The following is a 57,671-nucleotide window of genomic DNA, read 5'->3' as shown; positions in this document are numbered from 1 at the left end:
CAGCTGCGCATCATCTCCTATATATACCCCATCATCAGGCAAAAAAAAAAGCACTCTTTCAATGAAAGAAGTGCTTTAATCGTCCCAATCGAGCATGCCAGCCGCAATATCTTGTAGTTCCTGTTTCGTCTCTTCGTCCGGAACCGAGGAATCGTTGGGTTCTTCTGTAGAAGCAGGGCTTATTTGAAGCCCACTTGCTTGCATACGACCCAGGAGCCGGCTCATGAGTTTTTCTAAAAGTTCTTCATTACCAAGAACACTCTCTTCAATTTGTTTCGTAGAGTTAGCAGGAAGCGCTCTGACTTCCTGCATACTCTCGCCTTCTGCACCAGGAATAGGCAGCCCTTCAGCGATGCGAATAAGATTGATGAGATAATTGCTGATTTTTACGCCTTGGCGTTTTTTTTCGTTCAGGAGATTCATGATATCCACTGTCGAATTGGATAATCGAAAGTTCACCAGATCCCCTATTTTGTATTCCTTGACCTTTTTTGGTTGTACGTCTTCGTTGTTGTTCAATTCTGGCTGATTATGATCGTTCCCCGGAGCTGACACACGCATCACGCCCCATATTTTTGTTTAGCAATTTTCCAATACCCAAATGCGTTTTGCAGCTGCGGATCGTTCTGATAATCGCTCATGTTTTTTGCATCGATAAATGTCAGTTCAATATTTCGGGATACCATATTCTTTTTCAGGTAGGGCTTAAGCAGCTTACCGCCACCACCGACAACGAAAAATTCCTGAATGCCATAATTTTTAGCCCACATCTTATCGATAATGTCCACAATTTTCTTAGCAAAGAAGTTGATTTGATCTTCGACTTCCTTGCGCAACGGATACTTCTTCCCACGAATCATAATTTCGTCAATGTCGTCCGCGATGATTTTATTCAAAATCTGATTTCGCGTAACATTGGCTCGGGTCGTATCACTCAACGCTTTTGCGATCCGGTCAATATAGGTGGCAATCCCTTCTTCCAGACCATCACTTGCAAGCGAGTCGGGCTTACCATTCACAATCACTGGAATGTCCGTTGTGAATGCCCCGATATCTATAACTCCGTATTCACCAACCCGCAGTTCCGGTCTAGCGATACCGTTGGCTTGTGCGTTCAGCATTTGGTTCATCACGACCGGTACACCTTCCGGAGCGACAGTAACATTCTCGATGATAATTTTTACTCTTCGTCCACGCGATCCATCGCCATTCATCAAGGTCACTTCAAATTCGCCAATCAGTCGTTGGGTCATTTTTTGCCGTGCTTCCTTAGTAAACTGCTTGATCGGCAAACCACAAACAACGCTGAACCGCGCTTCTTTTTTGCTGCGTGGAGTTTGATAAGCTAACAACGCAAGTAGCGGAATATGTATGTAGGGGTTGTCCGCTTTTTCGGTACCGACCACCGTCTCATCTTCTCCGGCAGCAATGGCGAAGTCTCCGCAGTAGAAACGTTCTTCTTCCCCGTTCATCGGCCGGATAATCACATCGAGATTGCGAAGCTGCTTACGTTTAAGCGGTTCCTTCTCGTCATGCTCCAAATCCAGGTCGAGATCCCCGCTAAGATCTTTGCGCACTTCGTTCAACATCCGGCGCGCAACAGCGTTTTTGATGGTAAAATGCTGCTTTTCATCAAGAACGACTTTCAAGCTGTCATTTCCTAAGTCCGCGCCAATCGGCAATGCAACATCAACATTTACTTGCATTTGGATTCCTCCTGTGGTGGATTTAATTTCATATCACATGTATATTATACCACACATATAAAAGTAAGACAATCTGTAAGACAAAAGATGTAAGACAATTAGTCGCGGATGATCAATCGTTCATATTTACTGTTGATGAATACATCATAAGCCAGAAGCGCTTTTTCCTTAAGCTTTTGCATCTCTTCGCCCGTAAGATACGGATGGTCCAGGGAATGAATCGCAATGTAGGTTTGGATAAAATCCTCCTTGGGACTATGCATGGATTTTACCTCAGAGAGCAGTTCCCCGTTCTCTTTATATTCCTCATGAGCTTGTAGTATTAAATAACACAGCAATCGAGTAACCGTGGTCTCCATGATATCTGCCAATTCATTGAGCATATGTTTTTTTGACAATCGCATACTCGGAATTAAGCGAGAGACTTCATATTGTCTTTTAGGTCTACCTCTACCACTTTTCGTAGACGTGGAAGAATCTTTCTTATTCATCCTTGGCCCCCCTCTTCGGCAGAAAGGTACTTCTGATACTCATACTCGATAATTTCCTCAAGAGCTGCTGCCTGGTTTTTGTTCAACAGCTCAGAAATCTCGATTAACTGATCCCTCGTCTTCTTCGGAACAAGAGCTTGAATCGATGTTTTTTTCTGCTTAAAGCGAATTTCCTTATTCACGGCTGAACAATCCTTTCATAGGCTCTTGAAACGAGATCCATCAACAGTTGAGAATGATTAAGATTAAGCTTCTTTGCAAGCTCATTAAACATATCTTTGTATTTTGCTCCAACTTCCAGGTTCACTCTCACGATCGGTTCAATGAGTTTCTGACCCGGATTTTTCTCTTCCCAGGCACCGGCCAATTCAAGGAGTTCGCCAAAAGTTGGATCAACGTTCTTTGGCAATTCCACATAATGAGGAACCACCAAACGTAAATACGTTTCTAACTGCTCCTGATCCTCCGGAAGAAGTGTAAGTTGAACTTTATGGTTTTCATTTATTTGAAGATCCGCGTTATAATTTTTAGTAAATAGCTCAATGGTGGTTCTCATAAAGATCCTCCTTAATATGTTCTAAACGAATTATATAACATATACAAACAACATGCAACATAAAAAAGAGTCCTACAGCATGTCCTAATCACACACTTGTAAGACTCTATGTAAGACAACACACGTTTATGATTAAATTTGCATCCAAAATGCTTTTTAACAACTTTGTCCGGCTTCCCTAAAGATCGATTTCTTCTTGGGACGCGATCCCTTAGTGGTACTCGAACCAAAAGTCCATGTTTTACATCACACCCCCCCCCTTGTCAAACGGGAGTGTTGCAAAATTCCTGCCACTAATAAGTCTTCGCTTTCCAGCCTTAGAATCCTCTTTATAATCCGCTAAAAAATTCTACATGATCCACTTTCCAATCATCGCCCTGGAATCGGATCAATACGGTTTTAAAAACATACCGTCTTTCACTCTCCAAGCTATTGAACACCGTCGAGAGAACAAATTCATTCAGGAACTCATACTGACGATCGTCAACCTGATATTTGTATGCCCTGAGATCCTTTAAAGAGGACTCGATCTGAGTATCCGGAGGTAACTCATCCCCTGAGGGATAGGTAGATCTATAGCCGGCCTCTGTCATGAGATCCTTCACCTGATCATAACGCTCTGAAGTCGAGTGGTAATTAAAGAAAGCTTTCAGGAATTTTTCGTTAACCCGTTCAACTTCATGATTGTCTTGGAGTACCTTGTTTAGTTGCCGCGCTTCTTGAAGCTTTATACTCCGGTCATAGGCGAAAATTACGAGTACAATAATGGCAGCCATCAGTACGATCGAGAAGATCGAGATTCGGATTACCCTCACGTCTTACCTTCCCCCTCTCATTGAATTCTCCGGAAACCAAGGAACGGATAGAGTTTTTTCCAAGTGTCCAAGCTTGCAATATTCACACCGGAATTCGATGCCTGAATAAACTTTCCATCTCCGATATACATCCCAACATGAGATACTCTTTCTTCGGTTGTTGTAAAGAAAACGAGATCCCCTGGCTTCGCATCCTGATCATTCACAGGTCTTGTTTTTTCATATTGATCCACAGCCCTACCCGTGATTTTGATCCCGATTTGGCCAAATGCATACTCGATCAGACCAGAACAGTCAAACCCACCATCTTTGGGTTCTCTCCCACCGAATACGTAAGGCATCCCCAAATAGCTCTTCATGATCGCAAACGCCTTTTCAAAGATGTCGCCTCCCGAGCCGCCGGCATATCTCAACACATGATCCACATAATCAACGTCTCCATAGCGGCTCCACCCCAATTGTCGCGCCATCATTTCGCTAAATTCAATGGCAACTTCCTTCGAATAACCGCCGCGTTGAAGTGCGTAGTCAATAAATTTAGCCCCAAAATTGTAAGCCTGTAAAGCTAACTTTACATCCCCTTTCGCCTGCCTAAGTCGATCTGCAAAGTAGCCTACGCCGACCTGTATCGAGTATTCCGGATCTGTGATAGTGTTTGGCGGCAACCCCAGCGACTCAGAACACTGCATCACGTCCAAGTAGTTTCCACCGGTTTCTTGTTGAATCATCGCCAAAATGATATTGACATAATCCTCAATCCCGTGCTCTTTCGCGTATTTACGAACCAGCGGTTCATACCTTAGCACATTAGGGCTTAGTGGCAAGTTTCCGCCGACATATCCTCCCCCGATCTCCCCACTCTCATCATACAGGAGAGCAAGTGCGCTGATGGCCTGATCACGTTGCTCGTCCGTAAAACCCAAATAGCTCATAACCTCCTCAAAGCTTCGGACGTGCTTAATGGTTTCGGTGTGCGATCCAATCAAATTCCCTTCCTCATCGTAATCATTCACCGTGATCTTCTCATACCATACAAAATCATCTTCCAGTTCCTTGGGTTTTAAATCGTCCTGGGCATAGTCATGTTTAGCCAGATCGATCGCAAGTAACTCCTGCCAAGGCATACCGTGTTCATTTGCAATGGCGTAATACGGCTTTAATTTGATTTGATCCAGTTCTTCACCCCAATCCATCCACGAAAATAATGAGGAAATGAGAGCCATCAAAAAGAGCGGGAGCATGGTCAGAATTAGCACAATGGTGAGGATCGCAGGCCAATGTTTTTTCGCAATCCCGAGCAGCTGCAACGCCATTTTAATCTTCATTAACATGACTTTTCTCCCAGCCCCGCGCCTTTATGCGCTGCTAACTTCACTATATTCAAGCTCTGGATTAAATTGTTGCACACGCCGGTATTCGGCTGGATCAATAAATCTCAATTCATCGACAATTGGCATCGTTTGAATCTCGACGCGAGTGCTTCCCACCATGTAGATCCCGCGTCCCTTCGATTTTTTGCGTTTCAAGATCCGTTCTTCCTTCTGCGAGAATTCAAAACCAGTGTCTTTCAGCGTCTTATAGTCCTTTTCCGATAAGCCAAGGAATAACTTAAAGAACGCATTATCAAAAATGGCTTGTCCATAGTTCTTACTGTCACTCTTGGCGGAGAAGAAGTCCTCCACGTTTTGAGTAATTGTAGTGAGATAACCTCCATATTTCCGAATCCGCTTCGCCAGTTGGAACATAAACTTCAGAGTTTGCGGGTTATCCGGATCTGCCAATTTCCAAGCCTCGTCTACATACAACCCTTTCTTCTCATTCCGATCAATTTTAATGTACTCCCAAATATCCTGAAGGAGCAGATACATCATCTGCGGCTGAATGACTTCAGACAAAGAATGAATATCCAGCACCGTTAGTGGAGAATCCATCGACCAGTTGGTGTGCCCATTAAACATATTCTTATAGATCCCGTTCACATATGGTCGTAAATTTTTCCGGAAGATACTCAGAGATTCTTCGAATTCACTGCGAGAAGCGATTTCGTAGAGATCACTTAGTATTGGAAATTGATCAGGTAATTCCTTACTATCAAAAGTGAGTCCGCATATTTCTTCATAGGTTAAACGAATCGCTTCGCTAAGATCGGCCTCTTCCGTCGAATCCATCTTCGGATAGATGTAGCGGAAGAATGGAATCAGATCTGCAATTTTCCGTTGCAAATACTGTCCTACATTTTCAATGTAATTTCGACTCGCATTCGCTTCAAATTCATCCTCATCATCATCCAAATCCAAAACCGCTGAACGTATATGGAACGGATTGGTACAAAACGGGGAACCCATGGAGAATACAACACGTTCGCCATATTTAAACTTGTACTCCCGTTCGGGGTCAACGATAATGCACTTGGTACCTTGAGAGTTTTCCCTAGAGATATCAGCTTGGGCGTACCAGGATTTCCCCCGTCCGGATGGAGCGATAACGACTTCGTTCGGATTATCTACAGCTTTGCGATCCCGTCGATCGACGATAATTAAGCTTTGGGTTGCCGCATTCCGCCCCTTTACAACTCCTCGGCGCATCATAAAATCAGCGCTATTAAAAGGCAAAATACTGGCGATCGCGGTCGTTTGCATTGGCCAGTACAAGTTTTCATTATTTAGGAGATGGGATTTATACGCGATAGGCAGTGTCAACCAAAACGGTTCGTTACCTTCCAGGATAATCTCCCGAGATCTCATGCGGGATAACGATATCGCCGTAGTCAATCGCTCACATGCATAATCCAGTTCTTTTAGTGATTTGTCACGTACAGAGATCACGATCGAAACATTAAACATATTTTCTGCATCTGAACTAAGCCCTTCAATGAGCTGTATGGCGGACTCTTCTTTCCGCAACAATTCACGTTTCTCACTTTCCTTGGTTTTGGCCTGATCCTTCCGGTATCGAATAAACCCGAGAGACTTATCAATATCGTCCAAAATTTTCTTCTTACCTGTTGGCTGAAAGATAATAGCTGTGTCTACCTCGGCATTGACGTTAAAAACTTTTTGTAGCCAGGCAGGTTTAATTTCTGTTGGATAGTCAATAATGGTAATGAATCGGTAATACATCCCATCCATAATAGAATGATCTTCATTATGAATAATTGGAACCGGTGCGATTGCCGTCAAAGTATCCATTTCGCTCGTGTAGGGCTGCGTTAAGGAAGTCCTCGGGTTGAGTTTTTCGTAAAGCATACGAAGTGTATCAGCTCGTCCTAAAACCTTTATGTATATTTCAGCAGAAACTAAAGCATCCTCAATCTTTTTAATCATCTCATCGAATTCATCTCTCGCGCGGGCGAGATCCGTTGTACGTGATGCCAACGTAAAATAAAAGGATTTTGTTGTGCGCTGTCGCACGGTCATATTCTTTACATACTTGGTCATAGCGTCTAATCGCTCTAAAAAGTACCGCTCATGAGTTTGATTATACTTCTGTTCCAAGTACTCAATATATTCATCCAAATTGAGACGTTCCGAGCTAACAGTGATTTGGCTAATATACGCTTGTCCAGCAATATTAATCGCTTCTTGCATGAGTTCAACAATGTCATCATTCTCTTCAAACGTGTTCAAATCATTGTTAATTGGAGAAACTTTAAGAACACATCGATAAGTGCCATCAGCCAATTTTAAATATTCATTAAAATCCTTAAAAGGCAACGCTTGAGCCGGTGTCTTTTTGCCAGGCGGCTTTAGTGAAGGAACCTTCAGTTCTACTGCCATAATCTAGATAACCTCCTGTATGCTACTGTAGATTATTGTTTTTTTGGCTCTGGAATCAAGTGCATATATTCCTCTAATCCTTCATAAGGATCATCCGGAATTATGTTAGAACCTTGATTTTTAAGCTTGTCCTCATACTCCCAGGTCGAATGATCTTGTTCTGATGCAGATGTATAATTTTCTCTATGATAAGCCAAAACTCTAATCTTCTTATCATCCTCTGAAGGACGCGACTTTGTGGTTGTGAGTGTATAAACGTTTTGAGAGAAAAGATAGTATCTAATCAGCAATTTCACATACTCCTGAGCGTATAACCCGTTTCCAAGTTCGAGGGCAACCAATGCATACGAAGTTGAAACCAATAACGTCGTCAGCATGACCTTTCCTCCGGTTGGCAGAGTCGTGAAAATATCAATAATCACGGCCACCCCAACAAATGGAAGCATAAAAAGCATCTGTTTTACATTTAATCCAGCAAATTTTATCCCTTCTGTGACTTTACGCGGAATATAGTACGTTTTTCCTTGACGATTCGACATAACTCGTTCTCCAATTCAGATTATCTTTTAAGCATGGCGCCATAGATCGCTTGACTAAATGCAGCTTGCGAATAACCAACGGCTACACCCGTAACACCGGATGAATATAAAAATTGCTTAAGCACTTGGGGACCACGAATTGCTAGAACGACAGAACCTATGGGCAATAGCAAGCTTGTCCAACTATTCAAAGCCATGTTCGCAGAATTATTTAAGGCAAAACCAACCAAGAAGAATTGAACAGCCTGTGTAAAGGTGACAGACACGGCTTGCATAACCCAAATCTGAAATGATTCGCCTTTTCCTGCATGACTAACCGCCATGATTGGCCCCACAACATAAAGAAAACACAACTCGGCCAAGCGAATCGCGTTACTTATCGACAAACCACATAATGCAACAATCCAAATGCAAAAAAAGATCGACAAAGTTATTCCTTGTGTCAATGGAAAGGCGAGAGTTTTCAGCCCTTTAGTAAGATCCACACCCATCGTCTTGATTCCCTCGATGAGTAAAGCATTCATTTGCAGCAAAAAAGATAAAATCTCAGGGAGGCCATAAATCAATACAGCACTTATAGCTGTCTTATAAAGAATATCTGCAATCGGTTCTTGTTGACCTGTTATTAGCCGTCCCTGGGCACGCCATAAGCGAAATGCCAGTGTTGTAACCAATAAGCTGCCGGCAATGATCCGAGAATACTCCATAGCTTGTTCAACATACGGAATACTACTCAAGTCAGGCGTACTCATCATTGTCGAAAGCGCTGCAACCATCGAGTCAAAAATCGGTTCGAAGATTAACTTAAGCACATAAGCGATTGTATCCCCGACTTTACGCTCAACCCAACCTTCAGCAAATACCACATTCGGCAGCAAAAAAGATAGTGAAAAGATACCAAGAAAAGATAAAACTCTTCTCATTTTGCTCTCCTTTACAAGAAAAGCCCCAAAAGGGACTTTTCAAACGCTATTTAGCAAATTTTCCCGAGGAACCAATCGCCAATCCCCATCACCGAAAATATCCCGAACGATCCAGCAGCAAAATACTTGAAAAAGTTATAAGCCTGATCAACTTTGTCCTGACGACCACGAGCACCCCGCAACATCAAAAAACCAATCAGCAAGAAAACCGCTGTAGTAACGGCAGAACCGTACATGATCCATTGAACCGGTTCCTCAAATAAACCACCCAGCTTAGCTAACCAACTCGGGATATTAGAATAACATTTACTGCTACCCCCAGCAGATGCTGCGTAAGTCTTCGTTCCGGATGACATAAAGAAAAAGGCAGAAAACGCCGCTATGTAAGAAGTTTTACGCAGATAAGATTTCAACATACGAACCATCAAACGTCCTCCTCTAAAGAATCCAACAATGATAGACACATGATCCAAGATAGAAGCTCAAACCTACAGTGCCACCCCCACCTCCTTTCCCAGCCCCGCTGGAACCATTTACCTAACTAAAACTTAGTATAACGCAAAAACCAACCCCTAACAATACAAAAATAGGCAAAAAGAGCCAAAATACGACGGGCCCTTAGACCCAATCAACCCTAAAGCAGCACAAAAACAGTTACGAGTCCAATCGAGAAAGCAGCCCCCACCCACCACCCTATCCATTGTTTTATAGGAGACTGGCTATTTAAAATAGATTCATCCTGGATCTGGGGGCTTATCCTCGTTCCTATCGTATTTATCGTATCTTACAACCCCTACTAGATTTTTGGTTTCAAAGTCAACATAGTATACAGGTGCTAGATTCGATTGGACCTTCACGCGACTTGTGCGATCGCTTTGTACGGGCAGATCCGGAATGATCCGAATGGTTGTATATCCTCCCCTTCCTCTCTTGGTTTCTACTTCAATTTTTTTTTGGTCTACGAGCATATGAACGATAATCTTAAAAGTACTTAGTGGGCATTGAATCAAGCATGCCAATTCATTCTGTGAACCCGAGATTTCCGTTTTTTCGCATAGCAAAGCTAACAGATCGTTGATCCATTCCTGATAATGGGATCTCTCTCTGTCTTCTCTTAATTTAGGCCCTTCATAACTTCTGAAAACAGCGAAATGGAAAGCCATTCCGGAAAGCTCGCGAATAGCTTCAGCAGATGGCCCGAGCAGTTTCGATTTGGAATAGACATAATGAACCTTACGAATCGCATGTTGCATTAAAAATGGCTGTTTCCCCGCCCTTGCACCCTTGGCACACTGGGACATATACCATTCAGTAATTGCTTCAACTGCACGACAAATTGGCCAATTTGATGCTTTCATCGCTAAGGCAAGAGTAAAACAAGTGCGATCTCTCTTTCCTTCCTCGCAAGGAGCATAAAGCAAGCGTTGAAGAGCTGGCGCTGCCATAATGTCTTGATTCTGAATATGGTAGCTGAGCGTACCATTCTCCTGGTAGGGATGATTAATCTCTCTCCAATTCTTAAAAACTTCAAAACTATAAGTCTGCGAAGCCTCAAAATAAACAAGATTCTCTTCCGTAGGCAGCCTAAAGATACGATTTGCGCCTACAGCCGCCAAATCGCTTTTTAAATCTTCTGCCATATGTCTCATAATAGCCGTATATAAATAGACCGCGGATCTTGTAGCACGAACAGGCTGATCAAATACATACGTAATGTGATAGCCCCCACTTGGAGTCTTCAGAATCGCGGTAGGATGCGGCAACCCAGCATCGTCGATAACATCAAGGATATCAACGAGGGTCAGCCCTTCACGGTCTACATCGAAAACAAAGCCATTTAACCAACGAAGAGATTCAGTTAAGCGTTGATCCTTTCTATAATACCCATTGGGTGTATAATACGTATTTTGATTAGTATCCTCATTATGTATTTTGGCAAATAGGGTTGATAGAGTCGCCACACCCGTCATTTTTTCCTTCGTACCAACAAAAATCCATTGACGATCGGAGTGATAAGTACCGGTCTTTTTGCTACGGTACTTCTTCGGGTACATTGCCATCTTCGCTCCATAGAGGAGCTGAAAGAATTGCTCAACACGATTCAGTACAAGTATAGGCTGATGTTGTATACTGACCTGCATGCAGCTCTCCCTTTCAGCCGCAAAAACCAAAAAACCCTTTGTTTCCCAATAAGAAATTAGAGGGAAACAAAGGGTCATAATCTTGTCTTACAAACGTAAGATGTGCTATAATGAAATCACTAAACATATAGTGATAACAAAAGCACTTGCAGATGGCCTTCTGGTTTCCCGCCTGTTTCGGGAATCGCCTTGAGGATGTTTGAACGAAGCATCCCCAGCGAGGTTTATTTAATTAATGCGGGTGTCTTTTTTTTACCCTTTTTTGTCGATTCATCCGTGTTTTGATCTAATAATAGCGCAAATGTCCCTTTTTCGCAACCAACATTTTCCGAAAATATGACTTTTGTCCTAATTTAAGAGAGTGTAGTACCTTGTAATCAGACAAGGACCGAATATTGATCCTACCACTCACTCGGAGAAACAAAATTCATTTCCTCTCCCGTTTTGACATATTTTTGGATATCCAACCCCAAATATTTTTCCATCCATACTCTACACTCAGCTGCTATCAGTGACCATAACATCGAGAAGTCATAGTGATAACCTCGGTATAAATATTTAGCCCGTATCCCCTGCTCGGTGTTCTGCTGTTCATAAACTTTAAGTCCAATCTTCCGAAAGCGAATCCGGACAAGCCGATGGTCGGTTTCAGCGCGTCGAATTGCCTGAGTGATCAGAGCAACATAAGGATCTGCTGTTTTGAATGTGTTAGTTGCAATCGCCTTATCTCGCTCGAAGGCAGATATGATTAATGGCAAAAGAATATATAGCTTCACACAATGATAGTCTTCAGGTGAAAGTTCACGCACAATCTTTTCGCTCCTCTATAATAAGAACCTATGTTCTTATTATAGCTTGCGTGTGACAGCTCCATCAACACAAATGAAAAAGCCCCGGTTTGGGGCTAAATGAGTAGGTTTCTCGATCGTTCTTGAGGTTTGATGATAAGCTTCGGATCTTTGGCACATTCGGTGAATTCTAGTGTGTATTCTCGTTTACCATCTTGGTATCGAACTTGTAGCCGGCAGCGGCCAATACCTGGAAGCCAATATTGACCTCGGATCTTCTTATCTTTCACTTGCGTACGATTTTTTTGCTTATTGGGATTGAATGTATTCGTGTGAACGGCATATTTTAAGTTTTCGCGTAGGAAGCTGATCGTTTGGTCTTTACTTTCAAATCCCAACCGTTCTGTTAAGTAATCCATATTCCGATCAAGGATGATTAAGTTAGGGTTCAACAGCATATTCTTACGTCCATTTTTGCAGCAGTAACAAAGGAGTTTGATGTTATCTCGATCTCCAAACACGTTCCAATCCCTTTTTACAAATTGGGCTGTACGAATATGCATTGCTTGTCCACATTCCTCACAACGACCATCCTCAGCAGCATACACATATTGTTGGACTTCATCAGGAAAATACGCATGGCGATCACTGTAAATGATACGGGTCCAGCGATTATTTTCGATCCCGATTTGCAAATTCTCGTACGTGTGCCATTGTAGATGAATCCAATTCCCACGAAATCGCTTTTTTAGGTACTCCCGGTAGATCCATCTCGCGTCCACCCGAAAATCATCATGATGTTCCAAGATCTCTAGCGCACGATCAAAAGCTTCATCTTCATCTAACCCCATATACCCAGAGATCCGCTCCAATGTCTTATCTGTAACTTCGACGCGAGGCCAATCGATCTCAAAATTAAAATTTCTCGGGGCTCTACGAGCTGCGATCGCTGCTTGGCGCTTTGTCCAATGCATTACTTTCGGTTTTTTGACAGCTTTCTTCTTTCTTGGAGCATGTGATTTTTTGATACTTGATCTATATTTAATTTGACTTTTCATATTCACACATCCCTTACTTCATGTTATAATTGAAGTATCTCCCCCAGGTAATCTGTGGTGGATTTCTTACGGGGGTAACGTGAAAGTCACTTGGTCTTGACCAAGTGGCTTTTTCCGTTTTATATACCTCTACGAAGATTGTATAACAATATGTCTTACAAATGTAATACAAAAGAAAGTCTTGCCAATTTGCAACTCGTAAGCGTGGCTGGGAAAAAAGGGCTGTTAGGGCCTACTGTGTTGGGACAATATCTCCCGGATCTCTTCTGCTGTAAAACCAATGTAAGACAAGGTGGATTTAATGGAAGGATGATTTAGTATCTTCTTAACGGAGCTAAGCTTCCTTCCACTTAGTACTTCATGGTACCCCCATGATTTCCGCATTGTATGGCAGCCGATAGGCAAGTTTATACCGGCTTTAATAGCGGCCCGACGAAGTGTTTTATATACGATATCTCGTTGAATGGGTGCCAATTGTCCATTCTTTCTTTTTCGTGATACAAACAAAGGATCGTCCGGAAGATATTTCTCTCTTTCACTTAAATATCGAGTTAACGCATAATGAGCTTCAGAAGAGATAGGCATCCCATTTGGATATCTTGACTTAATAACCCCTACTCCTTCCGAGACATCTTTAATACGCAGTTGCAGTAGATCAGTAACTCGATAGGCCCCATTTAAACCTACCTCAAACAAACAGTAATCACGATAGCTTACTTCCTTCAGGCATTTCCTAAGCAGATTCAGTTGAAGCTTATCTCTAATCGGATGTGATGTTTCCATGTTATACCCTTCCTCAGAAGATGCCGGTTTATTTTTTGAATTGTAGTTGTCTTTTGAGGCAAAAAGCGACTATTTTAGAGCGATCTTGTTCATGCATCCCCATAAATGAGATAGAAACACGGATACCTGTAATACGCGCTATTCTCGCGTGAAATCGTATTTTCACGTCCGGAAGATAAATATGTCCAAATACAAGCTGATCAACTTCAAACTTCATATGAGTAGTATTCCAAAAAGATAGTCCACCACCGCTAATATCGTCAACATTAAATTCAACAATTTCATCGAGATCCGTTGTTTTAGATAAGGTTATCTTACCTTTGAAGGGGACTCGAAAAAATTCTCTTTTTTGAACAAAGTCCTTTTTCACCATCGGATACATCAATTTACTCATCTCCTTAATTATGCTGAAGAAGTTTATTAACAGTCTCAAAAGAGCAATCTTGCCTATATCAACATATCCATCATTCGTCGTGTGGCGTGTTTTTCTTTCAGGCCACTGTACCTTCATCTTCTTCTTGCTTGCGGATATGCTGAGTACACGGCCTTTTTCCCATTTAGGATGGTTTAGATACTACTTCGTCACCAGGCTGAATAGAAGCTTGTTTTTCAAATTCAATCAATGATATCAGAACTTTCCTAAGCAGCCGTATTGTTTATGGAATGTCGATGTTGATTCGATCCAATTTTGTTTGACCATCTTCTATCGATATACAAAAACCCTTTTTCACTTCCACAACGGGGTCACTAGCGTATTCAAGCAATATGTGTTCAATGATTTTACCTGTCAATTCTGCTCTTCTAATTTGATTCATTAGCCAAACCTCCTTCAGTTTTGATTTGATTTATTCTATCTATGGCTTGACTTACAGAATTAACCGGCACTAGCTTCATTCGAGAAATGCCAAGCTTTTGGGCAGCTTCATAAGCTTCATCTTCTTGTGATGCAGGAAAAAGAAAAACGTCAGCACCCTTCCGCTGAGCTGTCTCAATTTTCGTTGAGAGATTAGCAATCGCTTTAACATCTCCTCCCCTGCTGATTCCCCCCGTACCGGCAATTTTTAGGCCGCCTGAATAGTCGTGGCTGAGATCTAATTTTTGAATTAGTCCAAGCGCCAACATCAATCCTGAAGAACTTCCGGAGAAGTTAGGGGGAAACTTAACAACCTCATGATCCTGGATCTGATCAAATACGAATTGCACTCGAATTAAGACACCCAGCGTCAACTCACCGTTTGTGTCCGTCTCATTGAGGACAATAGGAAGGGTAACTAATTGCCCCTCTCGTTTCACTGTCACATGGATTCGATCCCCTCTTTTTTTCTGTCGAAGTACATCTGTAACGCTATTGAATGGATCAATATTTGAATCGTCAATCCGGACAATTTCATCTTTGATGTGAAACGCTTTTCCCGTTTCATAGTTCTCAGGGATATACTCGACCATCGGCTGTTTTATTTGTTCATCAAAAGGGATATCTAAGTATGAGAGAGCTACTACGATCGCATTATGTACAGCTTCCTCAGCATTGATCAGACCTACATAATATTGATCATCGAGCGTCAAAGCGGTGCCACTATTATGATCACTTAACACTTTCATATTCTCCAAGTGGTAGCCATTGAGCCAATATCGCAAATCAGACAAGTAGCGATTTGATGTTTGAGACGAAACATAGGTTAAGTAAAAATTCGTCTTCTTCGGATATGGATGATCAGTTAAGGTGCTGACATCAATATAATCATCTGCTAGGAGGATATTTCCTGTCTTCACCCAGGACCGATCGTGAAATGGCCAAATACAGAATACGGCAAGGAGTGTAAATAAAACTGAAGAGTATAAAACGAAACACAGCCATCTATCACTTAATTTCAAAGAACCACCCCACTTTTACTTTCTTCGGTAGAATCTTACAATTATATAATAACACTAAATATGTATTATTCAAAGAAGCAAAAAAGAATAGATCATCCTTGATCGGCTGATCCACTCTTTTTACCCTTGCCTGCCGCCAACCGCCGGAAACGGCATTGGAGAACTTAATCTCCTATCAATAGTATATAGCAATTCTTCAATTTTCATTCTTTCCCAGCCCTGCTCTCTATCGCTTTTTAGAAAGAGACAATGCTTTTTTCATATCACGTTGTAGCTGGCGATCAATGGTTTTATTCCGAACAACTTGATTAAGTAACGGCTCATAATTATCCGTCTTGGCGGCCATGAGGATCTCTTCTTTTGATGCCCTTGACCAGTCGATCTCATAACCAGCATTGGCAGCAATACACCGTATATATTCCCGGGTGGATCGTCCGTTCCCCTCTCTGAACGGGTGAAGATAGTTAATATCCCCCCATACCCTACCTAGATTGGTCGAAAACTGAGGAAAATCCATATTCTCAAAACACTTTAGTTTCACAATCTCTTGGTTAATGCGATCCATATTATCTTTGATGTATGCAGGTAAGCAAAAAGTGGTTTGTTCTTTATGAATGGCTACTTCTCTGATCTTCCCGGCCCAAGGATAAACATCCTGGAACAGATGAGCGTGAATCTTCTGGAGATATGTTAGATCTAGCTTTCCCGCGATTGGATTGACCAGCAATTCATTTAAACGCAGCTGGACAAGTTGCCCTTCTACTTTGTTCAATGTCTCGTTGTCTCGAATCCATAGCTTATTCAACAACACATCTGTTCCACGGTATACGTAGTCTTTCATTTGATGTTGGACGGATCGATACCAAATATCTTACAAACTTCTAATCGAGCTTGTCTGCCGGTAATCTCACCCTTGAGCTGTTTTCTGGAAAGTTCCTCGACTCGTGGATCAACCAGGATGCCTTCCACTTCTGCGGATCTCCGATTTGAAGTAATCCCTCGTTCAATTTGATCAACTTTCATTCAAAAGTCACCATCCTTACATTTATGATATCAGCTTTTTCTTGAATCTCGTGAACCTTTAAGCGCTTGATATATAAGAAAGGCTGTCGTTTCTATCGTTTTGATAACCACCAGATAACCCGCAATGAATCTGATCAGCTATACCGCTTCTCTTGCTCGCTCGATGCCCCATGTCATGTCGCAAGTCATGTTAAGTTATACCCTCTTGATGACCACTCTCCGAAATAACCTCCTAATCATAGTTTGTCACTGAACTTTTTCTCGACCGTCTAGCCAAACTATTGATATTATTATTCACCGAAGCAGTAATTGGATAAAAGTACGTCATTTTCATATTTTTTAAATCCCTATATCTTTTTCTAGCAAGCATTTGGCGAGATTTTAAGAAATCGTTAATAGCCATCTCTCTTTCTTCCGGAGTCTTGAATAATAAAATTTCTTCATTGAGATAAAGTTTTACGTGCAATTTCTCATTTTTTTACGCTGACGTTTTCTCATACTTATCTCCTCCTTATTGGACAGAATCGACTTTTTGGGTGACTACTAACGTAACGGTGTTCATTTTTTATTAATAATCTCTTCAAGAATGCTTTGGAGACAATCGTTATGAAAACAGTGGAAAGTTCATAATGTACGCCCCTTATACTTTATCCTTTCAAATCAAGAAGCTTTTCCTTGATTGCTTCCCGAGACGGCTGCGTATATCGGGCTGTCGTTTCTATCGCCGGCGTACCCTTTTTCTTGATGTGCCCCAGGTAAACGGCAACGTATTCGATCGGCCACCCTGCTTCTCTTGCACGATGAGCGAAATCATGTCGTAAATCGTGATACGTGATATCCTCAATTAAGGGCCATTCACTGTTGGTAGCCATTTTTTTCATTGCTCTAAACCAATGATGTATCCCATATTCCGTAAGTCTATCCCCTCGCTGTGAAGGAAAAACATAAGGACTATGTGCGTGCTTGCTTTTCTGTCGCTCGTCATGGATATACTCATACAATGGCCGCCGAACCTCATTTAAAAGAGGAATATCACGTGTTTTATTGCCCTTAAAACCGACAATAATATCCCCGATTTTTGGGCCAACCCGAACGTTATTCATCATCAGGTGAGACACATCGGATACACGGCAGCCGGCCCAATAGCCCAATGCGAATAGGGCTGCGCTTCGCTGGTCACCTTGCCGCTCCACTAAGTTTTTTAAAATGTACCGTTGATCAGGTGTTAAAATCCTTGGAGCCAGTAATGATTGAGCTGGGATCTCTATCACGCGAACCGGATTTTTTTTTATTGCATCCTGTTCCATTAACCAGTTTGCAAAATCGTTCAGAACGGTCTTTACACGCTGTTTGTGGCTTATACTCGCATTTGATATTTGGTTTTTAAAATATTCCTCTACAGCTGTCCGAGTAAATAGGATGGGGTTAAATCCATCCTCCCCACCAGGTTTGTCAGTTACCCATCTTACAAATTGTTTTACAATGCGGAGATAAGCGTCGATGGTACCTTCGGACTTTCCGGATAGCGATTCCTTATATCCGGAAATCCATATCTGCTCGTCATGCTGTTTTGTAAACTGCACCACATTCATTATTATCCCCTCGAACTTCGTTGGCTACAGCGAAGATGTATTTTCATCAACATAATACATTTCGATTCTCGAACCAGAAAAATAAATTGCCTATAAGATTGTATGAACAACTGATTCGATAATCTTATGATTTTTAAATGACCGTCTTATACCGCTATTACACTAACAAATACAAAAGCCCACACATCCACTTTATTCACCGTAACCACCACAATCTACAACAACGGGGCAATCGTCTATCATTTTTCTGTTGTTCTCAATTTTTTATAGTAGTTACACTTCCCGATTGAGTATATAAATCCCCCATCTTACGAACTTTGCCTAAGATTATCAATTGGCTTCCACCGATAATTTCTCCAGAAATGTAATCTATATTCCCAGATAATACGGCACGGGATTGGCCAGATAAGGATAGGGATACATGTCCGGCCTCTTCAACAACTGAAATTTGAGACTGACCAGATACCCGAGCTTTAATCGAAGATGCCCGAACAGCTGTTAAACTTGATTGCCCTGAAATTGATATTTGGCAATCAGTAGCGTTCGGGAAGAATATAGAAGATTGCCCGCTTAAATTTCCATAAACCCCAGTTACTTGATTTTTAATAATCACAGATCCTTGGCCCGACGAATTCACTTCAATAATAGGAATACTCTTGTCCAAATCCAGAACTACACGAGCTTGGCCGCTTAATGAAATATTTTCTACTCCTTCTCTTATTGGTAAGTAAAGCTCAATAACCCCCTGTTCTTCATCCCCATAAGAAATTAATATACCATTATCTCTCTTCCTAAGAGCACGAAAGATATTGAATGAGTATTCGATTTCATATTCATCCTTAAATGGACTAACTTCATTCCAAGTAAGTTTCGCCCCAGCAGGAGCTTGACGAACAATGATTACACCGTTTAAATTAGATTCAATTTTCATGTCTACGCCTCCCAATAGCATATCGTCACTACTCAAAAATCTATAAATGCACTCTTTATCTCATTTATTGCAATTATTTCAACCCCCACTTCCTCTCACAGGACAGATATTTTCTGTTACGAGATATCTTATTTCATTATACTATATTCCCGTGCTAAATAGTTGATTATACAGAAAAACTCGTAACAGAATGTATATTCTGTTACGAGTATGATTTAACCTGCTAAATCGATTTATTCAACGCTGCTGCTGGAGGAAATTCATCAATCCAAGAGTTGTGTGCGATTTACTTCAGCATAAAACCACATACCGTTGATAATTTCGATATCTTTTCCCAATCCATAAAAATCTCCTTCACAGTTTTTTCGAAATGTGCACTAACTCCAACCATCTTTTTTCCACTCCGTTTTATACCCAAGAAACAAGGAGAGTTGTCTTTTCGCGCCCCGAACTGATTTTGAAATATCAACGTAGTAACCCTTACGTCCGCCAGTATGTGTTACGCGATAATGCCCAGATTGAGTTTGTTCTATCCATGCATGTGCTCCCTTTTCTGGATTTGTCATAACCAGACGCATTACAATTAATCATCCTTTCTATTGCATTAAATGTGTCACTTTTTGTGTCGCTAATTCATCCGAACTGCGTCATTGTGAACCTTTAGATTTTCGCAAACATGCTTTCATATGTCGGTTCAAATTTGCCGCTAAGAACCTCGCCCCGCAATAAGGACAAAACGATTTCTTTATAGCCATATTCCCACCGTCCTTCGCTCTTTGAGTCGCTAATTCATCCGTTATGTGCAGCATTATTCAACGTTTTCAGCTTCCCAAATATCAATTCCTCTGCCGTATTTCCGCGCATGTTCGATTTTGTCTTGTTTCTCTTGCTCATCCCATCTCGAAGCACATTCTGCGCAAAGATATAGCGTCTTGTTTTCTCCATTCATCGGATCTCTTACTGTCCCACGCTTTTCGGTTGCTTCTGCGTCTTTACAAAAATCACATTTCATTTACCTTCGCTCCTTTGTTTCGCTTTATGGATCTTTTCTTCACTACATGTGTCTTTACTTCAGTGCACTTTCGGAATGTTTTATCTACGCGCTAAACTTCCTCTTGATTCTCTTGAACTTCGGAAATTCGTATATTTGCTCAATGAATGGATCGTCGTCGTAGGTAACAATAAGATCAGCGCAAGGGGTTTCCCTATACAAATTATCAAGCAGGAATTGCAACTCCCTGTGATCTTCGTCTGTATAATAATGTAAGTATAAATTCTTACCCTGATTATAATACGGAGGATCGATGAAGATCGTAGCCTTCTCATTCCAATACTGTTCTTCAATAAACTCGATAGCATCTTGATTATGTATATTGATAAAATCGGACATCTCGTGGATCATATTTATACGTTTGCACAAATCATCTGGATTCCATCGCGATAGAAGAGAATCCCTACCCCCTCTTAATCCTCCCAATGGATTTGCCCTATAAATCCCCGAGAAGGCAAGCCGATTAACAAGGAGCAAACTCCATGCAGCTTCGAATATGTCACAGCCACTATAATCTGATTTCACAATACGCTGAGCCTTAAAAAAATCACTTAGATTCGGCTTTCTCTTTTTGATTTCCATTGTTAATGCATCCGGAAATGTTTTAATTAAATGGAATAGAGAATATACACCAAAATCATAATCATTTAGTTCAAGGCGCTTAACGATGCCGGCATGCAACAGAGCTAATTCAAAACTTCCTCCGCCGGTAAAAGGGCTACATAATACTTCCGACTTCTGCGGTGACACATATCCAAGAAGATATTCAGAAACTTTGCTTTTACCTCCAGGATATCTAAGAGGAGAGATCCGCTTATTTAGCTTAATCGGTTGAATAGGACTAAGAGCAGGATCATTACTGTTCTCTTTTCCTTCCAAGATCAAGACGAATTTTCTTTGTTCCTCATGTTGTGGGTCAAAGTAATTATACGAATCACACATTTCGCACCAGAATCCATTCTTATTGGTGTCCACGTAATCAACAGATAGATCATACGTTGTAGAACAAAATCTACATAGAATCATATTTCACACCCCACCATACTTAATTAGCAAATTCTTCTGTAACATCCTATTTCTCAACAGAGTTCTTATCTTTAAATCTCCAGTTATGAGGGTTATTGGGTTGAGCAGGATTAGGCTGATTTTTTAGAATGTACCACCTATTCCCATCTTTAATTGCTCTCACTCTACCCGAAGCGCAATAATTCTTTATTGTCCCTTGGGATAGCCCCCATTGAATCGCTGCCTCCTTCGTTGTCATATAGTCCTGAAAGAATGTCATCACCCCGAACCTCCTATATTTCCATTATAACATATGCGATATCGCACATGTTATAAAATCAATCAGTTCCCTTTCATAATTCCTTTCCCAGCCCAGCTGTCTTACATCTTGTTTTACAATCAGATTACTCATATTATTTTGTCTTACGTCTTTGTAAGACGACTTTTTGATGTTGCTCCATCACCTTTTCGATGGTCGATTTAACCTTGGTTTTTTCACGCAAGCTCCGATCAATGATGTGCGCCAGTACCAACGGCAAAGTAACGAATTCATTCGGGCTGATCGCATCGAGCTGTCTGCATAGCTGCCGTAGCTGCTCAACTCGTTTTGGATGCAAATCCTTCTGAATATATCTTCCTAAAATAGGATGGAGCAAATCCTTCCGCCTTATCGCGGTTTCAAGAATAAGACCGGTTGCGGTGGAAACAGAACAATCCAGAGCATAAGAAAGAGCCGCAAAGCGGGCATGTTCAAAATCAAAAAATCTCATATCAATTCTTCGTTTTTCCCCTTTAGAAGCACGATATGGAGGATTATTCATGTTCCCTAAAAAATAATGATTATCGTCATATAGTAAGTCCCTTCTCAATAACCCCCGCAAGGAATCCATCATTTTATATGATCCATACCCTTCTCTGCAAAGCAGTTCACCTACGGTCTTCAGTGGGATGTCACAAATATACCCAATACGCGCAATCTGCTCATAAGTTGACAGGTGTATTTGTGGGGCAATCGCTCTCTTCTTGTCGCTCCTTACTTTTCTATTCCCCTGTTCCATTTCAATCCCTCATTTCCTCACATATGTCTACAACACTGTTGTTTAGTTGTAGAGTTAATATTTTATATGTTGGGGGATGGGCGAGTATGTATACCGGCTAGACTTTATGGCAACAATACTCCTAAAAGGAGGGATTAGCGTGGCTGGGAAAAAGAATGATGCTAGTCTGAATCAGCTACTAGACCAAGTTATGGCTACTGCTAAGTCGTCTGGTTTGAAGATTCGTAAAAAATCCTCATCAAAAAAATGAAGTGGCCTGAAAAATGATCAGACCACTTCATTTTTTAGAGCTAATTTTGTAGTTGCATCAACCGATAAATCAGCACCGCGCTCTCGGCTCGGGAGAGTTTACCTTTCGGTCTGAACGTCCCGTCCGGATAGCCTTCCAGGATCTTCAGCGCAGAAAGAACTCGAACAGTTTCTTTCGCCCATGTTGACACTTCCCCATTGTCTGAAAAGTTAACAGTAACTTCACCGACTCCTATCCCGGATTTCCGGAGTATCACGTTACCCAACATTTTCGCCGCTTGCTCGCGATCGATATCAGCCATCGGTCTGAATTCCGTCTTACTAAACCCTACGGCGATCTCATTCGCTATGGCCGCTTTAAGTTCGGTCATATACCACCCGGCTTTGTTGATATCTTTGTAGGTCAACTCCAACGTATTATCCGGGCCGGCTTGCGTTGCCCGTACAATCAACGCCGCAAACTCAACTCTTGAAATCGGGCGATCCGGCTCGAACATCTTATCTGTAACTCCCTTGACAATCTGTTTCTCTGCCAGGTAGTCAATCGCTTTTCGCGCAAAAGAGTCTGGTTTTACATCCTCAAACTTCTGGGTTGGTGCAGGATTTTGTGATGCATCTCCCCCACCCTGCTCCGGATCTGGAACATGATTTTCTTGTTTATCCGGTTTCGTCGGTTCCGGCATGGAAACTAATGGTGGTGTGCTTCCGCCTCCCCCTCCGCCGCTGACGACATGCTCCTTTGTCTTAACCGTCATCTCTACCATCTCCGGACTCTCTCCGGATGCGTTAGCTGCCTGGAACATGTATGTGTAACTGGTGTTTGGCTTCAGCCCTTCATCTTTTAGGGTGGTAGTCACCGGTACCCGTTTGATTTCCTTACCATCGCGGTGCATGATCAGCTCGGTCGCACCGGTGAGGACAGCTTGGCTTAGGTCAAACTCCGCTGTCGTTTCCGTCACTGTTCCAAGGACGATTCCCTCCGGCTTGGCCGGGATTGTGACAAATTCGATCGGCGTAGGCTCCGAACCATAGCCTTGACTGTTTTCGGCAACAATCTCATAACCGTAGTTCGTACCCGGTGTAATCGGCGCTAGAACGATCGGCCCCGTCTCCCCGCGCCAGATTTCCGTTCCGTTCTCGTCTTTCAGGACGTACTCTTTGGCACCATCCACCGGTTCAAATTCAATCGCTACCTGGTTCGGCTCCACCTTTACTTGTATGCCATCGGCAGCCACCGGCAAGGTTTGTGTGGTGGCTTCGATCCGGGTCTTTCTGCTCTCGCCGGATGGATTCTCAGACCATACCGTGATTCCATACGTTTTACCTGGTTCCAGCGATCGCAGCTCAATTTCGTTTTGGTTCGTCAACTCCGCTGTACCCGCTCCGTCCAGCTGGGCGTAGTACCCGCTGGCTGTTGCATCCGCATCCCAACTAAGCACGATCGAATCTGTTTGCACACTTCTTACCTTCAGATTGGATACCGCATGCGGTTTAGTTAGAAACTGTCCGCTGGTTGCTGCACCATAGCCTGAGCTGTTCCCGGCTTCCACCGTTAAATTGTAGACCTCGCTACCCTGCAGCGTGTTCAGCGCAAGATGATTCGTGGAAACTTCATAGGCTTGATCGCCCACAGTTACACGGTATTTTGTTGCCCCCGGCACTTCCTCCCAACTAAGCTCTGCGCTCGTTTCTTCAATATTTGTCACAGTTATTGCGTCCGGAGCTTCCGGTAAAGTGAAGGAGGATACTGTACTGGTCACGCCCTGACCGCTGCGATTCTGAGCATATGCGGTCACTTCATAAGCCTGTCCACTCGCTAAACCGCTGAAGGTATATTCTAATACGCCTGCTGGAAGCGTTACGGTTTGGCCATCACTTAGCATCAGGGTGTAACTATCTGCCCCGCGCACACGCGACCATCTAACGGTGATGCTATCTTCAGTGGTTGTGGTATCTAGCGGTAAAGCACCTGGCAAGGTAATGATGCCCGGCAGCTCGGAAAAATCACCTTCTCCGGTCTCGTTCCCTGCGGAAAGACGGTAGTCATACACTGTTCCGGATTCCAGATTCGTGTCCGAAAAGCTAAGATCCGGTCCATTGAACACCGACTGAAGATTCCGCTCTAAATTGTAATATGTTGCGCTGGTGACGCTGTTCCACGTCAGATCTACGGAGTTCTCCTGGATCTGAACTGCGGAGAATCCACCAGGGACATCCGGCAAGGATAGGAAGCTTCCCCCCATTGCCGGCCCTTCGCCGCTGTTATTAACCCCGCTCACTGCAATACTGTAGGATGTTCCAGCCTGAAGCCCTTCAAGCTTGTGGGACGTTCCCGAGATGTACTCGTCGATAATGACTGATCCGAATGCATCTTTAACGACCACATGATACTGATCTGCGCCCAGCACCGGATCGATTACCATCTCTGCTTGACTATAGTCACGGCCAATTTTGTATACCTTGAACACTGGTGCGTCCGGCTTCGTCAGCACCGAGAGCAGCTGTGTGGTCGCCTGTCCCACATGGTTGCGTACCGTTAGCTCGTAATGGTACTCCCGACCGCCGCTTACACTGCCGTCTACTACTTGATTCTCCGGATAATCCACTTGGTAGGTAGCCCCGGTGACGGTGTTTCGCAGCTCATACTTATATCCATCCGTGTAGACCGTACCTGCCGGTAGATCCCAGCTCAACGTAATCTGATCATGTTGAATGTTGGTTGTCTGAAAATTCTCTGGAATGTTAGGCTCGTACTGGATTTGGTACGGCTGAGAAACAACCTGACTGGTGTTACCGGCCTGGTCCGTTGCTTTGACATGGATAAACCATTGCCCTTCTTGACTTAAGGTGACTGGTTGGCTCGGGTCACTCAGCAGCTCCCAATCCGTGGGTACGGTAGTGGATTGTGTTACTTTATAATAAATCCCGTTTGGCTTTAGACCGGATTCAGCATCACTTACTTCAACTTGTACTGCTATATCGTTACTCGTCCATGGGTGTCCATTTGGTGTGACGGAAACCGTAGGCAACCCTTTGTCGATGTTATTCACCACAATGCTTTTTTCAACCTGGTTTCCAACATTGTCTTCCGCCACGAAGGTGTACGTGCCATTTTCGAGTATCGTGTATTGGGTTAAAGACTGGCTAACCCAGTTCCCATCCGGCAATCGCAGTCTTTTAAATCCTGTTTGCAGATCATCTGCAGTTGCTTGGATTACGACCTGACCATTCGTCCAACTCGTGGTGTCGGGCACCAGCGTCAAGGTAGGCGGCTCGGTGTCGGTGTATGGAATGTGTGCCACAGAAGACATATTTCCTTGATTATCAATCGCCGCTACATGGACGTAGAAGTTCCCATTTACCGTTGCCGGTCCGGTATAACTTGTTCCCGTGGTTTCAATGGTCGTATCCGGGATCGTCGTTGGACTTTGGTCAATAACCACGGAGTAGCCTTTAATTCCAGATGTTACGGTCACTTGCTTTGCAGCAGATAAAGCCGTTGCTCCGGAGTTTTTCGGATACCCTTTGATCTGATAGCTGTATGTTGTCCCGTTATCAGCGGCTGGACTCCAAGTCACGGTTGGCTTTCTTCCCGTCCCTACTCCAACACTTACTCCAGAAGGGGTATTCGGTTTTGCATTATCGATAGCCGCCGTATCGTCATAGTCCGATAAATAGCCTCGATAGATTGATGCATTATTGCGGAAAACCTCGACTTCGGTTGCGTATCCAAATTTTAAGTCGTCGACTTGTAAGATCCCATCAGTCGCCCAATAAAGCCTTGGTCTTAACCCCTTCACGACCGTATCGTAGTCAACCGGATCAGTAATATAAACGTTGGCGTTAATCGTCGTCCAAGTATTATTTTGAGAAGTCAGTTTCCGGTTAGGGGTGGTATATGATTTCTGGTTATATACCAAGACCGTATCCCCTGCAGGAAAATTCTCTTTTATAAGTGTTGGTCTAGGTGTAAGAGGGAATGGATCGTTCCACGGGGCCGCATCGTACCGCACGAGCCTATTATTTGCAGCGTCCCAAGTGTATCGGATCAGGCCATACTCGTAGTTGTCTGTTCGAGAGGTAATAATATGAACAACCTGACCATTCGTTAGATTTGGAGTGCCATTGTCCTTTGTCTTTAAGCTCACGTAGTCAGGAGATGAGGTACGCCAATCCACGCCTGTTGCATAGACAACTTCCTTCCCCGACTTATCGATTAACGGATAGCCTTTCTTAAACCAACCCGTTGTGAGCGCGAAGTAGATCTGCGAATCGGTGCTGTTTATAGCTCGAACCTTAAAACTTACTCCGAGAGTCGATCCGGAAGGAATACTCTTGCCAGCAAAGGTGCTTATAGAGGTGGTCGACTCTGTCGTAGAGGGTGGATTTACGTTATTACCACTTTTGTTAGATATAGTATCAGTAAGCTGCAACACTTTTGTTCCGCTTGCAGCATCACCCACCGTTGCTACTGATTGATTACCGATTGGGTTAGGTCCACCCCATACCATACTTGGAATTTCGTCCGTGGCCTCAAAGCCCGTTTGAGTTAAGACGTCGGATGAATCCATTTCCGTTGCCCATTCAAGCTTCACATGGTTACCACTTTGATATACTCCTGTAAAGTTTGGAGGGGGAGGGGCTGCGAAGCTTTTTCCCAGCCCCGTAACAGTCATTCCAGATAGAACTACTGCTACCGAAAGCAATATATTGGTGATTTTTTTAAGCTCAATCAATTCTTAAACCTCCTCAATGTGGAACTGTGGATTGAAAATCGTCCCGGCTCGATTTATTTGCGTTATAAAAGACGACATCCCCTTGGAGCAATGAGAACTGGTTTCCGTATGAATCGCTAACGATATCCTTAAAACCTTCCAGCTTCCACTGACTTCCGGACGGCTGAGCGACCATCGCAGGGGCGTTAATATACTGTAAGTAAGGATTCGCCGTATCTCCATCCTGTATCGTTTCGATGTTGAAATTAACGACAATATAGCCGTTCTTCAAGAAAATTGGTGATTTTTCGTCTAAGCCGCCGTGCGTCCGGCCCCATTCTGCTAGATCTACCCCTTGCTGAACAACATAAGGCGCAGCTGGCAAACTGTATTCTCCGTACCATTTTTGCACGGATGCATTTGCCTTTTGTACGTCTACACCGCTTGGCAATCCGGTCTTAGGACCGATAAATGTACGCAGCTGTTCAGGAAGCATCAGCAGCCGATACCACCCAACAGGCGTTTTCTGCTTCGTATATTTATTAATGTAGGTGTTCGTATATTGTGCCTTCGTTTGGGCACTTTGCTGGGCTGGGGTAAGATATTTATCGTACTTGTAGCTGGCTGTATCGGTTAATTCTGAAGCCGGTACATTACGTAGTCGCTGATTCAAAATCACGAATCTTTCAACCTTATCTTCTGGCGATCCTACCTTGATGAAGTTCTTTTTACTGGTTGTGTAATAAAGATCCACCGGCACCCTCACTTTTCCGTCCTTGCTAACGAAATAAAAGGTTGGCGTAATTTTTACTCCATCCAGTTTGTCCATCATGTTTCCTTTAGTTTTGAAATCGAACTTAAAGTGATACCCCGTCTTAATAGCGACATTTTTGTAGAATGGGTTGCTGCCTGGTCGAATCGGAAGCGTGAATCGCTCGTTATTCCCCCTCGGTGCCCCATCGATTCCATTAAGCCCAATCCAATAAGATGCACCCGTTGGAGTGCTGCTTCCCAGCTGTGTCCGGAATACACGTTCCCAATTGTAGTCGGCAATATCGGTAATTCGGAAATCATAGACCCGTCCGATCGCATCAACCGGGACTGTATCATAAGCAATATGATTCGCGAGATCTAAGTTGGCATTGGTTTGTTGAGTCGCACCAGATGGAGCATTATGCGCGATTGTACGAAATTCGACATCGTAAAAGCCTTCATCTACCCACACTGGCAAGAAGAAGGTAAAGGATTCTTTGGTTTTATCAACTTCAATCCAAGTATTTTTGGGGTAGAATGTCGTTTTCGTTTCATCGTACACATCAAATGGGAAGCGGACCTGCTTACTGCCGATGTATTTGAGATAGTTCCGGTTCCCGTATCCAAGATAGTTCGTATGCTGCCCGCTATTTGGCATCTCCACAGTAAACGGTCGATCGAGGATAATTGCAGAACGCCCAACAGCTGGTTTAGTCTTCTGATTATGAGCCTTATCGTCCGAGACATCCGGGTAAATCACGACCGGAGTATGTACGGTAACAGAATTTATCCCATAAATCGGATAATTCAGTGTATTTGAACCACTCACTTGCCCATAATAAATAGTCCCGGTACTTGGTTGATTGGCCTTATTTACTTTTGTCATAGGAATGACATTCCCGGGACTGAAAAGTACATTATCTCCAATCTGAGGGGCATTCGGGATTGGACTTGGAGTTGGTGCGTTATTGCTGGATGACGAACCACTCATGAGAGTCATACCATTGAAAGTAAAGGTATCATTTCGTACCGTTATACTAACTGCCGACTCTGCGGCTGCTTGTGGATCGCCATCGAATGGAACTGTTACATCAGGTACAGGATCCGGAACGTATTCGTGGGTTTGGGCCGTTGCGTAGTACGGCGAATTGTATCCACTTGGTTGTATACGAATTCCGCCCGAATCAAAAGCATAGTTCCATAGAGCCGCTTCATTAATCTTAAAAACTTGAACATCTTTAACTTCCCAATATGAGTATTCTTTATCTACAGTTACGGGAACCGTACTAGGCTCTTCAGGTTCTGCTGGCTCGTCACCTTCCTCCCCTGGTGGTGTAGGTGGAGGCATAACAGTTACATTTACCTGGAAGGTACACTTTCCGACCATTTCTTGATACTCGTATCTATGCAAATACTCTTTTGTCCAAACATTTCCGTACAAACTTTCTGTTGTAGGAATACCATCCAAGACGTTAAATCTTTCACTTCCACGGGAATCCGCCTTAATTACTCCAGTAGGATAAGGATTAAAGTCTTCCCCATACATAGTGCGTCCCGGTGATGGGTCAGTACATGTAGCACCTGTAGGTGGTAGTTCAGGTGGGTCGATCGGTCCACCAGATCCCTCATAATATAAATTCAGATAGTAAATTTGAAACTTGCCATCATAGGTAAACGTCATTGGATCTCCATATAGCGGATTTTCTGAAGATGGATCTGCGTCTGTTTTTTTCTTATAGTATTTATATTTGTAATTAACCGTATCTGGAGATGGTTTTATGGAATAAGTTTTGTTCAACTCCAATTTCATTTCATAATCCTTAAAACCATCCACACCATTTAAAGAAGTATTATCGGTCCGAAAATGCTTAACGATCGCCTTCCCTTCACTAGGTTCCAATTCAATCTTGAACAGCGTAGGAAAGAAGTAACGCCATCCCTGAACCCCTGGAGCGAACACTTGTCCGTTGTCCATTTCTTCCTGAACACGATCAACTGCTTGAATTTGAGCTTTAAGCAATCCCGGATTTACGTAAGCCGGCACTTTAGCCACGTTGGTTCCTTTACCCGTCCACTTTCCTGGTACAGGCTGTACGATAGTGTAGTTGGTGGAAGTAGCTCTGCTAAAATAGTCCATAGGTTTGTTTTCAGGTCGGGCTTTGTCAAAAATTTCAGTTGCATATTGGCCATTGTAGTCAAACTTAGAAACGGTCACATTCTTAACCTTCTCACCTGAGGAGAACACAAATTCATAGTCAAAACCATCGACAGGAACGGAATCACCAGGCATTATCCCATTGGTCCAGCTGCTTCGATCACTGGGGTCACCAGATGCGTATTTCCAGACATCGAAGTACACCATCCCCACAAAATACCAAACGTTCGGATCATTGGGATCTTGGTACATCCTGTTTTTGTCGATAGCGCTGGCATGTCCAACAAAGATCAATAAACTAAAGAACAAGATACATAGACTTAGAGATGCCTTCGCAAATCGTCTAATCATAATCTAGTAATCCTCGCTTTGTATTACTTAAAGGGGTTCACAATGGCTACGATATATTCCTCTGGAAACTGAGTATCAAACGCTATATAATCAGCGGTTTTGAGATCAAATTTAGTCCAGTCTGTATTAGTAAGCTCACCATCAACAAACACATCTCCCCTACTTTTTACAGGGAAATAACTAGTAACTGTGCCGTCAGAATGTTTATCAGCTCTCCATACAACTTCCCTTCTGTATTTTGCCGAACTATTTTCAACCATAAAGTAGATCGGGGTACCGATTTGATTACTGCGTACGGCAATATAATCTTCACCGTCGATTCTTACCTTGGAAATGCTATATACCATATTCCCTTTGCCCAATTGCAACGGAAGCTGTTCGCTTGAAATGATCTTAATACCTTCAAATGGAACACTTTTAAAGTTTTTCATTAAAGGTGCATCCTTGGTGTAATACTTCTTAAACTTATCCAAAGATTGCAGTGGGAGATCATCTGTATTAGGCATCGTTTTTTTTCCGATCCAAACCCACTGTCCAACGGAATCCCAGCTGACGTTTTCCCCAAGGTTCTCACTAACAAAGCGCAACGGTACATAAGTCCGCCCTTTAATTGCTTTAGCTGCCGTATCCATAGCCACGGATTTTCCATCCACTAACGCCTGTTTGCTACCGAGCGTCAATTCGATCGACTTACTTCCCTTGGTATACTTCACCTTTTTCCCAGACCCGCTATAATCTACCTTTGCACCTAGTGCTTCCCCTACCCCTCGAAGCGGTACTTGGACGCGGCCATTTTCCATAAAAGGATCTCCGCCTTGGAATTTAATTTTGCGTCCATCCACAAGAACAGCAAGTTTTGGGTTGCCTGCTTGAGTTGCGGCATTTGCTTTTGGTACAGAAATTACAGAACTAAATCCAATCGCCCCACACAGTACAAAAAGAATCAGTTTTCTCATACTCTTCTCTCCTTTAAGTAAGATAACTGTATTACAAACTGTAAGACATTATTTTCTCCCCTACAGATTTGTTTCTATTTAAAATATAACACATGTATATTATACATGCAATATTATAATAAATAAATTTACTCCGTTCGCAGTACCGCTCTTTGCCCCACTTCAGCAGCACTCAGCTCTGATTGTTAATACATTCTTTCGGATAATACCCCTTGCTTGCTGCCTCTTTTTCTGACTCAAACACTTCCTCAATTTGATATGGGAAGTTGCAATCCGAGCGATAATAGTAGCGATACCCGGTTTGAGGATCTATACCTCCCAGAACTTCTTTTTTCTTAATGAGTCGTCCACCACCGAACGCGTAGTTGTTATAGTATTGGTCTCCTATAGGGATGCCTTGAATAAAAGCAATCAAGCCAACATCATTCAAGGTGTTTACCCAATCTTCTTCCGGAATGGTGGGGAGTTTAAAGGTATAACTAACTCCTATCCGCGTAGCATATTCATTATGTTTGTTAATATAATAGGCAACATCATCTTGTACACTTTTCACGATAGTACTTCTGCGTTTTGCCTCGAAGTTAACGGGATCATCCAAAAGCGGAATTGTCGTTTGTCCTATGAGATCTCTTTGGAACCCTTGAATCCATCTTTGCGTCGAAACTTCATAAGCAATGACATAATTATCAAGGGTAAAATTTATGACATTCCCAGCATCATCTGCGAATGCATACGGTTTTTTAGCCCGCCAGGAATGCTTATACACAGGCATACCTTCGGTATCCTTATATTCATCGTTGGCATAAATAAAAAAACCATCGTAATCTAAAACTGCAATCGCCGGCACATAGGATATTAATGCGGCTTGTCCGATGTGATCGTTGTTACTTGTAAAATTTAGATATAATGTTTTAAAAAAGGTGTCCAAAGCAAGATCTTTATCGACTCTTGTGAACTTATCGGATTCATATCCGGATTCAAATTCCTGTGATTCGTTAATGTTAAGCACCATACCCGCATCCTGAGCAGCCGTGCGCAAGGCTGTCGTATATTGATCCTTCAGTTGATCGGTATAGATTTGATCGCGGGTATGGATATCCATAATGAAAAAAAATGGAGAAAAGATGATAACAAAAATGATTGCAAGATTAGTAATAATCCTCATTTAGCACCATCCCTCCATACCGGACAAAGATTTTGGTGTTTTCCCCGGTATTGGATCCCAATAAAAAGTCTTTCAAGATTACAGACAAGGGACGGTTAATATTCTTAACTTCCACTTTAAAAAAATCATTGGTCGCTAATATATACCTTCTCGCCTCACTATCTTTAGGTTCCGAATTAACGGGGAATAAAACACTCATAATCTCATCTTCATAATGCGCATCATAGTAGGTTATAAAATCATTCTGGAAGCTTGTCGGATCAGCTGGATCAGCATAAACAGGATTATATTTTTTGTGTTTATGTTCCATCTTAAGATCGTACTGATTTCCAGTAGCACCCAGCTTTTGGTTAAACTCAAGATACATCTGGGGACTGATATACCCCTTTGTTCGGACGGAATCAACAAACACTCTCACTGCTTCATTCACTACCATTTGAGATAAATCATCCTGTCGTTGTGCTTGCTGATAGGTTGGATAATAGAAGAAAAGGGCTACAGAAATAAATGCGCCAAGCAATTTTGAGATAACATCCATAAATTCACCGCCTATCGAAATACAATCGTTTGGATTTTTCCTGTTCCGTCTCTTTGATAACTCACTATGTACTTCCGATGTGGGTCTATAAGGGAAACATTTACGGTTTCAATATCAAGCGTTTTAGGAAATGTAATACCATCCACCATGATATCGGCATCCAGTTCATGAATATGGAAAATGCTCTGTATGACTTCCGCACCCGTGTAAGTTTTTTCACCTATAATCTCTAATCCAGTAAACAGTCGTCTTTCTTCTTGCTCCGCTGCTTTCTGGTGCGCGTTCAACACATCCTGTTGCTGAAATAAAAAAACAGCAGATAATGTAGCAGCCGCCACAAAAAATACAATTGATGCAGCAATATTGATAGCTGTATCTACTTTACTATTCATTCGCTTACCCCCCCTCCAAAGGGTGCCTCATCGACTTGGAGGAGACACCCACGGGAGATTATTAATTAGTTCGTAACTTGCTCAAAAATAATGCCACGCACGACATTGTTTGCATCACGAACAAGAGATGATTTGAATTTTCCGGATGGGTTAATGTAATCTCTGCTACTTTGGTTTTCTGCTTCTGACAGATCGGTATTTCTGCCATAGCCATTATCAATTTCACCTTTGTTCGTTCCGGAGATAGTAAATCTATTTCCGTAGAATGTATACCCATTTTTACCTGTTTGTACAAGAATCCCAAATTGATCATTATTCATATATTGGCGAATAGTATTAAGTACTTGGCTCCCCGAAAGGGTATTGTTGCTATATGTGTTATAATCGAAGTCTGAAAGTTGGGTGGTTAAGTTTGCATATTTAGCCTGACCAACACGTGCGGAATCTTGTCCGCCAGAAACGAGATTCGCAACAATAACTACCAGTACAATAGAGAAAAAGATTGTGGCACCAATAAAAATAGCCTTTGCTACGTTAGATGGCATTTAGCATCTCTCCTTAATATCCTAGAATTTGTTGATTTACAGCATCCAATTGTTGCATGGATACGTAGATCATAGGGAAAATTAATCCAAGTCCTAGAAGGATAACTGAAGGTGTAACACCATACAGTAACCCCCAAATAATCTTGTTTTGAATGACCATTTCCAAGTGTTCCTTTTTTTGCTCTTCGTAGTATTCCTGCTCGGATTCTAAATCGTCGAAGGCTTCTCGCAAGGGGATTTTTTCGACGGATCTTTGCAAGCGCTCGATAATGCGAACGAATGAATTAAACGGTGCATCTCGTTTTAGTTCTTCAAGCGCCTGAATCGCGCCGTTGTTATAATTCAATAAGCATTTGCGAAGAGCCGGCTTAAAGATAATACTGTAACGTTCAAGCCATTCAAGAACTGTTTCAACTGTCATTCGGTCAAACTCAAATAAAATAGAGATCAACATATGAAGTTGGTCAACTTCTCCCTGCATCTCCATTTTTCTCATTTGACGTTGGTACATGAGGAACCATAAAGGAAAGTAAAAACCTGCTGCACCAACTCCGAAAGCAAGTAAAAGTTCATACCATTTAAAGTACTCATTACCGATCTGATTCATTTTCATATAAATGCGATTTACCGCATTGTTTATCTCCAAATCAGAAGCGGGTTTCTCAATGACTTCCCTTACGAGTGCCTCAACATTCTCCCGTGTTTTTTCTCCCCCCCCCTCTATGTCTTTTATGATAGCTTTGTCGAAATCGGTGATTTTTTGAGCTTCTTCTAGTTGATTTGTCTTGGTAACCCCTACAATAGATCCACTTACTAGAAATGGATCGTTAAGCAAATGATATGTAGCATTAAAGTGTAGGAAAATGGTCAGCGCAACGGTTACGACAAAGCCAACCAAACTCATTATTATCCTGCGGATATAAAACCACTCAATGGTGAGCGGTGAGTTTGTATCTTTAAGCAAAACAGAGATCCGATAGTACTTGGAAGTTCTCTTTGAAGGAACTATCCGATCAACAATCCACTGAATAATTTTGTTCTTGTAAAGCTTCTCCTCCAAATTAAACCGAAGGCTTTTGGGTGAGTACTTAGATTCATCCATCTCTCCCACTTTTTTGAGAAGCATGTAACAGAGAATACTTGATGCAAAAATAGCAATTTGAACTAGAATCCCGGTTCTCGAAGAATAAAATTGACTTGTAGCAGCAAAATATGTGATTGCCCATTTACGTAATGGGAAAAATACTGGAATAACTATTAATGCAATTACTGTTAATCCGCCAAGTTGATAACTAAGTTTCTCCTTACGAAGCAAATCAAACTTAATTTCTTTTGCCATCTTGCTAAGGGCATTAAGGTACATCGAGCCTTTTCGAACGACACGATCACCATGCTCCATTACCAAAAGTGAGATGCCAGCAAACAATTTAAGGTACTTGTTCGGAGCAACATCATAGTATTTGGCGACTGCACTTTCAGGATCTTTAGAGGTTAACATTGAATAGATACTCTCAACTTGTGTGCGCAGCTCATGCGGCGAACCTTGTGAAGCTTGATAAATTGCCTCCGCAACCATCTTGGTCTCTTGATAGCTGTGCCGTAAATCCTCAAAAAACGTGACCAGTTGTTCCAATAATCTTTTTTCAACGCGATGAACAAAATAAGAGATAAACATTCCATTCAGAACAACGGCTACTCCAACTCCAAAAAGGAAAGCCAGGAAACTTTGGCTGAGGATCGTGAGGATCGTTAATCCAAGCACAATAAATCCCAAAGTATTAAAGGTAATCCTCATAGTTTCTTTTCGCAGCGTAAATTCATCAAACGAATTAATGATCATTAATCGTTTTTTGACACGCTTGATTTGGCCGCGAACAATTGGAATATCCGATAATACAACATAAGACTTTTGGTAAAACGCTGTGAGTGATTTATTTTCTTTTCTGCCGTTTGTCCTAAAAAAATCTGTCTCATGAAATTGCTTGTTTTTCCGGTCTTTAATCACGTAATAAATGGCTAAACCGGCTGATAAGAGGAAGGCCACAATGACAATGGCCAGGACTAAAATTAAGTTGCTTTGTATGTTTTGCACTTAAGCCGCCCCCCAATGTTCATCGAGAAAAGCCACTAAAGCTCTCCCCTCTTCCTCTGACATAATTTTGAGCATTTTCTTTACCTTTTCGTCAGATAAACGAGCGACAGGAACATATTTACCATCTCGATAAACTATGAGATCCCTTTCCTCCCAAACCTGACCGGTTGTTCGCTCCATCCACTCCATTCCAATAGAAATGAGAGCATCAAGTTTAGTTTCAATCCCTCTTCCTTGGGTGCCGTTAGCTGCGATATCTTCCAATAATTTGTTAGCTTTACGTTCGGTCCGGACAATTTCAGTTATTCTTTCAATGTACCGTTTCCCATTCTCTCTAGTGACATGGATATCAATTTCAATCGCATCTGCAACTTGCTTTTCAGCTTTGGCAGTATCAGTGACTTCACCAGTACTGATCAACGCATTAGTCATGTATTCAACTAAGTCTTTGGTGGTATTCGCATGGTGAGTAAAAATAGAGAACAAACTTGCCACCTTACTAACACTGATAACCCACGCAGCTACAATCTTCGTTGCTACCTCACCAACAATCGTGACAGTACCTTCAAATTTCTTCGCCGCATCCAAGCCCATTTCACCTGTGATGGTGTCCGTTTCACGTACCGTTGCAATATTACGATCCGGATAGAGTCGCCGCAGATGTAACTCAAAAACGAGTTCATGAATACGCAAATTCCAGTAAGCTTTCATCTTTTGGATTAATGCCATCAATAAAGTGGTTTTACCCGCATTTTGAGGACCAGTAATCGCAGTAAAGCGAGCGCCAGCCACTAGAAATTCAAGCAATTTTTTGACGATAATTGAGTTTTCACCCATCTTATCGGTGACCAGTGAATCCAGATTCGCATTCGGCAAGTCGAATTTTCTCACCCAAAAAGCCCAGCTTTCAGCAAAAGGCGGTCGAATTACAGTTACCCGCGATCCATCCTTCATCTCGTTGTGAATGTAGCCATTCGTTTCGGTCAGCTGCCCTGGACTGTTGTATTTATAAATGTTTTGGCAGACACGTTTCAATTCAAGCTCAGATCCAAAGCTGAGGAAGGACAAATGGATGGTATTCCCCCGGTATACAATCCAAATACTATCGTAGTTCATACTCGTACGTTTGGATTGAATGTTCTGCATCATCTCAACTTCGTCGTCAATGCTTTTCCAGCTCGCTGGGATACCCGACACTCCAGCTGATACTCCATCAATGGCCATATCCCGAATTTCATCAATCGGTCCAAAGCCAGTGAACTCCTGATACACTCGCTGAACTACAATATGAAGTTTGTCGAGATACGTAAGACGCCCCACTTCTTTATGAAAAATGTCCTCGATCTCTTCTAGGGTAATGATATGTGATTCAACAGTTCCGCCCTCAATAATGGTTTTTCTCCGATCCAGGTTATGTTTTTCGATTAGCTTAGGAAGGGCCTTATACCCAAACTCTTTCTTATACTGATGAATCAATATTTCAAACATGTCTTGACCACTGAGAAGTTTGGGGCGATCAAACGGAATAACCCAATTGATATTCTCTTCATTCAGGCCATAGTTCCGATCGAGAAGATCAAAAATAAACTCTTTGACGTAAATTTTGTCCTTTATGTCACCGCTGCTGGTATTTTTTAAAGATTGTTTCAATTCAGCAACAATGTTCTGCCGGCGATTAAATTCCTCCTCAGATAATCCAATGTCAAGAAGATTCATATTGATAAAATCATTGATCGCATATTTCACGTACTCAATCATCTTTTCGATCGTGTATTTCTCTTTAAGCTCTTGTTTCCGATCAACTTTTGATTGAGCATTTCGAGACAACAATCGAACCGTTAGAAGCACGCCAAAAATGAGGATAATGAAAATAATAATTAGCAGATTTAACTTCCCATTCATTAAGAAACCCCGCTTTCGAGCAACTCATTAACCGTAACATCAAACCCTAGTTCAGTTAATATCGCCTTGGAGATCGCCCGTACATCTTTCATAAAGTCATAGTTCGTATGCCCTTTGCTAATATGCCGATTTTGACTAAAGAAGCCCTTAATATCCCCATCGTTAAATGCATCTCGGATCTGCGGAGAATACGATAAAGGGTACATTGGATCCGAAGTACCAAACAGCTTTTTGATGGTCTGGATTTTATACTTCGATTGCTTATCATACTGACCAAGAAGAATTATTTTCGGCTTTTTCTGCAAGGCAGCTGGCAAGTTCTCTCCTGAAAAATATTTATTTAGTACATGGATGTTTTGGTTGAGACAAACAACAACCAAATCTGATTGCTCAATAGCTGACTGAATAAAGTAGCTATTATTGCCACTATGAAGATCTAAGAAAATAGCCTGGTAATACTCCTTCGCTTTAGCAAAAATCGTAGAGATGTATTCCATTGAATCCTCAAACAACCTAAGATCCGCTTTTTCAGAACCGGTTAAAAGATCCATGCGATCTTTTTCTATCATCATCGAGTTATCTTTAACAGATTCACGATCTAATTTATAGCTGCGTGCAAGTCTCAACAATGCATCCAGACCCGTCCCCGAAAGACTAGAGACGTTTTTGTTATATTGGTTGATAGATTTTTTGAACGATTGTTCCAACGTATAATCCGACCATTGAGGCTGCGATACAAGGATTCGGTAATGATAATCCTTAGCGATACTTGTTGTGATCGCGGCTGTATTTGTTGTAACACCTAATCCATGCTGAACTCCCCAAAATGAAACCTGCTTCATCTTATTTCCCCCTAACGACATGCTTCCATTGCGATTTAATTTGTTTCATCGTGCTGTTTTGTATTTGCATAGCAAGGTTCATGATCAAGTTCTTATACCCACTGGACAATTTTTTAAGATGGAAGACATTACTGAATTGGTTATTAATCTTCTCTGAAAAATCCCGTTCTTCGGGATAAAAATATAGCGTTTCGTTCCAAGTAATCGGAAGTTCATCAACACATTGGTTGAAGTAATCTTCCTTTATGTTAGCTTGTGATTCTTTCAGAATCTTAGTGATGGGCAGCAGGCGGTCCATTTTGTTATCTCGCATCAAGGAACGAAGCAATTTGAAATTGTTTTGCATTACAGGGTTTTCAAAGGAAGAGAAAATATAATATTTCTCCTGCTTCGGCCATTTCTCAAGGGAAACCGGATCATCGATATCAATTAATGCATAGTCATATTCAGATTCCTTAAGGTCACTTTGTACTTTCTCGACATCCACGATGCTTTCCCACACATCAAAAGAATCATACGTGTAGATATCCGAAGTTAATTCAACTTTCGGATAAGCAAATTGATATCGATTTTGGCGCGAAACCTCTACGATAATGACCTTTTTCTCATAACTCAACAACTTTGCCAGAGCAAACAAGAAATCCGTCTTATCGTAATCACCTAAAAACATAATTTGTTCCATTTCTTCTCCCACTCCCCTAATTAGTGCTTCCGCTGATATCTGTATTTAATAAGGGATTCTCCTGAGTGTAATCAGAATTGTCGTCCTCATTTTCTAGATAAACACCTGTTGTTGTATTACTCAGTCTGTTGTTGTTGTAAGATTGAAGTTCTTCAGGAGTTACTGTCTTCAAATCCTGTTCCAGCTTCTGGCGATAATGACGTTCCAGCTCATACGTTGCAACCTTCACGATATTGGGATCGGATGCCATGAGATCCAAGACCTTTTCGTTTGGTGGATATGTAACCTTAGCTTTTTCCTGTACGGGCGCATCCTTATAATCCAAAGCATATATTGTTCCACTATTAATGTAGGCATCAACAATAGCGCTGCTCATCGTCAGAATTTCTTCCTCACTCATGTCAAACCAAACGGTAGCATTCTGAAGATCATTAGCTTTTTTCTTGGACAAGACAATGTAATCTTGACCAGTCGGGAACTTAATACGAACGTCAACGTAAGCATCCTTTTTCAGTTTGGAAGGAAGTTCAATAAGCTTAAATTCTTGAACACGAATATCGTCAGTAATTACTTCATCCTCATAAAGCAAGGATTCAACGATTGGAGCGTTTTTGGAGAGATCCACTTTCACATATCTTCCGACGATAGATTCTTTGTCTTGCACCAATAAACCAGGTGTAAACGAGTTAGGTACAAGTTGCTGCTCCACATCAGTTGGCAAAATTCTTTCCCCAGCACGCAGATCCCGAGTCAGGATCCAACCAGGTGAGGAATTACCTTCATACTTTGCCAGCTTAGCTTCCACTTGCCCAAGTTGTTTCTCATACTTACCACGTTCATTGATCAGCTTGGCATTATAGAAGCGATAACTTGCAAAAGAGACTGATCCCGTTACGATTAAAACAATAAGTCCCACGTACAAACTATTCATAAAGATTTTTCTGCTTTTACGAGTCTTAAACAAACGAATAACCGCCTTCCATTGTTTATTCATTAAACTAAATAAACATTAATTTTTTGACGCATTGTATAGCATTGTATTTAGCTTCACCAATTACCCATCCAAATTAGCTTCTAAAGAGGCATAAACGACACGATTTCTCCCACTTTTTTTGGCTTTATACATTGCATCATCAGCCAAATTTATGAAGTCCTCAGTACTCATCCCCTCCTTGGCCTTGGCCACTCCAATGCTTACGGTAACACCTGCATTTTTCTCGACATCCTGGCGAATATTCTCAGCAACGAGATAGCCATCTTGTTCGACCACGAGGGCCACCATCTCTTCACCACCCATCCGCCCTGCTACGCCGATCCCCTTAACATGGTCTAATAAAATAGCACTTGTTTTTTTCAGGACGCTATCACCTTGCGCATGGCCTAGTGTATCGTTGACTTGCTTGAAATGGTCTATATCGATAAATAGAAGGTAAACATTTTTTCTAATCTTCAAAAATTCCTCAATATAATCGACAATAGTTGATCGCAAATACAGCCCTGTCATTCGATCGGTGATTGAGTTATGGTAAATCGCATGCAGATATACGATGATCCGAAAAACAAGAGCATAGATAATGATAATTCCTTCAAATCCACGAAGGATCAAATTAGGGTGCATGAGATCAATTAAAATCAATACTATTAATGCAACGGTGGGAATAACTGCTACGTTTTTCCATGATCTATTGTGCTGTTGATATGTATAAAACAACATCGATGCCGTAAATACCATAAATAGAATCCCGCTACTCGCTCTTCCAGCGGTTAAACCAATCAGAGAAATTAACAAACAAGCAGCGGGCAATCCAAACCTCATCCAAGGTTTCCATGGCATTCCCCATAAATGATATGCTGCACCTAAAAGCACAATCAAACTCGCCCATTCAAAATGTACCCCTGCTTGCTTCTGTATTAGTCCAATCAAGATAGAAACAACTGAAAATCCAAAAGCAAAATACGTAATTTCTTTAATGTGCTTGAAAATTTCTGAAGAATACCTTGTACCGATTTCATGAGCAATTACAAAAAATAGAGCGGATACACCTAAACTTAACATCATTATCCCCCTTCCACTGGCGATGGAAATTGAAGCCCCACCCAAATTGCAGCTGCTGATATCAACAACGCCATAAGTAAAATTAACCACAGCTTACCATGAAAATTCCTCCTCCTCTTTAACGAAAACAAGCTTGAAGCCCATTTAATAACTTGCGGGCCTGGGGAAAAAGGGTTATTCGAAAGTGGAATCTCCGACATTTGAAGATTTTCAAATTCCTCAAGCAAATCCTTATAAAAATGGATTTGTCCTTGCTGCAACAAGACCTGAGTTCTCTGTAAGGTGGAAGGACTAAGTTGCTCTATGATGCTTTGAATATGATCTATTTTCCATCTTGACCCACTTGTGATAAGCAAAGGAATATCTGTACGTGACCAATCTGAGTAATGACTTTGGTAATATTGTTCCAAGGAGCCATACCAAAAGATGATATGTGAGTAGTGACTTGTCATTAGATCAGAATATTCCCACTCGGTTGAATTACGCATATAGTGGACTCCCTCATGCTCAAAAACCTCAATATCGTCATCGTCACCACCCTTCTCATTTGCAAATGCCAACTGTTCCACCATTTCGATCTCTTCTCGTCCAGGAGCGATAAGTAGCGGCGAATAACCTAAAACTGCTAAAGAATTCGCAATTAGGAGTACACTATTGCTAATATCCGCATCCTTTTCTATGGACATAATTCCTATAAGTTGCGGGCCGTCTTCCGGTTGGTTATTGCGAACAAGCTCGATACTCTCTGGGATTTTAGGCGAAATAGATGGCAACTGGAAATCAATATTGATGTTGTCGAAATTTGGCTTAACCTCGACAACCTCAGTTTTGACCACCGTATTCTCCACGATCTTTTCAACTTCAACCGGTACCTCTTTAATGACTTCACGATCAATGTATTTAGGAACTTCCTTAATAACCTGCTTCTCTATGTATTTAGGCACTTCTCGGATGATTTCTTTCGGCTCATGAACCACTTCTTGCTTTGGAATGTTTATCTCAACGGCGAGCGGCTTTTCCTTTACCGTAGCCTCTTCTCGTCTCATAGGAGTAGCGGTCGCAACTTCGCGAGTAACAGCAACCTCTTCTTGCGTTATCTCGACATGAGAAGAGGAGGGAGTTATGTGCGCCCCTCCACCATTGACCTTATCAATTAGTTCTTCAAAGTTACCCGAAAAAATAACGTAGGGGATATCATATTCATTCAGTAATCGTTCGGCTCGATCGCGCCAATGAATACGATCTTCAATGATGGCCATATGTACTTCTTCAGTAAGCATACATTCCTGTAACTCGCCAAAATACGATATATTATTTAGGACTTCGTGACTATCAAAAGATCGTTTGATCTTCCGATATACAGAGTCTGTTTTCACAATTAAACATAGTCTCATAGTCCCTATATCCCCTCCGAGACCTATTATATCATTGAATTTAGTAAAATTAATAGTACCAATTGGAATTTATATCAAAAAAATCGACTAATAATGCCAAAAATAAAAAGCCTTATCGAAATATCGACAAGACTTTTAACTCCTATTTATAGGTTCGCATGGTATATAGTATCCTTTTTTAATCCTCCTGATTTTCTTTTCGTGGACTAAACTTTGGATGGCATTCGTAACTCGATACTCCACGATGGTTCTATCACCCAATCCATCGATTTTAGCTGCTGCTTCCATTACTTCTCTTCTAGTTACTGGATGTCGCTTGGCTAAATAAAGTTCAACAAATAGATCGTGCACTTTTTTATTAGTTAGAATATTTTTATCCCTTCGCACAGTTCTCCTGCGCCTTTTCAATTGGTAGCCTAAATTCTCTACTTCACTTCTCAGAAAGTATCCCTTTACAATACTATGGAGTTGTCCGTTGGATGAGTATTGAAACACGCGGGGAACTGACACTTCTAACTCTTCTGCTGCTTGCTTACTATTCATTAGATACATCCTCAAGATTTCGATCCATTCTTCAGGCGTTAGCTCGTCTAATTCTGGAATACGTTTCATTGCCATCCCCTTACTCCATAGTTCGCTATATATAAATAAACTTAACACATAATAATTTTCATTATAAGTTAACGAATTAAGAAAAAATAGATAATGTGGCCTACTGGGAACAATTAAAAGAAAAAAGACTCCATAAGGAGTCTTTGACATACATATGTCTTACCGTTGTCTTACACGCACTGGTTGCAAGGTTTTTTCCTTTTGACGTTCAAGCCTCTTCCTTTTAGCGTATTCCTTGATTTGTTGTTCAACCCTTTCTTCTGGACTCAGTTCAGGCTTTTTTTCCTCTTGCAGCTTGCGAATCGCACGTAATTCATCGTTCCAATCATTAAGCTTAGGAAATATACTGGTGACATTATATCCTTGTTTCTCATATCTATTTCGGATAATTTCAGATCCTTCGCGACCTTTAATTTCATCAGGTTTTTCTTTACTGTCGTTATTAAGGGCCGTTATGATGTTTTTACATTCCGGATGGTCAATCAAAAATTGCTTTAGAGCTGTATCATGCACCCCCCCTAAAGATAAAAACCCTAACTGATCAATCGGTTTGTTATGATACTTCATAAGCGAAACAAGAGAAAGGGCTTCAATAGGGGATTCCACGACCACTACAATTTTAGGTGTTGGATTTCCGGTATAATATCCATATCTTGCATCACTACCTGGATGATCAAATATCGTTTTTTTGTCAGAGATGGTTGTTCGCTTCTGCGCCCAAACAGGTTCACCGTTAGGTTTCCGTCCGACAAAGACAACATTATGATAAATAGAGTCTTCGTAAATATTACCCTTTTTAATTTCATCCAAAACCAATTGTGCATCGATTCTTCGGGTTTTAGTTAAGTAAGCAATAGCTCGACGAAACGACTCGTTGCGGTCCGGAAGTACAAATGGTACCTCATTTTTCTGATACCGTGTATTTGGATCAACGCGGCGCAGCTGTATCCCCTGCGCTTGATTCAAAAGCTCTACGGCTTCAGTAAATGTCTTCCCCTCATACTTTGTCAGAAAGTCCAGCGTGTTTCCGCCTTTTCCTGTGGATCTTTGGTTCCACATATTACCTACGAACAGAAGCCCTCCATGATCTTTAAGTCGATACTGTCCGCCGTCCTTTTCAATTAAGTAGGGGGCGACTCTACCTTCACGCAAGGCGAGTTCATTTTGATACTCTAAGTAGGAAAGTAAGTCCGTTCGTCTAGCCGCTTGAATTTGTTCCTTCGTATAGGCCATCGCACATCATTCCTCCTTAAATTTCATCTAATACATTTTTAATCTTCTTGGTTTTTTCTTCCGCCGGCTCCTGTTGTTCAGTTTCATCATCACCTGTTACTTCGGTTTCGATAACACTGAACATTTCACCCAAGATTTCACCCGTCTCAGGATCTACCTCTGGCCGATCAATTTCATCCGCCTCAATGGTAACGGCTGTTTCCTGTATCGTTTCATTCGATTCTTGTTCCATAGACATCGATTCGATTTGCTCTAAAATGCTAATGGTATCATCAGACAATTCAACATCCGGCAAATCATTCTCTGTAATTTTTGGAGATGAAGAAGCTTCTCCACCGATCAGCTTATAAAAATCTTCTTCGGTAAAATACTCCATGCCTCTATGTTTCGGCGGTATAACTTCATTACAATTCCGTTTCTTATCTCTGTAATTCTTTGCGAGCGGGTGTTCGGTAAAAGGAGTTTTATAGACCTCAAACGGATAAGATGCATTTTGAACAATGATGTTCTTGATCCGGGAATTTTTCCTAATCTCATCTGCCGTTCTTAACTTCCGAGCTTGATGCTGCGTAGAAATATTTACTTTGTCCCCGACTAAGAGCGAGTTTGTCTCAGACTGGGATCTGGTTTGAACTTCAATAGTTGTTTCACCTAGATCCTTTTCCATCTCCTGAGCAGTTTGACTATCATTCGTCCCCAGGAAAACAATGGTGTCACAGTTTTGCATAATAATAGGTGCATCCTTCTCATACGTCTTCTCTAACTGTGACTTTGCTTGAAGAACAAGTTGGACAGAGACGCCTTTAGATCGCATGACGGAAGTACGTTCAGCAAGCATAGGAACCCTTCCGATATTCGCCCATTCATTACCCAGTATCCGAACCCCTACTGGACATGTCCCTCCATTCTCATTCGCAACATCCCATAGTTGCTGTAGCAATTGAGTAAAGAAAAGTGAGGTAAGGGCTGAAAAAGTCGTATCCCCATCAGGAATAATAAGAAATAACGCCGTTTTCCTCTTTCCGATATTATCCAGTTTAAAATCTGACTGACTTGTAAGTTCTGCGATCTGACGATTAGCAAACAGAGTTAACTGAGTACCAAATCCAATCAAGATACCTGCTCTAGTTTCTGATTGTGCCATTTTGAATATTTTATATTTCATCACAGCAGGATGATTATAAGGTAAAGCATTAAATAACATGTCAAGTCTTTCTTCTTCGTTAAACGTAAGACCAATATGTAAGACATTAGGCAAGTGTTGCATGTTTTCTGGTAATTCAAATTTTACAAAAAGCATGATTGCTACCATCAATGCTTTTTCTGCTCTTGGCCAAAACGGATCTCCATTCGTATGCCCCTCACTGGTGACAATAAGGTTCGCCAATTTTTCTGCTGAGATATCATCTTTCACATAATCCAAGGCATTCCAGCGATGACTAGCTTTCATATTGACCAAGTTAAAACTATAAACCTCATACCCCTTCTCTTCAAGAGAGGCAGCAGTTGTATTGTAACTCTCACCTTTAGGATCAACGACAACCAAGCTGTATTCTTTTGGAATCCGACGATCTAGTGCTTTCTGTTTTCTTTTTCCCTCGGGTTCAAAGGGAACCATCGTGTGAAAGATTTGAGTCGTTATATAAGTATAGTCCTTCCCTACCCCTGAACCACCAAATACAATAACATTTTGGTTAAGTTCTGAATCCGGAGGGATAGTTACATATCTTTTATCTTTTGCAGATACGTATCCTAATACGACCCCAGCAGAATTGATTTCATTATGCGGGCTACCGGTAACATCTCCTTTACGCAAAATCTCCTTTAGTGTTGCCCAACGTGCAGTACCATGGCTCCCATAAGTGGAGGCATCCTGATATTTCTTCCTCATCCACAAAGAGCGAAACGTGAATAAAAAAATGAGAATTGAGATAGGTAATGACATAAATACTCTGCCGCATAATATGACATCAAATTGATTTGTTGGAATCAGCACGTTTGAATAGAGATCAAGTGGATTGAAATAATGCGCCGTCCAATATTTAAAAGCATCCAATAATTGTCCATCAGTCCAGTCAGCTTGATTGATGATCATAAAAAGAGCTATGAGCCCTCCGGCAACATATAAATGAACCAAGAAAATGCCAGCAATAACAAGACACCATTTGACAATATTTCTTCGCATAGGTACATCCTTTCATAATATTTCTGTAGCAGCCGTGTGATTCCAATCGAACCACACCATTTGAATAACGACTATCTCCCACGTTCGCGTTCTTTCTCTTCCCGCTCCGCTTCTCGTTTGATCCGCTCCATAGCCCGTCGAACAGCTCTATCCTTTTCAGCCTCCGATCGCTTAACCGCTGATTCAAGCTGCCGCAATGCAGTTTTGAATAAATTGTCAGCCATGCTAACTGTATGTCCCTTAACGGCAAACTCCCTTTCTTTATTTGTGCGCCAAGGGTACAGCAAGTCCACACCTAAAGCTCTGCTCATTTCATTAAAATCCTTCCTACTTAGAGCCACCTCTCTTCCCCAGTCCCGCGCGTTCATCACTACTTTTTCCGCACGCTTGAAGCTCTTCTCTATTTTCTCCTCCGAGATCTTCCGTCCACTTCGTCCATTCCATTCCTTAATCATCCTCATCGCTTCATCTGAACTTGCACCACAAGAAAGCAATGTCTTCGAATAATTTTCAACGATCCTCGCTTGGACATCTGGAATTTGCACCCACTGTTTGGCAGAAGTCATATTGATGGGTTCCGATTTTATTGATCGGAGCATCTCAATTTTTTCAGGATCATATTTCGCATCAAGAAGGATGCGTTCAGCTTCTTTTTCCCCCAGGGACGATTTTAAAAGAAACAATACGGAGTCGTTCAACTCTCGGTTCGCAGGATTTCTAGAAAATATAGAATTAATCTCTGTTGTCCTCAAAGCCGGCAAATCAAAATGACGAGCCATCTCTAGGTATACATCTTTGCTTAATCCTGCACGGTGAATATCTTTCAAAATTTGTTTGGCTACATCTTGATCTGTGATATCCGGCACAGACCCAGTAGAGTAACTCAGGCGACCCAACACGATTTTTGCACGTTCAGGATGCATGGCAAACTGATTGTCCTTCTCGATCTCAGCGGCTGCTCTTAGGACAGATTGGGCTATCCGATTAATCATTTCAGCCCGAGCATTCTCGACCGCCTTTTTTAACTGTTCTTCTCTATTCGAATAAGGCCTTGCCAAAATTTCGGCGGATTCTTCATAGACTTTACGATTAGGTGCGAATTGAGGCTGTTCATACATCCACTGAGCAATCTTTGTAGCTTCCGCTTTGACGGGATCACTCATGAACTTCATCATAAGGCGGCCGTGTCCGGGCAACATTTTTGACAGTCGCCGCAACATTTCGATCAGCTCTCGTTGTTGTTCCAAGTCCATCTTCGCTGTTAGCTCACTATCACGCACATGACCGGTCAATGCAAACAATTGATTTACTTCGTACTGACTTTGGCGAAACTCCCTTGCGACACGTACTGCATCCTGCAGTGTACTGACCCCCCTTTGTTTCATTAGATCACGCATCGCAGTTTTCTCCTTGCTGTAACGATCACGATCTGCTGCGTAAATATGCTGAACAAACCTCTTACGCATAGCATTCTTAACTTGAAGCGAAACTTTCCCTTTTCTCTTTTTTGGCTTTTTCTCCCACATCACAATATGAGCATGAGGATGGCCAACCTCAGCATGAAAGGCAGCTACCCAATTTAGATTACTTTCCTGCAATCCCATCTCATTCGCTGCTAATGGGAGCTGCTGCTTAATTAGTGCTTCCCAGGCTTCTCGATTTTCAAAATCCAACCTTTTAGCATCCTCACCATGTAGACTGACAATGATCCGCCAAACGATGCCATTATGTTCCTGCAAAGAGCGCTGAATCTCAGCCATGTTAATTTCTTCGTTCCCCGGCCCAAATAGTCCATGACTCCGTGGACGCTCATGTGCGTATTTCACATGATGTTCGGGAGTTTCCGGAGTTAATTCTAACGGGCTTTCGATCTCTCCTCTATCGACACCAGGGCGCGTACCTATATATCGGATATGTGCGCTATTCTTTTTTTGATTAATAGGATCGGGCTGGTAAAATTTGATATTAAAATAGAATGGTGCTTGATAAGGACGCATTGAATCATTCCTTTGAAGTTAGATACGCCGCAGCCTTTGATTCAGCCTGTTTATACAAGTTGACACTATCCCGCCCGATTTCAGCCAAGTGAAGTACATTCAGATACATCGATGTAGCTGAAGCTTTTGTATCCTTGGCGATCATTTTAGCCATACGATTGAATTGAGGGTTTATTGAATCCTCGATGACTCGACGTAGCAAACGCATTGTTGTCTCAATCCCCTCTACTGCTGCACCGTTAGAAAGCTTTAATTCAATAGCATCTCGAATAAACTCACTCCGGTTCATATTCAAAACACTAGCTTCTGCATCCAGCTTCTTGAGTAGATCTTCATCAATGTATAGCTGTATTTTCCTAAGCTGCCCCATAGTTCTTTAGATCCCTCCATATGGTAATATACTCCTATTATACTATACACTTAAAAACTTGATAATAGTAGATTTATAGAACTGTAATACATACTAAAAGGAGTATTACTTTAGACACAGGAGTACATATGTACTCCTGTGTCTATTCCTTTATTTACGCGGCTTTGCCGCGTATATGTGTTATCGACAATGGACGCATGTCCATTGTTCCTTATCCTGCCTTACATGAGTAAGGAGGTTCGCAAGGAGTTGCTCTGCCCCTCCTTGCTCATGGCCTACGGCCATGACCTCCTATCTCATGACGGTGGGGGCCCCCGCAGCTGCGCTACAAAGGCCCCCAAAAAAAGACAAGTCCAGGCCGATCATTTGAATCGGCCTGGACTCCACACATAGGCAGACAATCCACCAGATAGCAATCAAAGTAACGCTGTAAACGGGGCTGGGAAAGAGTTTCATTAGCATTTAGAAGACGTAATACATATGTAAGACATATTGTAAGACAACAGAATTAATCAGCAATTCGTCTTACTTCATGTAAGACATATGTAAGACATGATGGAATTGATAAAAAGATAGACGTTTAAGCGTCTATCTTCCGGCTCGGTCAGCTGGCATATTTTACCTCCAGGATTTCCTTTCCTACCATATAATCAACTGCTTTTTGTGCCTCCCGCGCAGCCGTCAACACCATTCGGGTATCCTTTCTGAAAACTTTTAACCAGCTATCGATATAAGCCGCGCTATTTTCAATGGTTGCCTGTTCAATTCCAGCCAGTCCGCAAAGCATCGCGGCACCGATCTCAGCAACCAATTCTTCTTTACTATATTTTTCATCTCCGAACGCCTTCCCCTTTTCCCGATTGAGCCGGTTCACGCTCCCGGTAGAATGGATGAGTTCATGATACAAAGTGCAGTAATATTCTTCCAAAACTTTGTAATCACCCATTGGGGGGACAGATACGAGATCCATAGATGGACTGTAAGAGGCTTTGCCGCTTACGTATCTAATCTCGGGACGATCGGCATAACCTTCAATTAGCTTTTCTGCTTCCTCGATCGGGTTTAACTCCGCAACGCTTTCATCCAAGACTCGTTTTGATTGTAATCCTGTGCATTGCGTATTAATTTCAAAAACCTTATACACCGTATAATATCTGTAGGTTTCTTTCTCTCCGTCTTCGTTTTCTTTCTCTCCGGTAGTGAAGAATACAACTGGTGTAGATTTCTCTCCCTTCTTCACCTTACCGCCAGCATTTGTGATTTGAAGAAATGTCGCATATTCTCCACCTGGATGAGTAAGCAATTTATTAATTCCTCTATATGGTTTCCCTGTAAACCAGTTGATTGCCTCTTGTCCTGGTTTCCAAGGTTGTTTCCATGGGATTACACCCTTTTCCAAATGTGAAATGATTTGATTGGTAACTACTTCATAGACGTTCATTTTTGCCATAGTTCTCAACCTTTCTGTGGTGGTGTTCTTACATATATATTATAACACATGTATATAGTACATGTCACTATTAATTCGAGATTCCCCTTTCGCTTTTTTCCCAGCCCCGCAAGGTCTTGTTTCAAATAAAAAAGACAAAGGTGAAATGTCACCTTTGTCTTTACCTTTATAGCCGGCTATTTTTTATTAGTAAATTCTTGGTATTCCAACCGTTCAGCTCCAAGATCATAATCTCCTCCAACTTCTCTTTGGTTGGATGGGTCAAACCGTATACCGGACTGTTTAGTTTAATTAACGGGCGCATTCCCACAATCTGGACTCGTTTAGAATTCTTGATTGTCTCCCCCTCTTCGAAGTGCCATGCAACCCAGCCTCTAGGCAATTGTCCACCTATTCGTTCTAAAAGCGTCTCAAACTCCTCATCCGTAAAAGATGGCCAAAATCTCCCGATAACCCCTTCCACACGTTTCCCTAAATAGTGCTTTGCCAACTCCATAACCCCCACTAATATAATTTCGTTACTCTTAGGTTCTCTGATCGCCGCAAACATTGAGTGCTGCGGCGATCATTTTCACCTAATATTCCTCGGGCAGTAAAAACGTTGTGCTGCTTCGATCAGCTTCCGTAATGATCCAGAATCGATCACCTTTTGCCGTAACGTAGGCTGATAATAAGCGCCCACCGTTTTCTAATGCTTCATCATTGCTTTTACTATCTTCTTCTGAAACATCTCCCCAATCTCCATTGTGGTGGCGCGTAAGTGCTCGAATCCTTTCCTCTTCGCTCACTAGATCAAAAACACCGGGAGTGGCAAACACGGCTCCCAAAGAAAATTTGCCGATAAACTTATGTAATGTCACCATTGTTCCCTCCCTTTTCTGACTTTGACTTCCTGGACTTCTTCAACTTGTTTCATCCTGGACTCCTCTTTCTGTGGTGGTTTTATCGGATGGGGCGGTCACATATGAGGTAAGTAACCGCCCGGATTTGTTATCTCAATCTCAACGTTCCATAGACATTCAACTTTTTGAATTGCATCATTCTTTGAATTTTTGACTGCGCGATAACTACTTGAGTTCTAGTCATATTCATGTACATGTAAAATCTCTCCCTTAAAGTTTTTTGTGGTGGTTTTTCTTACATCTTTATTATAACACATGTATTACATACATGCCATATGATATGTGAATTCACGCCCTCCGCTTTTTTCCCAGCCCCGCAAGGTTTTGAATACAATAAAAAAGCGCGGAGCATGATCCGCGCTTTGCCATTCATTTTCTATTTAATCGGCATCATATAGACGATAAGCGTCTTACCTAACTCTCTCACTTTATACTTATTTCCTTCGTGTTCGATAACCCCCCCTACTTTGTATTCCCGATCTTCTAGCTTGATTTGATATTCAAAAGGGGCAACAATTCCGGCTTTTCCATTATGACCTCCTTCCGTTCGCACCTTGTACTTATTCAAATTTTGTATTTTTACTTCCTCCCGCAGCTATATTTATTGCCACTCATACCAAGGTAGATTTTGGTTAATTGTACCGTTTGAATCGAGCATGATCCAGGCGCAGCCTAACAAAGAAGCATACTCTATCACCTGCATCAGATCCTCGGGCAACTTTTTATCTTCCGGATCTACGAAAATCATAAAGCCATGCTCCCCTTTTTCGTATACAACCAGTTCAATATCAAACAACTCCTGCGCTTGTGTACGCAAATATTCCACAGTTTCCTTCGAGACGTGACCTAGAGAAAGATTAAGTACCTTATTAATCGCAACGTTTTCTTGGCTAAAATACTTTTCGTACAAGCGCTGACCATTGAGATTAAAATACAGGCTCCCCTCCGGATCGATACATGTGGAGCTAGAAAAGGAGCGCCCTTTCTGATCGATCCCCTGAACTTTTTTGTTATTCCACTCGCAAACAATAATGTCACCGCAACGCAGTACCATAGTATGTACCTCCTCCTTTTTTTTACTTTGCTGGCGCAAATATGATAAATTTTTTTTCGTAGCCATATATAACCTCCTGAACGGGAAAAGGTTTAAACCCTCTCCCGCTGGATTGGATTATCGATGGTGATCCACACTCCATCTTTTTCATAACCAACAAGTTGGGACGGTTGGAGTGAGTGAAGCAACAGTTCTCCCTCTTTCTCATATTGAATGCATGGAATGTGATTGAACCCATTCCATACAGTCATTCCTTCCAAATTCTCAAATTGTGATGCAAAGCCCTGAGCATCGACATTCACCGGGATCTGGAAGCGCACACGCACACCTTTATGTGTTTCTAGCCAAGCATAGTCCGGCGTGATTAAATGCGGGCGATGATTCTTGTCTAGGAGATTTTCCAGCATTCGATCGAGAGCGATACAGATGATCTCAACCCCTGTAAAATAGGTCGAGTCAGCACCTTTTTCATCGATTAGATCATGATCTTTGACAAATCCTCTAGAAAACACCCGCAGATACCTCGGATAGTCTTGGATGCAAAAATAGCGATCGCCACGCGATGTTTTTACTTTCGCATACGGGCCGCCCAGCAATTGCACCCGATCCATAGCTTGTTCGATTTGCCGTTTAGCCTTCAGAAGATATGGATATTCTTGAATCACTGAATCCCGTACATCTTGTCCGCCAAACAGTTTCAATCTTGCGATTTCCTCATGAAATGAACGTTTGGCACTTTCTTCGTCCTTATGCTTTCCAATCCATCCTACCGGATACTCCTTGCCATCAGGTTGACGCAAACGATAGTTACCTTTGCCTTCTCCGGTTGCCTTTGGATCAGAATATGCCTTCCATTCCGGCATAGACAAAAATTCGCCAAGCGTTAACTCCCACGGCTCCCGAGATAAGTCGGAAAAATCACCTATAAAAGCTTCACCGTTGAAGATGTCAAATTCGATTTGCAACACTACCAGACTCCTTTCATGCAACAAATCACCTTTCTTATGTTTATATTATAACACATGTATATAATACATGCTATATTAATTTAGAAATAATTACACTATTTTACCCTCTCTTTATCCCAGCCCCGTTCTTTCTTGTGCTGTTTGCGCAGTTTCTGACTACAGGGTGGTTTGCCAATAATCGCTCTGGTTGCATTTCGTCTTTTGCTTCGGAACGCAAAGGAGGATAAGAAGGTCAATGGAATCCAACGGGACTTAGGCGGCCTGTAAGGGCGTCTTAGTCCCGTGGAGTCGCTTGACATTCCCGACTGGCGAGCTGGGGGATTAAAAAAGGTTTTGAATAAAAATCAGTGAAATGCGCTTGCACTACAAATTCCGTCTTACATCAAAGAACACCACAATCAAGAAGCAAAGAAAAAAATAGATTCATAGGGTATAGAATCTTTGAAAAAGGGAACAATAATACTAGAGTCAAGAAAGAAGAAAATAAAAAAAATGATTGGCAGCGATCACCAATCATTAAGTATCTGAGCTGAGTAATTCTCTTCACCATCAACGTCTATAGGTCCAATATGATCAACATATTCCCAATTACATCCTGGATACCGCTCATAAAATTCCCAATCATCACGAACAACAGACGTTTTGATCACTTTTAATTCAACCCGGAAAACACGATAGGGACTCATCGCACTAAACAAAAAACTTTCATCTGTCTCCTGAAGCAGACAGATAGAAGAATAATTCCAATTCAATTTCAATAGGTCAATCACATACTCAATATCATCCATAGTAAAAAACAGCTCCCCCTAAAGCAGCAAAAGCCACTAATCTAAACGTCTTACATAACTACTTACATAATGTCTTACAAACTAGATACCACTTTGGATTAGTGAAATAATGCTGTTTCTTCACCACGCATCCAAGCCTCGTCACACAGAACAAAGGTTCGGTAACGCTCATCGTAAGTAAAAAAATATTCGACACCATTAGCCAGCCGAACTGCGAAATTTCCGCCAGAATTTATAAAGCTCGTAAACTCGCTATAACCGGCATATTCCAAGTAATCACGAAAGCCTTGAAAACTTTTAGTGAATGCCGGGGATCGGAAAATAACTTGATCTCCAGCCATTGCTTTCAGCACATCAATCTTCTCAACGGCTACTACCTTTTCCCCGATATTCCCGACACCGACTGCCTTAACAACAAAATGAGTTTTGGTTTCTTCGAGGATCTCGCAATAAAGCTTGTCATAATCCGTCACTCGAACACCATATTTAAAAGGAACATACACCCTTGGTATCATCTGAAGTGAATCATTTTGAGACATAAAGAAATCCTCCTACGTATACCTCCGCACAATGTTTGTCGTCCATTGTGCGGAGTCTTCACTAAAAATTTAAGATGCAATCATCATATCCCGAAGCGTCCTAGCTGCAACCGCAGCTTTGTAAATCTTCATATCGCTGGGATCTGCGCAACCGTATTGCACTTTGGAGATCACCTGATTCAGTATTCTTGCCTGATCTCTCAACTCATCAGCCTGGGCGTAGTCGCCTTCATCAATGAGATCACAGGCTTTAGATTCAAGCCGGTTCACCCAGCGTTCTGCCTGCTCCATTTCAGTAAATTGGCTCATCTGCTTTCTCCCTTCCTTTAATCTACCTTATTATAACACATGTATATGCTACATGCAATATTAAAACGACCAGACAATGGTCTAGCCGCTCCGTTTATTAAAAAATGAATGCCCCTTGCCCTTCTTCCTCCTCGATAGGATAAAGCTCATTCGATGATTCGCAAGGCGACGAATGATCACGTTTACTCAGACGGATATATTCATTTTCCATCAATGAAATAGCCACTTCAGCACCAAAGGAACTCACAACATCACCATCGATGCTTTGCCCGAGCAACTTCACACGATCACTCTCGCCCATATATTCAGGGAAACTGTAGAAGTCCGGAATATTGAGAAGTTTCATGATCTCATCGGAACGAAACATTCTCCAAAGATCGCCTTCCGGGTGCTTCAAATAACTCGATGTCACTTGAACTTTTCCGTAAGAGAAGGGAAACGCTGAAACCTTAATGCTATCGAGAGTAACTAGGGTATGATTTTTCTCGGCCTTAAAGTTATTACTTCCCGATTTGTTCAGCAAACCTTCCATGGTCGTCCCTTTAATGGGCTTCCAATCTCCATTGATCCAGTCTTTCCCTAAGAGCATACTTAACTTTTTCCGCCGATGTAGCGGGATTTTAGGTAAGGTTGGCCAATGAAAGTTTGTACGATCTCGGAAGAAAACCGCATAACCCCTTACTCTCGATGCCACAGATCCAACATCATAAGCATCAATCACTTTCTCGAAGCCATACGGGAAAAAGGTTTTTAACAGACGTTTTAAATGAGAGTATGAGTCACTTTTGAAATATTGGGGAACTTGCTCGATCATAACAGCTCTGGCTCCACTTGCTAAAACGAGACGCGCATAGTGCGGCCCATGCCCTTCTGTTATTCCCCCGTTTTGATTACCTAAAGCGGAGAAATTAACGCATTGTGGACTTAACCAACAAACATCAGCTGCCGGCACATAATCAGGATGTTTATGTTTGATATCCCCTAAGTAAACACACCCATCATCGAAATTATGCCGATAGGCATCAATCGCCGTAGGCCAGATATCAACGCCTCCAACCGCCTCGTACAACCCGGTGCTTACGAGAGCAGCAGTCGCCATACCTCCACCAGCCGGAGCTGAATACAACCGCAATTTCCTTAATTCTGATCCTTGCAAGAGCGGCTGATTGACGAGAAATAAATCAAATGAGTAGATTGGACGAATGACAATCATCCCGTCACTCACAAGCAAATCAAGACGACAGCGCTCACGGAATATAAGTGTCACATTCCGGTTACATGCTTCAAACAACGGACGTTCCGATTTCCAACTCGGACGCTTGCGTTTACTAATAATTTTTGCTTTATTGTTACTCCGCTTTATAATGATCATCTTTTCCTGATAGATTTCCTGCACCCCGTCCCCTACTGTAAAGCCCGCGGCTTCTAGCACGGTTGGCTCGATCCAAATCCTAGTGTTCCCCCGATGGGAGCCGGTCATTATATTACGGATCAATTTCACTGTACTCATAAAAAACCTCACTTTCTGCTGGGCTGGGAAAAAGTAACGAGTAAACCTTAGTTACAGTAATATTATAACACTTGTATAATATACATGTAAATAAATTGATTGGGCTGAATCCCTTGATTTTATTGATGTTTTTGCATTTCTGCATTATAATAATAGAGTAGAAAAAAGGAGATGAATCAAATGTCTAAGGTCATTCCTTTTCCGAAACAAAACTCTGCTTTTGAAGTAGCCCAACAAAATCTGGAGAATAGATTGGGCGTTTCTCTTTTTGACTATCTTGGGTTTATAGGAGATCCAGAAGAAACAGAAAAAGCAGTTGCAAAATCCATGCAGCGTGAGACATTGAAATTACATACCCAGCTCATTTACAAATAGATCAATGTGCGCGAACTGCACCTGAAAGGGTATGGTTTGTTTTTTGAGGGGATGAGTCAATGACAAAGTTTCAACGCGGCGACGTTTTTTTAGTGGACGTGCCTAAGATGGACAAGTTTCCAAAAGGATCACCTAGACCATCGTATGTACTCCAAGGTAAGCATCATTTCGTAATGCTTCACGGGAGCGATGAATTTTCCGTTCCACCACGATCCGTGCTGGCAATGCCGATCACATCGTTAGAAAACGCATTGGCCAAAGGACAACGGATAGCCCCATCTTACGTAGAGCTTGATAAACAGAGGCACCCATTTTTAGATCATGACTCTTACATAAGCACTCATCAAACCATGCCATTAAGTAGGCTTTGGCTACATACACCAACGGGAAAAATACATCCGGATAAGATGTTTGAAGTTGTACCTCTGTCAATAGAGTAGACACAAAGAATCGAGAAAATTATGCGGCAGATCGGTACATA

The 57,671-nt window shown here is 41.9% G+C and carries 58 protein-coding genes; 2 read left to right on the top strand and 56 right to left on the bottom strand.

Annotated elements, in window-relative coordinates:
• Positions 1 to 75 precede the first annotated feature (75 nt).
• The 56 genes from MHH82_RS41410 to MHH82_RS41135 all read right to left on the bottom strand — a co-directional run bounded on the left by MHH82_RS41410 (position 76) and on the right by MHH82_RS41135 (position 56,815).
• Complete coding sequence (locus tag MHH82_RS41410; RefSeq protein ID WP_340970920.1) at positions 76 to 561, bottom strand: hypothetical protein; 486 nt, start codon at positions 559 to 561, stop codon at positions 76 to 78.
• Positions 561 to 1,706 carry a ParM/StbA family protein gene (locus tag MHH82_RS41405; protein WP_340970918.1) on the bottom strand — a complete coding sequence of 382 codons (1,146 nt, stop codon included), beginning with the start codon at positions 1,704 to 1,706 and terminating at the stop codon, positions 561 to 563. Before MHH82_RS41405 ends, MHH82_RS41410 begins: the two co-directional genes overlap by 1 nt.
• A gap of 98 nt (positions 1,707 to 1,804) precedes the next feature.
• Positions 1,805 to 2,197, bottom strand: coding sequence for a hypothetical protein (locus MHH82_RS41400; protein ID WP_340970916.1), 393 nt, complete (start codon positions 2,195 to 2,197; stop codon positions 1,805 to 1,807).
• A complete protein-coding gene (locus tag MHH82_RS41395) occupies positions 2,194 to 2,379 on the bottom strand; it encodes a hypothetical protein (RefSeq protein ID WP_340970914.1) in 186 nt (61 codons plus the stop codon). The genes MHH82_RS41400 and MHH82_RS41395 overlap by 4 nt, the downstream gene beginning before the upstream one ends.
• Positions 2,376 to 2,753: a hypothetical protein gene (locus tag MHH82_RS41390; protein ID WP_340970912.1), complete on the bottom strand. Its 378-nt coding sequence runs from the start codon at positions 2,751 to 2,753 to the stop codon at positions 2,376 to 2,378. The genes MHH82_RS41395 and MHH82_RS41390 overlap by 4 nt, the downstream gene beginning before the upstream one ends.
• A 329-nt stretch (positions 2,754 to 3,082) precedes the next feature.
• Positions 3,083 to 3,568, bottom strand: a complete 486-nt coding sequence (locus MHH82_RS41385; protein WP_340970909.1) for a hypothetical protein — start codon at positions 3,566 to 3,568, stop codon at positions 3,083 to 3,085.
• 17 nt (positions 3,569 to 3,585) lie between these two features.
• The gene (locus tag MHH82_RS41380) at positions 3,586 to 4,899 is read right to left on the bottom strand and encodes a bifunctional lytic transglycosylase/C40 family peptidase (RefSeq protein ID WP_340970907.1); all 1,314 of its coding nucleotides are present in this window, start codon (positions 4,897 to 4,899) and stop codon (positions 3,586 to 3,588) included.
• Between the two features lie 24 nt (positions 4,900 to 4,923).
• Positions 4,924 to 7,344, bottom strand: coding sequence for a VirB4 family type IV secretion system protein (locus MHH82_RS41375; protein ID WP_340970906.1), 2,421 nt, complete (start codon positions 7,342 to 7,344; stop codon positions 4,924 to 4,926).
• 32 nt (positions 7,345 to 7,376) lie between these two features.
• A complete protein-coding gene (locus MHH82_RS41370) occupies positions 7,377 to 7,883 on the bottom strand; it encodes a hypothetical protein (protein ID WP_340970904.1) in 507 nt (168 codons plus the stop codon).
• A gap of 20 nt (positions 7,884 to 7,903) precedes the next feature.
• Entirely contained in the window at positions 7,904 to 8,806 is a 903-nt protein-coding gene (locus tag MHH82_RS41365) for a conjugal transfer protein TrbL family protein (RefSeq protein ID WP_340970896.1), read from the bottom strand.
• Between the two features lie 50 nt (positions 8,807 to 8,856).
• Positions 8,857 to 9,231 (bottom strand): hypothetical protein, encoded by a 375-nt coding sequence (locus MHH82_RS41360; RefSeq protein ID WP_340970895.1) that lies wholly within the window; start codon positions 9,229 to 9,231, stop codon positions 8,857 to 8,859.
• Between the two features lie 309 nt (positions 9,232 to 9,540).
• Positions 9,541 to 10,947, bottom strand: a complete 1,407-nt coding sequence (locus tag MHH82_RS41355) for a hypothetical protein (protein ID WP_340970893.1) — start codon at positions 10,945 to 10,947, stop codon at positions 9,541 to 9,543.
• A 401-nt stretch (positions 10,948 to 11,348) separates the two neighbouring features.
• Positions 11,349 to 11,756: a hypothetical protein gene (locus tag MHH82_RS41350; RefSeq protein ID WP_340970890.1), complete on the bottom strand. Its 408-nt coding sequence runs from the start codon at positions 11,754 to 11,756 to the stop codon at positions 11,349 to 11,351.
• Positions 11,757 to 11,851: 95 nt separating this feature from the next.
• Entirely contained in the window at positions 11,852 to 12,793 is a 942-nt protein-coding gene (locus MHH82_RS41345; RefSeq protein WP_340970887.1) for a hypothetical protein, read from the bottom strand.
• 225 nt (positions 12,794 to 13,018) lie between these two features.
• Positions 13,019 to 13,576, bottom strand: a complete 558-nt coding sequence (locus MHH82_RS41340) for a tyrosine-type recombinase/integrase (protein WP_340970885.1) — start codon at positions 13,574 to 13,576, stop codon at positions 13,019 to 13,021.
• Between the two features lie 28 nt (positions 13,577 to 13,604).
• The gene (locus MHH82_RS41335; protein ID WP_340971004.1) at positions 13,605 to 13,958 is read right to left on the bottom strand and encodes a PilZ domain-containing protein; all 354 of its coding nucleotides are present in this window, start codon (positions 13,956 to 13,958) and stop codon (positions 13,605 to 13,607) included.
• Positions 13,959 to 14,232: 274 nt separating this feature from the next.
• Complete coding sequence (locus MHH82_RS41330) at positions 14,233 to 14,391, bottom strand: hypothetical protein (protein ID WP_340970883.1); 159 nt, start codon at positions 14,389 to 14,391, stop codon at positions 14,233 to 14,235.
• Positions 14,378 to 15,451: a PDZ domain-containing protein gene (locus tag MHH82_RS41325; RefSeq protein WP_340970880.1), complete on the bottom strand. Its 1,074-nt coding sequence runs from the start codon at positions 15,449 to 15,451 to the stop codon at positions 14,378 to 14,380. The genes MHH82_RS41330 and MHH82_RS41325 overlap by 14 nt, the downstream gene beginning before the upstream one ends.
• Positions 15,452 to 15,677: 226 nt before the next feature.
• Positions 15,678 to 16,223, bottom strand: a complete 546-nt coding sequence (locus MHH82_RS41320) for a Fic/DOC family protein (RefSeq protein WP_340970878.1) — start codon at positions 16,221 to 16,223, stop codon at positions 15,678 to 15,680.
• 65 nt (positions 16,224 to 16,288) lie between these two features.
• Complete coding sequence (locus MHH82_RS41315; protein WP_340970876.1) at positions 16,289 to 16,474, bottom strand: hypothetical protein; 186 nt, start codon at positions 16,472 to 16,474, stop codon at positions 16,289 to 16,291.
• A gap of 647 nt (positions 16,475 to 17,121) precedes the next feature.
• Positions 17,122 to 18,066, bottom strand: a complete 945-nt coding sequence (locus tag MHH82_RS41310; protein ID WP_340970874.1) for a tyrosine-type recombinase/integrase — start codon at positions 18,064 to 18,066, stop codon at positions 17,122 to 17,124.
• Positions 18,067 to 18,322: 256 nt separating this feature from the next.
• Positions 18,323 to 18,997: a hypothetical protein gene (locus MHH82_RS41305; protein ID WP_340970872.1), complete on the bottom strand. Its 675-nt coding sequence runs from the start codon at positions 18,995 to 18,997 to the stop codon at positions 18,323 to 18,325.
• 377 nt (positions 18,998 to 19,374) lie between these two features.
• Positions 19,375 to 19,575, bottom strand: a complete 201-nt coding sequence (locus MHH82_RS41300) for a hypothetical protein (protein WP_340970870.1) — start codon at positions 19,573 to 19,575, stop codon at positions 19,375 to 19,377.
• A gap of 230 nt (positions 19,576 to 19,805) precedes the next feature.
• Positions 19,806 to 20,009: a hypothetical protein gene (locus tag MHH82_RS41295; protein ID WP_340970868.1), complete on the bottom strand. Its 204-nt coding sequence runs from the start codon at positions 20,007 to 20,009 to the stop codon at positions 19,806 to 19,808.
• An 84-nt stretch (positions 20,010 to 20,093) separates the two neighbouring features.
• Complete coding sequence (locus MHH82_RS41290; RefSeq protein WP_340970865.1) at positions 20,094 to 20,933, bottom strand: DNA adenine methylase; 840 nt, start codon at positions 20,931 to 20,933, stop codon at positions 20,094 to 20,096.
• 187 nt (positions 20,934 to 21,120) lie between these two features.
• Positions 21,121 to 21,333, bottom strand: a complete 213-nt coding sequence (locus tag MHH82_RS41285) for a helix-turn-helix domain-containing protein (protein ID WP_340970863.1) — start codon at positions 21,331 to 21,333, stop codon at positions 21,121 to 21,123.
• Between the two features lie 133 nt (positions 21,334 to 21,466).
• On the bottom strand, positions 21,467 to 22,111 hold the full coding sequence (locus MHH82_RS41280) for a hypothetical protein (protein WP_340970862.1): 645 nt from the start codon (positions 22,109 to 22,111) through the stop codon (positions 21,467 to 21,469).
• A 290-nt stretch (positions 22,112 to 22,401) separates the two neighbouring features.
• Positions 22,402 to 26,280 (bottom strand): fibronectin type III domain-containing protein, encoded by a 3,879-nt coding sequence (locus tag MHH82_RS41275; RefSeq protein ID WP_340970860.1) that lies wholly within the window; start codon positions 26,278 to 26,280, stop codon positions 22,402 to 22,404.
• Between the two features lie 829 nt (positions 26,281 to 27,109).
• Positions 27,110 to 30,334 (bottom strand): DUF5704 domain-containing protein, encoded by a 3,225-nt coding sequence (locus MHH82_RS41270; RefSeq protein WP_340970858.1) that lies wholly within the window; start codon positions 30,332 to 30,334, stop codon positions 27,110 to 27,112.
• Between the two features lie 23 nt (positions 30,335 to 30,357).
• Positions 30,358 to 31,290, bottom strand: coding sequence for a copper amine oxidase N-terminal domain-containing protein (locus tag MHH82_RS41265; RefSeq protein WP_340970856.1), 933 nt, complete (start codon positions 31,288 to 31,290; stop codon positions 30,358 to 30,360).
• 172 nt (positions 31,291 to 31,462) lie between these two features.
• Positions 31,463 to 32,455: a hypothetical protein gene (locus MHH82_RS41260; RefSeq protein ID WP_340970854.1), complete on the bottom strand. Its 993-nt coding sequence runs from the start codon at positions 32,453 to 32,455 to the stop codon at positions 31,463 to 31,465.
• A complete protein-coding gene (locus tag MHH82_RS41255) occupies positions 32,439 to 32,993 on the bottom strand; it encodes a hypothetical protein (RefSeq protein ID WP_340970852.1) in 555 nt (184 codons plus the stop codon). The genes MHH82_RS41260 and MHH82_RS41255 overlap by 17 nt, the downstream gene beginning before the upstream one ends.
• Positions 32,994 to 33,004: 11 nt before the next feature.
• Positions 33,005 to 33,385 carry a hypothetical protein gene (locus tag MHH82_RS41250; protein WP_340970850.1) on the bottom strand — a complete coding sequence of 127 codons (381 nt, stop codon included), beginning with the start codon at positions 33,383 to 33,385 and terminating at the stop codon, positions 33,005 to 33,007.
• 65 nt (positions 33,386 to 33,450) lie between these two features.
• Positions 33,451 to 33,930: an ABC transporter permease gene (locus MHH82_RS41245; RefSeq protein ID WP_340970847.1), complete on the bottom strand. Its 480-nt coding sequence runs from the start codon at positions 33,928 to 33,930 to the stop codon at positions 33,451 to 33,453.
• 13 nt (positions 33,931 to 33,943) lie between these two features.
• Positions 33,944 to 36,022: a type II secretion system F family protein gene (locus tag MHH82_RS41240; RefSeq protein WP_340970846.1), complete on the bottom strand. Its 2,079-nt coding sequence runs from the start codon at positions 36,020 to 36,022 to the stop codon at positions 33,944 to 33,946.
• Complete coding sequence (locus tag MHH82_RS41235) at positions 36,023 to 37,924, bottom strand: ATPase, T2SS/T4P/T4SS family (protein ID WP_340970844.1); 1,902 nt, start codon at positions 37,922 to 37,924, stop codon at positions 36,023 to 36,025. It lies immediately after the preceding gene.
• Complete coding sequence (locus MHH82_RS41230) at positions 37,924 to 38,766, bottom strand: hypothetical protein (protein ID WP_340970842.1); 843 nt, start codon at positions 38,764 to 38,766, stop codon at positions 37,924 to 37,926. The genes MHH82_RS41235 and MHH82_RS41230 overlap by 1 nt, the downstream gene beginning before the upstream one ends.
• A gap of 1 nt (position 38,767) precedes the next feature.
• A complete protein-coding gene (locus MHH82_RS41225) occupies positions 38,768 to 39,448 on the bottom strand; it encodes a hypothetical protein (RefSeq protein WP_340970840.1) in 681 nt (226 codons plus the stop codon).
• 16 nt (positions 39,449 to 39,464) lie between these two features.
• Complete coding sequence (locus MHH82_RS41220) at positions 39,465 to 40,412, bottom strand: SAF domain-containing protein (protein ID WP_340970838.1); 948 nt, start codon at positions 40,410 to 40,412, stop codon at positions 39,465 to 39,467.
• Positions 40,413 to 40,502: 90 nt separating this feature from the next.
• Positions 40,503 to 41,507, bottom strand: a complete 1,005-nt coding sequence (locus tag MHH82_RS41215; RefSeq protein WP_340970835.1) for a GGDEF domain-containing protein — start codon at positions 41,505 to 41,507, stop codon at positions 40,503 to 40,505.
• A complete protein-coding gene (locus MHH82_RS41210; RefSeq protein WP_340970832.1) occupies positions 41,507 to 42,763 on the bottom strand; it encodes a hypothetical protein in 1,257 nt (418 codons plus the stop codon). Before MHH82_RS41210 ends, MHH82_RS41215 begins: the two co-directional genes overlap by 1 nt.
• A 270-nt stretch (positions 42,764 to 43,033) precedes the next feature.
• Entirely contained in the window at positions 43,034 to 43,516 is a 483-nt protein-coding gene (locus tag MHH82_RS41205) for a hypothetical protein (RefSeq protein ID WP_340970829.1), read from the bottom strand.
• Between the two features lie 153 nt (positions 43,517 to 43,669).
• Positions 43,670 to 44,743, bottom strand: a complete 1,074-nt coding sequence (locus tag MHH82_RS41200) for a DUF3991 domain-containing protein (protein ID WP_340970826.1) — start codon at positions 44,741 to 44,743, stop codon at positions 43,670 to 43,672.
• 16 nt (positions 44,744 to 44,759) lie between these two features.
• On the bottom strand, positions 44,760 to 46,928 hold the full coding sequence (locus tag MHH82_RS41195; protein ID WP_340970823.1) for a VirD4-like conjugal transfer protein, CD1115 family: 2,169 nt from the start codon (positions 46,926 to 46,928) through the stop codon (positions 44,760 to 44,762).
• 71 nt (positions 46,929 to 46,999) lie between these two features.
• Positions 47,000 to 48,925: a MobP3 family relaxase gene (mobP3, locus tag MHH82_RS41190; RefSeq protein ID WP_340970821.1), complete on the bottom strand. Its 1,926-nt coding sequence runs from the start codon at positions 48,923 to 48,925 to the stop codon at positions 47,000 to 47,002.
• Between the two features lie 4 nt (positions 48,926 to 48,929).
• The gene (locus tag MHH82_RS41185; protein ID WP_340970818.1) at positions 48,930 to 49,295 is read right to left on the bottom strand and encodes a ribbon-helix-helix domain-containing protein; all 366 of its coding nucleotides are present in this window, start codon (positions 49,293 to 49,295) and stop codon (positions 48,930 to 48,932) included.
• 604 nt (positions 49,296 to 49,899) lie between these two features.
• Positions 49,900 to 50,745, bottom strand: coding sequence for an ArdC family protein (locus tag MHH82_RS41180; protein ID WP_340970815.1), 846 nt, complete (start codon positions 50,743 to 50,745; stop codon positions 49,900 to 49,902).
• Positions 50,746 to 50,911: 166 nt separating this feature from the next.
• Positions 50,912 to 51,235: a hypothetical protein gene (locus tag MHH82_RS41175; RefSeq protein ID WP_340970814.1), complete on the bottom strand. Its 324-nt coding sequence runs from the start codon at positions 51,233 to 51,235 to the stop codon at positions 50,912 to 50,914.
• Between the two features lie 85 nt (positions 51,236 to 51,320).
• Positions 51,321 to 51,608 carry a hypothetical protein gene (locus MHH82_RS41170; protein ID WP_340970811.1) on the bottom strand — a complete coding sequence of 96 codons (288 nt, stop codon included), beginning with the start codon at positions 51,606 to 51,608 and terminating at the stop codon, positions 51,321 to 51,323.
• Positions 51,609 to 52,023: 415 nt separating this feature from the next.
• Complete coding sequence (locus MHH82_RS41165) at positions 52,024 to 52,215, bottom strand: hypothetical protein (RefSeq protein WP_340970808.1); 192 nt, start codon at positions 52,213 to 52,215, stop codon at positions 52,024 to 52,026.
• 33 nt (positions 52,216 to 52,248) lie between these two features.
• A complete protein-coding gene (locus MHH82_RS41160) occupies positions 52,249 to 52,767 on the bottom strand; it encodes a DUF5983 family protein (RefSeq protein ID WP_340970805.1) in 519 nt (172 codons plus the stop codon).
• Between the two features lie 26 nt (positions 52,768 to 52,793).
• On the bottom strand, positions 52,794 to 53,666 hold the full coding sequence (locus MHH82_RS41155; RefSeq protein WP_340970804.1) for a hypothetical protein: 873 nt from the start codon (positions 53,664 to 53,666) through the stop codon (positions 52,794 to 52,796).
• Positions 53,667 to 54,175: 509 nt separating this feature from the next.
• The gene (locus MHH82_RS41150; protein ID WP_340970802.1) at positions 54,176 to 54,457 is read right to left on the bottom strand and encodes a hypothetical protein; all 282 of its coding nucleotides are present in this window, start codon (positions 54,455 to 54,457) and stop codon (positions 54,176 to 54,178) included.
• Positions 54,458 to 54,555: 98 nt separating this feature from the next.
• Positions 54,556 to 54,996: a hypothetical protein gene (locus tag MHH82_RS41145; protein ID WP_340970800.1), complete on the bottom strand. Its 441-nt coding sequence runs from the start codon at positions 54,994 to 54,996 to the stop codon at positions 54,556 to 54,558.
• Positions 54,997 to 55,065: 69 nt separating this feature from the next.
• Entirely contained in the window at positions 55,066 to 55,305 is a 240-nt protein-coding gene (locus tag MHH82_RS41140; protein WP_340970799.1) for a hypothetical protein, read from the bottom strand.
• Positions 55,306 to 55,402: 97 nt separating this feature from the next.
• Positions 55,403 to 56,815 (bottom strand): DNA cytosine methyltransferase, encoded by a 1,413-nt coding sequence (locus tag MHH82_RS41135; RefSeq protein WP_340970794.1) that lies wholly within the window; start codon positions 56,813 to 56,815, stop codon positions 55,403 to 55,405.
• A gap of 180 nt (positions 56,816 to 56,995) precedes the next feature.
• Between MHH82_RS41135 and MHH82_RS41130 the strand changes: the two genes are divergently transcribed.
• Both MHH82_RS41130 and MHH82_RS41735 read left to right on the top strand, forming a co-directional pair.
• Positions 56,996 to 57,190: a hypothetical protein gene (locus tag MHH82_RS41130; RefSeq protein ID WP_340970791.1), complete on the top strand. Its 195-nt coding sequence runs from the start codon at positions 56,996 to 56,998 to the stop codon at positions 57,188 to 57,190.
• Positions 57,191 to 57,249: 59 nt separating this feature from the next.
• Complete coding sequence (locus MHH82_RS41735; RefSeq protein WP_445662001.1) at positions 57,250 to 57,630, top strand: type II toxin-antitoxin system PemK/MazF family toxin; 381 nt, start codon at positions 57,250 to 57,252, stop codon at positions 57,628 to 57,630.
• Positions 57,631 to 57,671: the final 41 nt, after the last annotated feature.

The organism is Bacillus sp. FSL K6-6540, from assembly GCF_038007545.1.
Note: the sequence above shows the minus strand (reverse complement) of the source record. Positions and strands in the feature narration are given on the sequence as shown.

Bases quoted from the DNA above. Each gene is read 5' to 3' on its own strand.
- MHH82_RS41140 (WP_340970799.1), bottom strand. From the start codon at position 55,305: ATGAGCCAATTTACTGAAATGGAGCAGGCAGAACGCTGGGTGAACCGG.
- MHH82_RS41285 (WP_340970863.1), bottom strand. From the start codon at position 21,333: ATGACATTCTTTCAGGACTATATGACAACGAAGGAGGCAGCGATTCAA.
- MHH82_RS41145 (WP_340970800.1), bottom strand. From the start codon at position 54,996: ATGTCTCAAAATGATTCACTTCAGATGATACCAAGGGTGTATGTTCCT.
- MHH82_RS41160 (WP_340970805.1), bottom strand. From the start codon at position 52,767: ATGGCTACGAAAAAAAATTTATCATATTTGCGCCAGCAAAGTAAAAAA.
- MHH82_RS41310 (WP_340970874.1), bottom strand. From the start codon at position 18,066: ATGAATGTGGTGCAGTTTACAAAACAGCATGACGAGCAGATATGGATT.
- MHH82_RS41180 (WP_340970815.1), bottom strand. From the start codon at position 50,745: ATGGCAAAAATGAACGTCTATGAAGTAGTTACCAATCAAATCATTTCA.
- MHH82_RS41330 (WP_340970883.1), bottom strand. From the start codon at position 14,391: ATGAATCAAATTAGAAGAGCAGAATTGACAGGTAAAATCATTGAACAC.
- MHH82_RS41200 (WP_340970826.1), bottom strand. From the start codon at position 44,743: ATGGCCTATACGAAGGAACAAATTCAAGCGGCTAGACGAACGGACTTA.
- MHH82_RS41195 (WP_340970823.1), bottom strand. From the start codon at position 46,928: ATGCGAAGAAATATTGTCAAATGGTGTCTTGTTATTGCTGGCATTTTC.
- MHH82_RS41380 (WP_340970907.1), bottom strand. From the start codon at position 4,899: ATGTTAATGAAGATTAAAATGGCGTTGCAGCTGCTCGGGATTGCGAAA.
- mobP3 (WP_340970821.1), bottom strand. From the start codon at position 48,925: ATGCGTCCTTATCAAGCACCATTCTATTTTAATATCAAATTTTACCAG.
- MHH82_RS41355 (WP_340970893.1), bottom strand. From the start codon at position 10,947: ATGCAGGTCAGTATACAACATCAGCCTATACTTGTACTGAATCGTGTT.
- MHH82_RS41410 (WP_340970920.1), bottom strand. From the start codon at position 561: ATGCGTGTGTCAGCTCCGGGGAACGATCATAATCAGCCAGAATTGAAC.
- MHH82_RS41150 (WP_340970802.1), bottom strand. From the start codon at position 54,457: ATGGATGATATTGAGTATGTGATTGACCTATTGAAATTGAATTGGAAT.
- MHH82_RS41295 (WP_340970868.1), bottom strand. From the start codon at position 20,009: ATGAAATGTGATTTTTGTAAAGACGCAGAAGCAACCGAAAAGCGTGGG.
- MHH82_RS41250 (WP_340970850.1), bottom strand. From the start codon at position 33,385: ATGAATAGTAAAGTAGATACAGCTATCAATATTGCTGCATCAATTGTA.
- MHH82_RS41300 (WP_340970870.1), bottom strand. From the start codon at position 19,575: ATGCGTCTGGTTATGACAAATCCAGAAAAGGGAGCACATGCATGGATA.
- MHH82_RS41265 (WP_340970856.1), bottom strand. From the start codon at position 31,290: ATGAGAAAACTGATTCTTTTTGTACTGTGTGGGGCGATTGGATTTAGT.
- MHH82_RS41135 (WP_340970794.1), bottom strand. From the start codon at position 56,815: ATGAGTACAGTGAAATTGATCCGTAATATAATGACCGGCTCCCATCGG.
- MHH82_RS41210 (WP_340970832.1), bottom strand. From the start codon at position 42,763: ATGGCCATCATTGAAGATCGTATTCATTGGCGCGATCGAGCCGAACGA.
- MHH82_RS41315 (WP_340970876.1), bottom strand. From the start codon at position 16,474: ATGAAAGTTGATCAAATTGAACGAGGGATTACTTCAAATCGGAGATCC.
- MHH82_RS41345 (WP_340970887.1), bottom strand. From the start codon at position 12,793: ATGAAAAGTCAAATTAAATATAGATCAAGTATCAAAAAATCACATGCT.
- MHH82_RS41170 (WP_340970811.1), bottom strand. From the start codon at position 51,608: ATGGTGACATTACATAAGTTTATCGGCAAATTTTCTTTGGGAGCCGTG.
- MHH82_RS41245 (WP_340970847.1), bottom strand. From the start codon at position 33,930: ATGCCATCTAACGTAGCAAAGGCTATTTTTATTGGTGCCACAATCTTT.
- MHH82_RS41370 (WP_340970904.1), bottom strand. From the start codon at position 7,883: ATGTCGAATCGTCAAGGAAAAACGTACTATATTCCGCGTAAAGTCACA.
- MHH82_RS41235 (WP_340970844.1), bottom strand. From the start codon at position 37,924: ATGAATGGGAAGTTAAATCTGCTAATTATTATTTTCATTATCCTCATT.
- MHH82_RS41365 (WP_340970896.1), bottom strand. From the start codon at position 8,806: ATGAGAAGAGTTTTATCTTTTCTTGGTATCTTTTCACTATCTTTTTTG.
- MHH82_RS41305 (WP_340970872.1), bottom strand. From the start codon at position 18,997: ATGAAAATTGAATCTAATTTAAACGGTGTAATCATTGTTCGTCAAGCT.
- MHH82_RS41185 (WP_340970818.1), bottom strand. From the start codon at position 49,295: ATGGGGCAGCTTAGGAAAATACAGCTATACATTGATGAAGATCTACTC.
- MHH82_RS41360 (WP_340970895.1), bottom strand. From the start codon at position 9,231: ATGGTTCGTATGTTGAAATCTTATCTGCGTAAAACTTCTTACATAGCG.
- MHH82_RS41255 (WP_340970852.1), bottom strand. From the start codon at position 32,993: ATGGATGTTATCTCAAAATTGCTTGGCGCATTTATTTCTGTAGCCCTT.
- MHH82_RS41225 (WP_340970840.1), bottom strand. From the start codon at position 39,448: ATGGAACAAATTATGTTTTTAGGTGATTACGATAAGACGGATTTCTTG.
- MHH82_RS41390 (WP_340970912.1), bottom strand. From the start codon at position 2,753: ATGAGAACCACCATTGAGCTATTTACTAAAAATTATAACGCGGATCTT.
- MHH82_RS41375 (WP_340970906.1), bottom strand. From the start codon at position 7,344: ATGGCAGTAGAACTGAAGGTTCCTTCACTAAAGCCGCCTGGCAAAAAG.
- MHH82_RS41260 (WP_340970854.1), bottom strand. From the start codon at position 32,455: ATGAGGATTATTACTAATCTTGCAATCATTTTTGTTATCATCTTTTCT.
- MHH82_RS41270 (WP_340970858.1), bottom strand. From the start codon at position 30,334: ATGATTAGACGATTTGCGAAGGCATCTCTAAGTCTATGTATCTTGTTC.
- MHH82_RS41230 (WP_340970842.1), bottom strand. From the start codon at position 38,766: ATGAAGCAGGTTTCATTTTGGGGAGTTCAGCATGGATTAGGTGTTACA.
- MHH82_RS41400 (WP_340970916.1), bottom strand. From the start codon at position 2,197: ATGAATAAGAAAGATTCTTCCACGTCTACGAAAAGTGGTAGAGGTAGA.
- MHH82_RS41405 (WP_340970918.1), bottom strand. From the start codon at position 1,706: ATGCAAGTAAATGTTGATGTTGCATTGCCGATTGGCGCGGACTTAGGA.
- MHH82_RS41340 (WP_340970885.1), bottom strand. From the start codon at position 13,576: ATGGAAACATCACATCCGATTAGAGATAAGCTTCAACTGAATCTGCTT.
- MHH82_RS41215 (WP_340970835.1), bottom strand. From the start codon at position 41,507: ATGATGTTAAGTTTAGGTGTATCCGCTCTATTTTTTGTAATTGCTCAT.
- MHH82_RS41130 (WP_340970791.1), top strand. From the start codon at position 56,996: ATGTCTAAGGTCATTCCTTTTCCGAAACAAAACTCTGCTTTTGAAGTA.
- MHH82_RS41335 (WP_340971004.1), bottom strand. From the start codon at position 13,958: ATGTATCCGATGGTGAAAAAGGACTTTGTTCAAAAAAGAGAATTTTTT.
- MHH82_RS41735 (WP_445662001.1), top strand. From the start codon at position 57,250: ATGACAAAGTTTCAACGCGGCGACGTTTTTTTAGTGGACGTGCCTAAG.
- MHH82_RS41280 (WP_340970862.1), bottom strand. From the start codon at position 22,111: ATGGAACAGGGGAATAGAAAAGTAAGGAGCGACAAGAAGAGAGCGATT.
- MHH82_RS41205 (WP_340970829.1), bottom strand. From the start codon at position 43,516: ATGGCAATGAAACGTATTCCAGAATTAGACGAGCTAACGCCTGAAGAA.